Source organism: Streptomyces sp. NBC_01390, from assembly GCF_045040105.1.
Taxonomy (GTDB): Bacteria; Actinomycetota; Actinomycetes; order Streptomycetales; family Streptomycetaceae; genus Streptomyces.
Genome location: NZ_CP109551.1, coordinates 4,873,315 through 4,930,192, shown reverse-complemented (window position 1 = coordinate 4,930,192; position 56,878 = coordinate 4,873,315). Strand labels below are relative to the sequence as shown.

Below are 56,878 nucleotides of genomic sequence, written 5' to 3'. Positions count from 1 at the left end.
ACGCTGCAGGCGACGATCAACGAGATCAACGCCGACTCGAAGAAGGTCAAGGGCCTCGTCGAGATCTTCGGCCGCGAGACCCCGGTCGAGCTGTCGTTCGACCAGATCCAGAAGAACTAGTACGCCACATAGCTTCCGTCCAGGTCAGGTCGGCTCTCGGAGCTGGCCTGACCTGCTCGGTTTCACGCCTCGCCACGATGTCCCTTATCGTGGTGCGGTTGCCCGGTTTCTGTCGGGCACAGCGAAGACCGAAGAAAAACGAAGATAGAGGACCCGGAATGCCTCCCAAGAAGAAGAAGGTCACGGGGCTCATCAAGCTCCAGATCAACGCCGGTGCGGCTAACCCCGCTCCGCCGGTCGGCCCCGCGCTCGGTCAGCACGGCGTCAACATCATGGAGTTCTGCAAGGCCTACAACGCCGCGACCGAGTCGCAGCGTGGCTGGGTGATCCCGGTGGAGATCACGGTCTACGAAGACCGCTCCTTCACCTTCATCACCAAGACGCCGCCGGCCGCGAAGATGATCCTCAAGGCCGCAGGTGTCGAGAAGGGCTCCGGCGAGCCGCACAAGACCAAGGTCGCCAAGATCACCCAGGCGCAGGTCCGCGAGATCGCCACGACCAAGCTTCCCGACCTGAACGCCAACGACCTCGACGCCGCGTCGAAGATCATCGCTGGCACCGCCCGTTCGATGGGCATCACGGTCGAGGGCTGAGCCCCACCCCGTAAGTCTTCAGCAGTACGTGGCAGGGCCTGCTCGGTCCGTTACCACGACTCCTCAGAACAACATCAGGAGCAGTAGTGAGCAAGCGCAGCAAGTCTCTCCGCGCTGCGGACGCCAAGGTCGACCGGGACAAGCTCTACGCCCCGCTCGAGGCCGTCCGTCTCGCCAAGGAGACCTCCACCAGCAAGTTCGACGGCACCGTCGAGGTCGCCTTCCGCCTGGGTGTCGACCCGCGCAAGGCCGACCAGATGGTCCGTGGCACCGTGAACCTCCCGCACGGCACCGGTAAGACCGCCCGGGTCCTGGTCTTCGCGACCGGTGACCGTGCCGAGGCCGCGACCGCCGCGGGCGCCGACATCGTCGGCTCCGACGAACTGATCGACGAGGTGGCGAAGGGCCGTCTGGACTTCGACGCCGTCGTCGCCACCCCGGACCTCATGGGCAAGGTCGGCCGCCTCGGCCGCGTCCTCGGCCCGCGTGGTCTGATGCCGAACCCGAAGACGGGCACCGTGACCCCGGACGTGGCCAAGGCCGTGACCGAGATCAAGGGTGGCAAGATCGAGTTCCGCGTCGACAAGCACTCGAACCTGCACTTCATCATCGGCAAGACGTCCTTCGAGGACGACAAGCTGGTCGAGAACTACGGCGCCGCGCTGGAGGAGATCCTCCGTCTGAAGCCGTCCGCCGCCAAGGGTCGCTACATCAAGAAGGCCGCCGTCAGCACGACGATCGGCCCCGGCATTCCGGTCGACCCCAACCGCACCCGCAACCTCCTCGTCGAGGAGGACCCGGCCGCCGTCTGAGCCAACGCTCACTCCGGCAGCCGCGCGTTCGCGTTCGTACGACGGGCCCCGCAACCTTTCGAGGTGCGGGGCCCGTTGTCGTACCGAAGGGTTAGCGTGAAGATCACGGGGTGCACGAGGGGTGGGGGACCGGATGAGGGACAGCGGCGTACGGGGCATACGGGGCCTGCGGCGAGTAGGCCGGCCGGTCGCGGTGACCGCCGCGCTGGTCGTGGCGGGCGTGGCGATGTCGGCGTGCAGTTTCTCGGGGGGATCCGACGACGACGAGGGTGCCGAGCCGACACCGGGCGCGAGCCGCCTCGACGCCCGTACGGCCGCCGCGCTGGACGCCGTGGAGAAGGCCACCGACCGGGCCGGCTCCGCCCGGGTCAGCTCCTCCTCCGTCATGGGCGACCTGCTCTCCATGCGGACGGCCGGCGTCCTCGGCTGGGCCGGCGAGCCGGTCGGCAGGCTCAGCATCACCTACACCGGTGGAGAGCTGGCCGAGTCCATGCGGGCGCTCAACAGCTCGTCCATGGAGGCCAGGCTGCTGCCCGACGCCTACTACGCCAAGGTCGGCGACAAGTTCGCCGCCCAGATGCACGGCAAGCACTGGATCAGGTACGCCTACGACGACCTGGCGGACCTGCCGGGCGGCTCGGGGACGTATCTGAAGGACCAGCTGCACAACACCGCACCCGTCCAGCCGGTCAAGCTGTTGCTCGCCTCCGGTGACGTCCGCGGGGCGGGGACGGAGACGGTGCGTGGCGAACGTACGACGCGGTACTCGGGCACGGTCGAGGTGGCCGCCCTCGCCGACTCGGCCCTCAAGGACCAGCTCGTCCAGGCCGGCGTCACCACCGAGACGGTCGACATCTGGGTCAACGACCAGAACCTGCTGGTCAAGAAGGTCGAGCGGGGCGAACTGGCGAGCGGGCGGATGTCGTCGACGGCGTACTACAGCGCGTACGGAGTGAAGGCCGCGGTCGCGGCGCCGGGGGGCGGGGACACCGTGGACTTCAAGGACCTGTTGGGGAATTCGGAGGCCTCGTCCGCCCCACCGGGTTAGGCTCACGTTCGTTTCTGTGAATCGACCGTGTGTTCACAATGTTCCTTGGGGGGAATCATGGGTGCTTCTGCTGTGCGTGCGGGACGTGTAGGCCTCGCAGTGCTGCTTCTCGGTACCGGCGCTGTCGCCTGTTCCAAGGGCGCGTCGGAGGAGTCGCCGAAGATGACGCCGGCAGCGGCTGTCGCCAAGGCGGCGAAGAACGTGGAGGACATCACCTCCCTCAGCTACCGGATGACCGGCAAGGTGCCCGGGGAGGGCCGCGTCCAGGCCGACGCCAAGATGCGCCTCAAGCCCGACGTCGCGATGAGCATGAAGATCACCGCTCCCGACAAGGGCGCCGACGGCACCGCCGAGATCCGTCTCGTCGACAAGGCGATGTTCATAGGCGGGGGCGCTGCCGCCGCCAAGGAGATGGACGGCAAGAGCTGGATCAAGTTCGACATGAAAGCGTTGGGCGCCGCCGGTGAGTCCCTCGGGGCGGCCGGGCAGGCCGACAAGAACCCCGCGCAGGAGTCCACCTTCCTCACCGGCTCCAAGGACGTGAAAGAGGTCGGGGAGGAGACCGTGGACGGGGTGAAGACCACCCACTACCAGGGCACGGTCACCCTCGACCAGTTCCGGGCCTCCCTCAAGTCCCAGAGCAAGGTGACGCGCGAGCAGCGCGAGAAGAGCCTTGAGCAGTACGAGAAGCTGGGGATCGACAAGTTCACGATGGACATGTGGATCGGCGAGGGTGACATCACCAAGCAGTTCCGGATGCGCGGCGCGGCCGACAAGGGCCCCCTCGACATGACGATCACCTTCGACGACTTCAACAAGCCGGTGAGTATTGCTGCGCCGGCTGCGGAGGATGTCGCGGACCTGGCGGAGATGATGAAGGGTGCGCAGGACGGCTGAGCGCCTTTCGGTAGTGCGTTCACTGCGGGTCTGTGGGGGGCTGGTCGCGCAGTTCCCCGCGCCCCTTGCAGGGCGCGGCCCCTTGCAGGGGGGCGGATTTGCTTGACGGGGACGCCCTCACGTACTCTCGTCCAGAAGCCAAAGACCGCTGGTCGTTGCCTTGTCCTCGTAAGAGGGCTCGGTGACCGAAGGATCCGCTGAATTGCGGACGACCCGCGTAGGTGACTGTGGAAGTGCTCCCGGACGGACTCCGCTCACGGATTCCGGTTGGTCGAGCTCACGCCCCGTGCGCCTGCGCCGGGGCGTTTCGTTTTCCCAGTCTCCTTTTGAGCGGTCCTCATCACCCGGAAGGAGGCCACGCTTATGGCAAGGCCCGACAAGGCTGCCGCGGTAGCCGAGCTCGCGGACCAGTTCCGTAGCTCGAACGCCGCAGTGCTGACCGAGTACCGGGGTCTCACCGTGGCGCAGCTCAAGACGCTGCGTCGTTCGCTCGGTGAAGACGCCCAGTACGCCGTGGTGAAGAACACGCTGACCAAGATCGCGGCCAACGAGGCCGGGATCTCGACGCTCGACGACCTGTTCAACGGTCCGACGGCGGTTGCCTTCATCACCGGTGACCCGGTGACGTCGGCGAAGGGTCTTCGTGACTTCGCCAAGGACAACCCGAACCTCGTCATCAAGGGCGGTGTCCTTGACGGTAAGGCGCTGTCCGCCGACGAGATCAAGAAGCTTGCGGACCTCGAGTCCCGCGAGGTTCTGCTCAGCAAGCTGGCCGGTGCCTTCAAGGGCAAGCAGTCTCAGACTGCCTCGCTCCTCCAGGCGCTGCCGTCGAAGTTCGTCCGCACCGCGGAAGCGCTTCGCGTCAAGCTCGCCGAGCAGGGCGGTGCCGAGTAATTCGGCTCGCACTTTGACCGCCGCCTGACGCGGTGGTCGACGCGGGCCGAATGTACGCCCGCCGACACTTACATCGGCACCTGCCGAATTGACTGGAAGGATCGCCCATCATGGCGACGAAGCTGTCCCAGGAAGAGCTGCTCGCGCAGTTCGAGACCCTCACCCTCATCGAGCTCTCCGAGTTCGTCAAGGCCTTCGAGGAGAAGTTCGACGTCACCGCCGCCGCCGCGGTCGCCGCTGCCCCGGCCGGCCCCGCCGCCGCCGCTGAGGTTGCCGAGGAGCAGGACGAGTTCGACGTCATCCTCACCGGTGCCGGCGAGAAGAAGATCCAGGTCATCAAGGTCGTGCGTGAGCTGACCTCCCTGGGTCTCAAGGAGGCCAAGGACCTCGTGGACGGCGCCCCGAAGCCCGTTCTCGAGAAGGTCACCAAGGAGGCCGCCGAGAAGGCTGCCGAGTCCCTCAAGGCCGCCGGCGCCGGCGTCGAGGTCAAGTAACTCGACTCGCGGTGACACAGGGCTTCTCATAGCCCTGTAACGCTGACGCAGTGAAGAGCGATCATCCATCTGGGTGGTCGCTCTTCGGCGTTCGAGGGGTCGGGTCGTGGCTGCCTTGCAGGCTCGGTGACGGCGAGTAAGGTGATCTTCGTCCTGCCTCCGAACGCCCCTGATGCTGTGCCGCACGTGACGATGGCAGCACCGGGTTCGGGCTTGGAGGCCTTGACGAACCGCACGGGGCGCGCAATTCTCAGGACGCGTCGTCACAAGGATCCGAATCCGAGGTTGGATCGGTGGCGAAGAGGGCAGTATCGATGTGGCATCGAGGCGTGGCTTGCAGCAGGGGTTGAGAGCAACGAGGGTCTTCAAAAACCCGCACTGGACATCAGTGAGCCTAGTGGCTACACTGACCCTTTGCGCTGCCTGTTAGCTGCCTCCTGCCCGTCACCAGGGGCATGCCCTCGCTTGAGCACCGACGATCGGACCTTCTCCGACCTGGCCTTTTCCGGCTGGTCGTGGAATGCCCGTCTCTGTGCCCCTGTGGGGGGCCGGTACGCGCGTAGTGAGTCCGAGCCCTCGGAAGGACCCCCTCTTGGCCGCCTCGCGCACTGCCTCCGCGAATACGAACCATGGCGCCAGCACTGCCCCGCTGCGCATCTCTTTTGCAAAGATCAAGGAGCCCCTCGAGGTTCCGAACCTTCTTGCGCTGCAAACCGAGAGCTTCGACTGGTTGCTCGGTAACGCCGCATGGAAGGCTCGCGTCGAGGCGGCTCTCGACAGCGGACAGGACGTCCCCACCAAGTCGGGTCTGGAGGAGATCTTCGAGGAGATCTCCCCGATCGAGGACTTCTCCGGGTCGATGTCCCTGACGTTCCGCGACCACCGCTTCGAGCCTCCGAAGAACTCGATCGACGAGTGCAAGGACCGTGACTTCACGTACTCCGCGCCCCTCTTCGTCACGGCCGAGTTCACCAACAACGAGACCGGCGAGATCAAGTCCCAGACGGTCTTCATGGGCGACTTCCCGCTCATGACGAACAAGGGCACCTTCGTCATCAACGGCACCGAGCGTGTCGTCGTGTCGCAGCTGGTCCGATCGCCGGGTGTCTACTTCGACTCCTCCATCGACAAGACGTCCGACAAGGACATCTTCGCGTCCAAGGTGATCCCCTCCCGGGGTGCCTGGCTGGAGATGGAGATCGACAAGCGCGACATGGTCGGTGTCCGCATCGACCGCAAGCGCAAGCAGTCCGTCACCGTCCTCCTCAAGGCTCTCGGCTGGACGACCGAGCAGATCCTCGAGGAGTTCGGCGAGTACGAGTCGATGCGCGCCACCCTGGAGAAGGACCACACCCAGGGCCAGGACGACGCGCTGCTCGACATCTACCGCAAGCTCCGTCCCGGCGAGCCGCCGACCCGTGAGGCCGCGCAGACGCTTCTGGAGAACCTCTACTTCAACCCGAAGCGTTACGACCTCGCCAAGGTCGGCCGTTACAAGGTCAACAAGAAGCTGGGTGGCGAGGCCCCGCTGAACGCCGGTGTGCTGACCGTCGAGGACATCATCTCGACGATCAAGTACCTGGTGAAGCTGCACGCCGGTGAGACCGAGACCGTTGGCGACAACGGCACGACGATCGTCGTCGAGACCGACGACATCGACCACTTCGGCAACCGTCGTCTGCGCAACGTCGGCGAGCTCATCCAGAACCAGGTCCGTACGGGTCTGGCGCGTATGGAGCGTGTCGTCCGCGAGCGCATGACGACTCAGGACGTCGAGGCGATCACGCCGCAGACCCTGATCAACATCCGGCCGGTCGTCGCCTCCATCAAGGAGTTCTTCGGCACCAGCCAGCTGTCGCAGTTCATGGACCAGAACAACCCGCTGTCGGGTCTCACCCACAAGCGCCGTCTGTCGGCGCTTGGCCCGGGTGGTCTCTCCCGTGAGCGGGCCGGCTTCGAGGTCCGTGACGTGCACCCCTCGCACTACGGCCGCATGTGTCCGATCGAGACCCCTGAAGGCCCGAACATCGGTCTGATCGGCTCGCTCGCCTCCTACGGCAGGGTCAACGCCTTCGGCTTCGTCGAGACCCCGTACCGCAAGGTCGTCGCGGGTGTCGTCACCGACGACGTCGACTACCTCACGGCCGACGAAGAGGACCGGTTCGTGATCGCCCAGGCGAACGCGATCCTCTCCGAGGACATGCGCTTCGAGGAGTCCCGCGTTCTCGTCCGCCGCCGTGGCGGCGAGATCGACTACATCCCCGGCGACGACGTCGACTACATGGACGTCTCCCCGCGCCAGATGGTGTCCGTCGCGACCGCGATGATCCCCTTCCTGGAGCACGACGACGCCAACCGTGCCCTCATGGGCGCGAACATGATGCGCCAGGCCGTGCCGCTGATCACCGCCGAGGCTCCCCTCGTCGGTACGGGCATGGAGTACCGCTGCGCCGTCGACGCCGGCGACGTCATCAAGGCCGAGAAGGCGGGTGTGGTCCAGGAGGTCTCCGCGGACTACGTCACCGTCGCCAACGACGACGGCACGTACACCACGTACCGCATCGCGAAGTTCTCGCGCTCCAACCAGGGCACCTCGGTCAACCAGAAGGTTGTCGTCAACGAGGGCGACCGGGTCGTCGAGCACCAGGTGCTCGCCGACGGTCCGGCCACCCAGGAAGGCGAGATGGCGCTGGGCAAGAACCTGCTCGTCGCCTTCATGCCGTGGGAGGGTCACAACTACGAGGACGCGATCATCCTGTCGCAGCGCCTCGTGCAGGACGACGTCCTCTCCTCGATCCACATCGAGGAGCACGAGGTCGACGCCCGTGACACCAAGCTCGGCCCCGAGGAGATCACCCGGGACATCCCGAACGTCTCCGAGGAGGTCCTCGCCGACCTCGACGAGCGCGGCATCATCCGCATCGGTGCCGAGGTCGTCGCCGGCGACATCCTCGTCGGCAAGGTCACGCCCAAGGGTGAGACCGAGCTGACCCCCGAGGAGCGCCTGCTCCGCGCGATCTTCGGTGAGAAGGCGCGCGAGGTGCGCGACACCTCGCTGAAGGTGCCGCACGGTGAGATCGGCAAGGTCATCGGCGTCCGCGTCTTCGACCGTGAGGAGGGCGACGAGCTGCCGCCGGGCGTGAACCAGCTGGTTCGGGTCTACGTGGCGCAGAAGCGCAAGATCACGGACGGTGACAAGCTCGCCGGCCGCCACGGCAACAAGGGTGTTATTTCGAAGATCCTTCCGATCGAGGACATGCCGTTCCTCGAGGACGGAACTCCGGTCGACATCATCCTCAACCCGCTGGGTGTGCCGTCCCGAATGAACCCGGGACAGGTGCTGGAGATCCACCTCGGCTGGCTCGCCAGTCGCGGCTGGGACGTCTCCGGCCTCGCGGACGACTGGGCGCAGCGACTCCAGGCCATCGAGGCCGACGTCGTCGCCCCCGGCACCAACGTCGCCACCCCCGTCTTCGACGGTGCGCGTGAGGACGAGCTGGCCGGTCTGCTGAACCACACGATCCCGAACCGCGACGGATCGCGCATGGTGCTCCCGACCGGTAAGGCGCCGCTGTTCGACGGCCGCTCCGGAGAGCCGTTCCCGGAGCCCGTCTCCGTCGGCTACATGTACATCCTCAAGCTCCACCACCTGGTCGACGACAAGCTCCACGCCCGTTCGACCGGCCCGTACTCGATGATCACCCAGCAGCCGCTGGGTGGTAAGGCCCAGTTCGGTGGCCAGCGATTCGGTGAGATGGAGGTGTGGGCGCTGGAGGCATACGGCGCCGCGTACGCCCTCCAGGAGCTGCTGACCATCAAGTCCGACGACGTGACCGGCCGCGTGAAGGTCTACGAGGCCATCGTCAAGGGCGAGAACATCCCCGAGCCCGGCATCCCCGAGTCCTTCAAGGTGCTCATCAAGGAGATGCAGTCTCTCTGCCTCAACGTGGAGGTGCTGTCCAGTGACGGTATGTCCATCGAAATGCGTGACACCGACGAGGACGTCTTCCGCGCGGCGGAGGAACTCGGCATCGACCTGTCCCGGCGTGAGCCGAGCAGCGTCGAAGAGGTCTGACGGGAGTTCGGAGGCCTTCGTGACGAAGGCCTCCGGCCCCAGGACCCCCGTATCAGACCCCATGACTTACAACCCTGAGAGGGATTGACGCATAGTGCTCGACGTCAACTTCTTCGACGAGCTCCGGATCGGTCTGGCCACCGCTGACGACATCCGTCAGTGGAGCCACGGCGAGGTCAAGAAGCCCGAGACGATCAACTACCGCACGCTCAAGCCCGAAAAGGACGGACTCTTCTGCGAGAAGATCTTCGGTCCGACCCGGGACTGGGAGTGCTACTGCGGCAAGTACAAGCGCGTCCGCTTCAAGGGCATCATCTGTGAGCGCTGTGGCGTCGAGGTCACTCGCGCCAAGGTGCGTCGTGAGCGGATGGGCCACATCGAGCTCGCCGCTCCCGTCACCCACATCTGGTACTTCAAGGGCGTTCCGTCGCGTCTTGGCTACCTGCTCGACCTCGCCCCGAAGGACCTCGAGAAGGTCATCTACTTCGCGGCGTACATGATCACGTACGTCGACGACGAGCGTCGTACGCGTGACCTGCCCTCCCTGGAGGCGCATGTCTCCGTCGAGCGGCAGCAGGTCGAGAACCGCCGTGACTCCGACCTCGAAGCCCGCGCCAAGAAGCTGGAAAGCGACCTGGCCGAGCTGGAGGCCGAGGGCGCCAAGGCCGACGTACGCCGCAAGGTGCGCGAAGGTGCCGAGCGGGAGATGAAGCAGCTGCGGGACCGTTCGCAGCGCGAGATCGACCGGCTCGACGAGGTGTGGACCCGGTTCAAGAACCTCAAGGTCCAGGACCTGGAGGGCGACGAGCTGCTCTACCGCGAGCTGCGCGACCGCTTCGGGACCTACTTCGACGGCTCGATGGGTGCGGCTGCTCTGCAGAAGCGCCTGGAGTCGTTCGACCTGGACGAAGAGGCCGAGCGGCTTCGCGAGATCATCCGTACCGGCAAGGGCCAGAAGAAGACCCGTGCGCTGAAGCGGCTGAAGGTCGTGTCTGCCTTCCTGCAGACCTCCAACAGCCCCAAGGGCATGGTTCTCGACTGCGTCCCGGTCATCCCGCCGGACCTTCGCCCGATGGTGCAGCTGGACGGTGGCCGCTTCGCGACCTCCGACCTGAACGACCTGTACCGCCGTGTGATCAACCGGAACAACCGTCTGAAGCGGCTTCTCGACCTCGGTGCTCCCGAGATCATCGTGAACAACGAGAAGCGCATGCTCCAGGAGGCCGTCGACGCGCTGTTCGACAACGGCCGTCGTGGCCGTCCGGTCACCGGTCCCGGTAACCGCCCGCTGAAGTCCCTGAGCGACATGCTCAAGGGCAAGCAGGGTCGTTTCCGTCAGAACCTGCTCGGCAAGCGTGTGGACTACTCCGCGCGTTCCGTGATCGTCGTCGGTCCGCAGCTGAAGCTGCACCAGTGCGGTCTGCCGAAGGCGATGGCGCTGGAGCTCTTCAAGCCGTTCGTGATGAAGCGGCTCGTCGACCTCAATCACGCTCAGAACATCAAGAGCGCGAAGAGGATGGTCGAGCGCGGCCGGACCGTCGTCTACGACGTTCTGGAAGAGGTCATCGCGGAGCACCCGGTTCTCCTGAACCGTGCGCCCACGCTGCACCGCCTCGGCATCCAGGCCTTCGAGCCGCAGCTCGTCGAGGGCAAGGCCATCCAGATCCACCCGCTCGTCTGCACCGCGTTCAACGCGGACTTCGACGGTGACCAGATGGCCGTCCACCTGCCGCTCTCCGCGGAGGCGCAGGCCGAGGCCCGCATCCTGATGCTGTCCTCGAACAACATCCTCAAGCCCGCCGACGGCCGTCCGGTGACGATGCCGACCCAGGACATGGTCCTCGGTCTGTTCTTCCTCACCACCGACGGTGAACTGCGTGACGTCAAGGGCGAGGGCCGTGCGTTCGGCTCCACGGCCGAGGCGACCATGGCGTTCGACAACGGCGAGCTCGCGCTGCAGTCGGCGATCGACATCCGCTTCCCGGTGGGCACCATCCCGCCGCGCGGCTGGACCCCGCCGGCCCGCGACGAGAACGAGCCCGAGTGGCAGCAGGGGGACACCTTCCGCCTGCGTACCACCCTGGGCCGCGCGCTCTTCAACGAGCTGCTGCCCGAGGACTACCCGTTCGTCGACTACTCGGTGGGCAAGAAGCAGCTCGGCGAGATCGTCAACGACCTCGCTGAGCGCTACCCCAAGGTCATCGTGGCGGCGACGCTCGACAACCTGAAGGCGGCCGGCTTCTACTGGGGCACGCGCTCCGGTGTCACCGTGGCCATCTCCGACGTCGTCGTGCCCGAGGCCAAGAAGGCCATCGTCAGGGGCTACGAGGAGCTGGACGAGAAGGTCCAGAAGCAGTACGAGCGCGGTCTGATCACCAAGGACGAGCGCACGCAGGAGCTCATCGCGATCTGGACCAAGGCGACCAACGAGGTTGCCGAGGCGATGAACGCGAACTTCCCCAAGACGAACCCCATCTTCATGATGGTTGACTCGGGTGCCCGAGGAAACATGATGCAGATGCGACAGATCGCCGGTATGCGTGGTCTGGTGTCGAACGCGAAGAACGAGACGATCCCGCGTCCGATCAAGGCGTCCTTCCGTGAGGGCCTGTCCGTGCTGGAGTACTTCATCTCCACCCACGGTGCCCGTAAGGGTCTCGCGGACACCGCCCTGCGTACCGCCGACTCGGGTTACCTCACCCGTCGTCTGGTGGACGTCTCGCAGGACGTCATCATCCGCGAGGAGGACTGCGGCACCGACCGTGGCCTCAAGCTGGCGATCGCCGAGCGCGACGAAGCCGGTGTGCTGCGCAAGACCGAGAACGTCGAGACGTCGGTGTACGCCCGTGCGCTGGCCGAGGACATCACCATCGACGGACGTGTGCTGGCCCCGGCCAACACCGACCTCGGTGACGTGCTCATCGACGAGCTGGTCCGGCACGGCGTCGAGGAGGTCAAGACCCGCTCGGTCCTGACCTGCGAGTCCGCCGTCGGCACCTGCGCCATGTGCTACGGCCGTTCGCTGGCCACCGGCAAGCTGGTCGACATCGGTGAGGCGGTCGGCATCATCGCCGCCCAGTCCATCGGTGAGCCCGGTACCCAGCTGACGATGCGTACCTTCCACACCGGTGGTGTGGCCGGTGACGACATCACCCAGGGTCTGCCCCGTGTCGTCGAGCTCTTCGAGGCTCGTACGCCCAAGGGTGTCGCCCCGATCTCGGAGGCGGCCGGCCGCGTCCGTATCGAGGAGACCGAGAAGACCAAGAAGATCGTCATCACCCCGGACGACGGCAGCGACGAGACGGCGTTCCCGATCTCGAAGCGCGCCAAGGTCATGGTGCGTGAGGGTGACCACGTCGAGGTGGGCCAGAAGCTCACCTTCGGTGCCACCAACCCGCACGACGTGCTGCGGATCCTCGGCCAGCGCGCGGTCCAGGTCCACCTGGTCGGCGAGGTCCAGAAGGTCTACAACAGCCAGGGTGTGTCGATCCACGACAAGCACATCGAGATCATCATCCGGCAGATGCTCCGCCGTGTGACGATCATCGAGTCCGGCGACGCCGAGCTGCTGCCCGGCGAGCTGGTCGAGCGTGGCAAGTTCGAGACCGAGAACCGTCGTGTGGTCCAGGAAGGCGGCCACCCGGCCTCCGGCCGTCCGCAGCTGATGGGTATCACCAAGGCCTCGCTGGCGACGGAGTCCTGGCTGTCGGCCGCCTCCTTCCAGGAGACGACCCGAGTGCTGACTGACGCGGCGATCAACGCCAAGTCCGACAGCCTCATCGGCCTCAAGGAGAACGTCATCATCGGTAAGCTCATCCCGGCCGGTACGGGTCTGTCCCGCTACCGCAACATCCGGGTGGAGCCGACCGAGGAAGCGAAGGCCGCGATGTACTCGGCCGTCGGCTACGACGACATCGACTACTCGCCGTTCGGCACGGGCTCCGGCCAGGCCGTTCCGCTGGAGGACTACGACTACGGTCCGTACAACCAGTAAGGCGTACGTCTGAAGTACTGAAGGGCGGCCACTCCGTTTCGTACGGGGTGGCCGCCCTTCGGCGTTGCCGGTGGTCGTCAGTTCCCAAGGCCGTACATCAGCTGCGGCTGGGCGTAGACCGTGCCGGAGGCGCTGGTGACCGTCGCCTGGATCTCGACCCTGAGCAGGTTGCCGAGGTCCGCGTCGAAGTCGTCGGTCACGGTGGCGGTGCGGTCGAGGTCCGTGCCCGCGGGGACCGGGTCGCCCCACTCGGCGCCGTCCACCAGCACCCGGACCGAACCGGTGGCGCCCGCACTGGCACTGGACCGCACCTGGAGACGCATACTCGGCTGCCACAGCGGGTTCTGCGACACCGCGATCGTCGTCCAGGCGGTCGCGGTGGTCTGCGGCCAGCGGGCGACAGTGGTGTCCTGCGGCGGCAGCATCGCCAGCCAGGGCCGAGCCAGGCCTGCCGCGCCGACCGAGAAGACGGCCGAGCCGCCCGACGAAGGCAGTACGTGGAGCCAGCCTCCGTCGGTGATCTCCACCCCGCCACCGGCCACCCTGTTGAGCGCGGGCCGGGAGTTGACGGCCGTCGACAGCTGCTGGATACGGCGTTCCATCGCGGTGAGCCGGTCGATGATGTCCTCGGGCAGCTGGGGCATCAGGGTTCCTCCAGATAGAGCTCGGCGGTGTCGGGGCGGCCGCGCTGCGCCGGGCTGACCTTGACGCCGATGATCCGGTAACGGACGTCCAGGCCCTCGGGCCACCACTCGTCGGTGATGCGGATACGGACGGTCCGGCCGAGCAGCGCGGGCGGCACCATGTCGTCGAGGCGGACGCTGATCTCGGGGATCACCACGGCGCCGGCGGCCGAGGCCAGTTCGGCGGTGGCCAGGGACGTAAGGGTGGCGAGGTCGGTGACCGTGTTGTGGTCCGAGGTCAGGTCGATGAGCGGGTAACCGGCGTTGATCAGGGCGGTGGCCGGCGGGGCGTCCGCGTACAGCGGTCGGGACTCCTCGGCCTGGTTGTCGTTGACCGAGGCGCCGCGTGCACGGGCGGTGGTGCCGCCGCGGGTGGCGTCGCGCGGGAAGGAGTACGACAGGATCGTGCCCGGCCGGTCCATCACCAGGTCGGTCGTGCCGGTGCGGATCCTGGGGCTGCCCAGGCGCAGCCGGCGGACCCGAGCTCCGGTGGCCGGGTCGCGGTAGACGGCGATGTGGTGCTCGAAGCCGTTGTCCAGGGCGGCCAGGGCGTCGAGTGCCTCGGAGTAGACGATCTCGTCGCCGTCGCGGTAGGAGACCGTCCGGGTCGCCGAGGAGGTCTCGGTGCCGTAGGTGACGCGGATGTCGCCGCCCGCGAGCGACTCCTGCATGTGCCGCCACAGGCCGCGTGCCAGGGCCAGCTGCTCGGTGTCCTGGAAGGTGAGGTCGGCGCGGATCCGGCGGCGGCCCGCGTACGAGTCGAAGGTCGCCGCCTGGATGCCGAGGGTGAGGACGCCGCGTTCGTCGCTCTGCAGGGTGCTGGTCCAGATGATGCCGCCCCACCACAGGTCTCCGCCGCGCTCCAGATAGACCGCGGTGCGGCCCTCCTCGATACGGCGGACCCGGGCGGCGAGGGCGGCGGTGGGCACGGGGATGGTGCCCGAGAACGAGCCGGCCTTGCCGATGTAGTCGTCGACGGTGACGTCCCGTACGGGCAGGATGTCGATGGTGCGGTCGGTGCGCAGGTCGCAGAAGATCGCGCGGTACGGGGTGGTCATGGTGGCCATACGGCGGTCAACTCCTGTGTCGCGGTGGGGTGTTCAGGCCGGCGGACCAGCAGGCGACGCCCCCGTCCCGGGAACGGGGGTCAGGACGCGGACTGGTAGGTGCCCGAGAACGACAGGACGGAGCCGGAGACCCAGGGGAAGGGGATGGCCTTGTTCCACGCGACGCCGGAGGCGCCCAGCGTGGTGGTGAATCGCGTCGCCATGCCGACGCCGTCGGCGTTGGTGGCCAGCTGACAGGTGCCCTGGAGGAACTTGAAGCCGTCGGAGTTGAAACCGACCACGTTGAACACGATGTCGGTCGTCCAGCCGAGGGCCGGGGGAGTGGGCAGGGAGAAGGACCACGTGGCGGCGGCGTCCTGGGCCGCGATGTTGGTCGTCGTCCCGATCTGCAGACGGAGACGGAGATGGACGACCGTGCCGATCTTGGCGTAGTTGGCGTTCAGGGCGCCGTTGCCGATGGCCGGGGCGACACCTGAGCTGGCGTACCAGATGGGCGTGTAGTCCTGCCAGGTGGGGACCTGCTGGTAGGAGACCCAGGCGCTGCCGTTCCAGCGCTGGAGCAGGCCGCTCGGGCCGTCGCGGTACTGGCCGACATAGCCGCCGTTGCCGATGGCGCCGTTGGGGGCGATGCCGCCGATGTCCTTCGGGTAGGCGACCCAGGCGGTGCCGTTCCAGCGCTGGAGGGTGTTGCTGGTGTCGCGGTACTGGCCGGGGTAGGCGCCGGTGCGGGAGTCGTTGTCCGTCGGAAGGATGCCCCCGACGGCCACGACACTGGCGCGCAGGTCGGTGACGCTGGCGGCGGAAGCCCAGGTGATGCCTCCGTTGCCGGCGCTGGCGTTCGCCGGGACCGTGACGGTGTACAGGGGCAGAGCTGCGGCGGGGGTCGCGGGCGGGGCCGGGTCGGTGGCGGAGGCGGTGCCCTTGACGATCTCGACCACGGCTTGGGTGCGGCCCGAGGAGTCGTACTGGTCGTCGTAGATCCGCAGGACGACGAGATCCTTGCGGGCGTACTCCTGTCCGTCGCCGAACGTGAGGGTGATCGGCTCCGTGACGGCCACCGGATAGGCGCCGCGGCTGTCCTCGGCCTGTACGACGGCCCGGCCGACCCCCACGGTGGCGGTCATGCGGCCGGTGGTGCCGGTCAGCGCGAAGCCCGTGATCCGGAAGGCCCCGTCGGGGGACCCCGGGAAGATGCCGGAGCGGCCCCGGATGCCGGTGGCGGGGGTGACGGCGCCGGTCTGGGCGACGCGGGTGTCCTCGCGGGTCTGGCCGTTCGGGGACAGCCAGGCGGAGCGTGCGTTCATGCCAAGCCCTTCTGTGGATCCTGTGGTCGGGAGAGTTCCGGGAGCCCGGGGAGTTCCGTGAATCCGGGGAGCGGTGCGCCGTCACCACTCCGCGCTGCGCCAGCGGACCGACATCTGGGCGCCGGAGCCGAAGTCGTCCGGGCGGAACGCCAGTTGGGCGCCGCCAGGCGCGAGCGCGAACAGTTCCTCCGGACCGCTGTCCGGGGCGGCGGTGTGCCTGCGGGAGGCGGTGCCGTTGAGGGTGACCGTGCCGGCGCCGGTGTCCACGACGAGCTGGTCACCGGCGGCGAGCCGGATCGTGTAGCGCAGTCGGCGGTCCGTGGTGCGGTCGGTCACCGTGGGGTTGACGCAGGGGCCGCTGAAGGTGATCACCGGGTGGGTGGGCGCGGAGCCGTCGTTCGCGGCGACGACATCGCCGGTGGAGACGGTCTGGCCCCAGTACAGCGGCCACGTCAGCGGCCAGCTCAGTCCGCTCTCCGGCTGCGGGGGCCCGGTGACCGCGGTCTGCTCGCCGACCAGGTAGCGGCGCGGGTCGGTGGCGTACCACTGCACGGCCGCCTTGGAGACGCCCTGGGTCGCGTACACGCGGTCGGCGGCCAGGACGCGCTGGCTGACCCGGGCCCGTACGGCCAGCGTCTCGCCGTGCAGTCTGACCGCAAGCCAGCGCTCCTCGTCGGCGAGCAGCAGGGCCTGACGCAGGACACGGGTCGCGGTCAGCGCGGACCGGGGGCTGCTCGTCGTCTCCGGCAGGGTCCACACCGTGACGCCGATCCTGCGGGGCTTGGCGTAGCGGGCGCCCGCCCAGGCGCCGTGGGCGGTGGGGTGGTCGGCGTCGCCGGTGTCGAAGTCGGGGAGGTCCTCCCAGCCGGTGAGTCCGCCGCGGTCGATCTCGTACGCCGTGCCGGGGCCCATCAGCAGCCCGGCCCACTGGAGCTGCCCGTCGCGGGTGATGAGCGAGCCGGGGGGCGGGTCCGGGTCCGGGGTGGAGTCGGCGTACGCGGTTGGCTGGGCCGGTGTCTGGGCGGTTGTCTCGGCCATGGGGGCCGTCACCTCACTGTCAGGGGCCGGGTCAGGGGCGTCACGGGTATGCGTGGGCCGAGGAGAGGAAGAGCAGGTCCTCGGCGGTGGCCCGGGGGCCCGCGCCCTCGGACTCGCGGAACTCGGCCATCCGGTACGGCGAGGCCGACGGGGTCCGGCGTCTGCTCGCGAGGGCCCGTTGCCGCTCCAGGGCCGTGAGGGGCAGTACCTTGCCCGCGCGGCGGGCGATTCCGGGTACGGCGACACCGCCCTCGGCGAGCATCGGGATCTTGGGGATGTTGATGCCGAACGTCTTGCCGAGGATGGAGAAGCTCAGCGAGTTGAGGCCGTCGATGATCCAGTTGGCGAAGGCGATCAGGCCGTTGATCGGCGCCTTGACCAGGCCGGCGACCATCTCGACGCCCGTACTGAGGAACCTGCCGATCCCGCCGAGCGTGCTCGACATGGCGCCCTTGATCCGCTGGAACATGTCCGGGACGGTCTGGGTGATCCAGTTGGCGGCGGACTCCAGGACGCCTTTGAAGCCGCGCCACACGGAGTCGACTCTCTGGCGCAGCGCCTTGGTGTTTCCGGTGGTGAGCGCGTTCAGGACGGCGAAGCCGGTGCCGATGACGGAGCCGAGGACGGACAGGACGGTCGTGACGACGGTGAGGATCGCGCCGAAGTAGGTGCTCACCAGGTTCCCGATGATCTGCAGGACCGGGGTGATGACAACGAGGTATCCCTCGACGTACTGGAGCACGATCGTCGCGAGCAGCTCGATGAACCGCTGCCCGGCCTCGGAGTTCACGGCGAGGTCGATCAGCCAGCCGGCGACGGGCAGGAGCAGGCCCGCGACGAAGCCGATCGGGTTGGCGCGGGTGAGGAGGTTGATGACCGTCATCACCCCGGCGCCGATGGTCATGGCCAGGCCGAAGGCGCCCATCAGGTCGCCCACGGCGCCCATGGTGCCGAGGCCGGCGAGAAGCGTGGCCACGGTGGCGAGGCCGGACTTGAGCAGGCCGACGGCCCTGGTGGCGCCCCTGGCCCTGTCGCCGACCGACTTGACGCCGGTCGCGGCGGTCGTGGCCGACTGGCCGGTCCTGGTGACGGAGCGGGCGGTGGTTTCGGCGCCCGACTTGAACTGGCTCACCGCCGGGCTGCTCTGGGTGACGGCGGTGCCTATGCCGTCGGTGGCGGTGGCGGCGCTCTTGATTCGGCCGACGAGCCCTCGCACAGCGCCAGTGCCCTGCCTCAGCTGTGTCTGAAAGGTGCGCAGTACGGGCGTGACCCCGGCCAACAGATCGGCCGGCGTTGTGCCGGCTCCCGCCGCCATGGCGCTCATCCGCGCCACCCGCGTGCCTTGGCCAGGAACATCAGCGCGTCGGCGGTGTGCTGCGGGTCACTGGAGGAAGCCGCGTAGTAGTTCTCGATCTGCAGGGCACCGCCCGAGCCGGTGGCCCCGTCGCCGCCGATCCGGCCCTGCGCGGCAGCGTTCCTGAGCATCCGGTCCAGCTTGCTCAGCGGCAGCACGGCCTCCGCCTCCCCGGCCTCCGCGAGGAGCGCCGGTACGCCGCCGGATCGGGGCAGGACGACACCGCCGGTGGCGAGGGTGGGGATCTGCGGAAGGCTCAGCCCGAAGGTCTTGCCACCGACGAACGGCACCCAGCCAGGGATCGACACCCTGATGCTGTTGAGCTTGCCGATCGCGGAGTTGATGAGGCCGATGACCGCGTTGATCGGCGCCTTCACGGCGTTCTTGATTCCGTCGAAGGCGCGGCCCGCTATGTCCTTGAGGCCGTTCCAGGCGCTGGAGAGTTTGTCCTTGACGGCCTGGAAGGCGTTCGGGATGACGGACGTGATCCAGTTGACCACGGGGGTGATCACGGCCTTTATGCCGTTCCACACGCCACTGACCACGCTCTTGATCGCGTTGAGGACGGTGGTGATGATGGTCTTCCAGATGTTGAAGTACGTCCGGATGACCGTGGCCACGGCCTGTACGACGGCCGAGATCGCCGTTTTGATCCCTTCCCAGATCTTCTTGATCAGGTCCGCCGCGGTTTTCATGATCGGCCCGATGGCCTTCATGACGTTGCCTATGACGGATTTGATGACCTCGAACGCTGTCTTCAGGATCTTCTGCATGGTCTTCGACTGGGTTGCCATGTCGATGACCTTCTGAATGAGCGGCGCGAGCAGGCTCATGAGCATGCCGAAGAGGTTGCCCTTCATCGACTTGTTCATTTTCTCCTGGCCTTTGGCGGCTTTGCCGGTGCCGGACTCGTATTTGCTGAGATCGGTACCGGCGGTCTGGCCTGCCCTGCCTGTTTTGGTGAGGGATTTCTCGGCGTGGTCGGACGCGGTCTTCATGTTCTTCAGGGCGGTTGTCGAGCCCTGGGCCGCGGAACGGAGGTTGGCTATTCCGCTCTGCCCGGAGGCTGCCGCACGGCCGATGCTCTGTGTGGCGGTTGCAGCGGCGGAGACCTGACTCTTGAATCGCTGCAGTGAGCCGGCCGACCGGTTCACTGCTGAGGTCAGTGACATCATTCACTCCGTTACTAGAATGCCGCAGAGAGTTCGTCGAGAGCGGCACGCAGGATCTTCACGTCGGCGACCACACCCTTTACAAGCGGTCTGGGCGTATCGATCCCGCGCTCGGTCCTCTTCGTGGGGTCGGTTTGCCGTTCAGTGCTGGCCTCGCCGATTTTTGTGAGTCTTCTCTTGATTTCGGCGACCGTTTTCTTGATTTCGTCAGTCTCTGCGCGAGCCGTTTTCTGGTCCTTCGACTCGACGATTTTTTGGAGTTTGTCTATCTGCTTCTTCCACGGGAACTCTCGGGTTGCGCCCAGTATGGTGATCCCTTTTTCGTCGACCTTGAAAATGGAGAGTCCGACGCTGAGGAGGGTGAAGCTGGCGGCCAATCCGACCAGGCTGTTAGTGTGGAGGGTTATGCTGTTGGTCATCCAGGCGAATGAGTTTGATATTCCGCTCTGGGAGGTTCGGATGTCCTTGTAGGTCTTGTTGAGCTTGTCGAATTCTTCTGTGTTCTTCTGTTGGATCGAGGAAATGCTGGCGTCGATGCGTGCGGTGTTTTGCAGAGTGCTTGTCTGGAGACTCGTCAGTTCTGTGTCCAGCTGCGTGAGATCTCGTGGCACGGACGCTTCCCTTCTCGTGATGTCCGGGGGTGAGACGCGGACGTGGTGAAGCGATGAAGAACCTGTCGGGGTTTCGGGTCACGATCCGGCTGCGATGCGGCGCGGCTGAGCGGTCGGTGAACTACCGTGCTAGTGAAGGGACTTGACGTACGAGAGCAAGGCCAATGGGGTGGACAGGGAAGCGAGCAGAGTTCGGCACGACCATGTGATCGACTGGCTCGACCAGTCGAAGGACCTGGCCCATCTGATCGCCCGAGTGACCGAACTCGTCCTCCGGCAGGGCTACGACCCCGAAGACCTCGTCGTCATGCCCCGAGCCGAGCTCGACCGGCGTGAACTCACCGCCTACAGCGCGGGCTGGGCAGACGTGGTCTCCGAGCAGTTGCCCGGGATACGGCACGAGTACGAGGTCCGGATCACCGCCGCCTATCTCCAGGGCCAGGAGGACGCGCGGATCGGGCGCCGGCCCCGCCGGACGGGACCGTCGAAGAGGCCCGACGGGGAGCGCGACGGCGAGGTCATTCCGTTGCCGTACGTTCAGTTGCTCGAACCGCCGCCCGCCGTGACCGGCGTGGAGCAGCGGGGGGAACGGGAGCGGGCCGTGGCCGACGGAGGAACGGACGCCTCCCCCGACCCCGAGCCCGACATCCTGCTCTCCGCCCGCGAGGTACGGGAGCGGCGCGCCGCACCGGACCGGCGCAGAGTGGTCCGGCGCAAGGGGCGGCCCAGCGTGCCTCCGCTCGACGACGGGCCGGCCGGGGTGTCTCGTGGGCCGGATCAGGAGGCAGCTCCGGAGGTCCCCCCGGACGCGCCCGAACCTGCCTGAAGGCGACCCGGATCACCCGAAGAAGCGGGCGACCTGGGACGGTGTCGCCGTCGTCCCCGTCGTCCCCGTCGTCGACGACGGTGGCTGTGGGGTCCCCGGCCCGCCGTCCTCGTCGTCGGCCTCGTCCTCGAACCCGTCCCCGAATCCGTCCCGGTACGCGGACCCGTACCGCTCCTCGCCCGCTCTCCCCAACCTTCCGTCCTCCGGCCTTGGTACCGGCACCGGCAGCTCGGGCGGATCCGCGTCCTCCGCCGAGTTGACCGACGCGAACATCCAGTTGGCGGCGGCCAGATGGTCCACGGTGGCGGCCAGCAGATGCTCGGCGATCGACCACTCGGCGGCCTCGCCGTGCAGTTCACGGTTCAGGGCGCAGTCGCGCGGCAGGTGTTTGACCAGCACCGCGAGCCGACGGGAGGAGAGCCGGCCGCGGTGCCAGTCGAGCAGGTCGGTGCCGTAGAAACGGAGCAGGTCCGCCTCCAGTGCCTCGGCGTGTTCGTCGACGAACACGCCGAGGCTCAGCCTTCCCCCAGGCCGAGCCCGGTCTCCTTGCCGTACGCCTCCAGGATCGCGGCGATGTCCTGCATGGTGACCTCGTGCCGTTCGAAGCGGGCGAACTGCTCCTCGCCCATGAGCAGTTCGAGCAGCCCGTCCACGTCGTTGTCGTCGAGCTTGCGCAGGGCCTTGGCGGTGGCGCGGGACAGCTCGGTCGGCAGGGTGTAGGTGTCGCCGTCCAGGTTGAAGGACCAGCTGCGGCCGAGGGCTTCGAGGCGCTGGGCGCGGGCGGCGTTGACGTCGAAAGAGGACATCGCGGTCGTACTCCTTGTCAGAGGCGGTGGGGCGGTGGGGCGAGGGGCCGGACACCGGCGGCGGAGGGCGGACGCCCCGGTGTCCGGCGGGTGGAGCGGGTCAGACCGCGTACGCCGCGTCCTTCATGACGAAACCGCCCAGGGAGTCGCCCTCGGCGGAGGCGAGGGCCTGGAAGGTGATGCCGAGCTGGGCCGGGGCCTTGCGGCCCAGCTTGATGTCGTCGGACGCCGTGACCTGGCCGCGCGGGATGCCGAAGCGGTACGTCACCACCGAGCCGTCGCTCGCCCGCACGTCCGTGAACTCCAGCCCGAGCGCACGGATGTCGGCGTACGCGCGGTCCGCGATCTTGTACTCGAAGACACCCGTGCCACCCTCCACGGGCTTGACGGAGCCGCCGCCCATGAAGAACGGCAGCGTGTCCTCGTTGAACTGGAGCAGCGTGAACTTCAGCGTCAGGTCCCGGTCGGAGTAGACGAAGTGCACCGGGCTGATCGTCTGCCAGCTGTCGACGGCTTCCAGCTTGTCCTTCTTGCTGAAGGTGACCCCCTCACCGGAGGTGTAGCCCAGGTTCTTCCAGGCGGCCCCCCAGTCGGCGGTCGGGGTGTCGGAGAAGGCGGTCGGTACGGCCGTGCCGGCGGCGGCGACGTAGAGGCGGCCGTTTCCCGCGATACGGATCTCTGAGGTGTTGCTACCTGCCATTGCTGGTTCTCCTCGACTAAGGGACAGAACTGAGGGACAGGGCTGACGGACAAGGGGGTGCGAGGGGGTTTTGGGGGGCTTGGGGGGGGTGGAGGTGTCGAGGTGCCTTTCGGTGGTCAGTAGACGTTCACGGACACCTTGAGGACGCACACGTACCGGTTGGCCGCCCGGTAGAGGTAGTCGGGCAGCCAGCGCGGGCCGTCCTCCTCGACGACGTCGGTGATCAGATTCGTGCCGTACGTCCGTCCGGCCGCGGCGAGTACGGCGCGGCGGCCCGCGTTGGCCAGGGTGTGGGCGGCGGCCTTGGTCGGCCCGTACACCTCCAGCTCGATGAGCGGTTCGTCGACGTGCAGATCCCCGATCCAGGCGCCGCCCCGCCGGTTGACGAGAACGGCGGAGGCGGTGCCGTCGAAGCCGGCGGGCGGCTCGACCGCGACGAGGGCGGTGGAGAGGGCCGGGTCGGCTTCGAGGATGTCGACGACCAGCGCTTCGACTTCGAGAAAGGTCTCTGGGGGAGGTACGGGTGAGGTCATGCCGGATCCCCTCGGGCTGCTGGCTTGCTGGGTGGCTGGACGACTGGGCGAGCTGGACGGGGGCACGAAAAAGGGGTTCCTGAGAGATCAGGAACCCCGGGTAGCCGGTAAGCGGACACAGCTGTGGTGCTGCGTCAACTGTGACAGATTGCTTGCTCGCGCGCAACTTGCGAAACTGGGCCCCTTGGAGGGAGGGTGGTGAGTGGTGGGACCGGGGTCAGTGGGAGGCGAGTGGTGTGCCTGTGTCCGCCGTCGGCAGGAGAGGCTCCACCGCTCTGGCGAACCGCTCGCGCCGGTCCGTCGGTACGCCGAGGAGTTCTGCGGCCTCGGCGACGGTGATTCGACGCATCGGGGTGGGGGTCGGGGGTGAGGTGGGCAGGTGTGCGAGGGGTTCGGTCAGTTCCTCGGCGGTCAGCCGGCCGGAGCGGATGAGCATCTCGCGGACCGACACGTCCAGTACGCGGGCGAGCCGTCTGGTCGTCTCCAGGTCCGGCATGCTCTGCCGGTGCAGCAACCGTGTCACGGCGGCCCGGTGGACGCCCGCCTCGTCTGCAATGCGTGACTTGCCACCGCCGCGGGGGCTGTCGATGTCGTAGCCGCGCCTGCGCATCAACCCTTCGACCCATGCCGCGAACACGTCAAGCTCGGGGGTGGTCATGGCGCTACTCGCTTTCTTCGGGGGTGGCGCGAGTTTAGCTTGATTGCGCGCGCGGAATTACGAGCTTGCGGCATTGTGGCGCAAGGGTACGGGGGAGAGGTTCGGGGTATGCGGGGTTCGTTTGGCGTATGGCGCGTGAGGGCTGCTTGTTGCGTGCGCGCTCGAAATCTGTCGATGTCGAAATGCGGGATCGGGCCCTGCCTCGGAGGTTCCGATGGCTGACCGGCCGACCGCGTACGCCGCTCTATGGATCGGCGTTCTGATGCAGCAATTCCCCGAACTGGCCGAGGAGTTGACCCCCGGCCGGGGCCGCATGCCCGGCCGCCGGGGCCGTACGGCGTCCCAACCCTCGGCGGAACCGGGTACTCGTCTCCGCCAGGAGCGCGAGGAGGCCCTGCTCTTGCAGCAGCACCAGGGTCTGGCGGTCCCCGGACCCCGGACGGCTCCCCTGCGCCTGCACATCTCCGACGCCATCCGTGACATCGCGGACGGGGTGGTGGAATTGGAGGAGGCCGTACGGGACGGGCTCGGGCTGTCCAGGCCGGACCGCGCTCCCGTGCCGGAGCGGCTGCGCCGTATCGGTGCCCTGCTCGACGAGATCGCCATGGACCCCGTCCTGGCAGCACACGTACGCGACGAGACCCGCCGGATGGCCCGCCGCTGCGCCCGCGCGCTGGGCGACACCGAGATGGTCGTACGGATGTCGGGCCGCTGCCCCTGGTGCGACTCGGTCTCGCTGCGGGCCTTCCCCGACCGTCAGGCGGTCCTCTGCATCAACCCCGCGTGCCGTTGTGCCGACACGGACTGCGGCTGCCACCACGACCCCGGGCACCGGCACAGGTGGCCGGAAGGGGAGTGGGAGGAGCGGATCGCCGTTGGGGGCCAGGTCATGGGGAGCAGCCGATGAACACACGTACGAGCACTCCGTGGGACGGCCAGGCCACCCTCATCACCGGCGAGCTGGCCGCCCGTGAGATCGGTGTGGCCCCTGCCACCATTCGCAAATGGGTTCAGCTGGGCCGACTCACCGCCGCGGGCCGGGCAGGCCGGGCCCTGCTCTTCCGGCTGGAGGACGTGTTCGCGGCGGAGCGCGCGACACGGGCGGCGGCACGGCGATCCCGGGAACGCTGAAAGGTGGTCACCCCGGTTGCGGGGTGACCACCTTCCCTTCGTCGTGTCCTGTCCTCAGCGCTGCTGCTGGAGGTACGGCTGCAGGTGGTGCAGCCGGGTGTGGTAGTCCGGGTGCGAGGAGAGCAGCTTGCTCAGCGGGCTCTCCTCCGGCGCCACGCCGTTGTTGAGCGCGGCGAGCGCGGCCGTCTGCCGCTGCTCCTCCTGGTGGAGCTTGCCGAGTACGGAGGCCAGCATCGGGGCGAAGCCGAGGGCCGCCGCGTGTTCGTCGGCGCGCAGTTCGGCTCGGCGGCCGACCGCGGCCAGGGCGTACGGCACGCCGAGGATCAGCAGGGGCAGGCCGTACAGCGTGCTGATGGTGGCCAGGGCGATGCTGCCGAGGACGAGTACGACGAAGCCGACGCCGAAGCAGGAGAAGGCGCGGGACACCTTGAAGACGAATCCCGAGAAGGCGCGCAGGAAGCGCCAGGCGATCCGGCCGGGCTGCGCGTACCAGTAGCCGAGGAGCCCCGACCAGGCGTGGCCGCCGACGTGGTGGCCCAGCTCGTGTGCCATGACGGCGGCGAGTTCGCCGTTGGGCAGCTCGTTCATGGCGTAGCGGGTGACACCGACGATGTGGCCGGCGGCGGCGACGGCGTTCAGGCCGTCGCTGTCCTCGACCCAGAGTTCGTAGTTGCGGCCCTCGACACCCGCGCGGGCGGTGACCTCACGCCAGACCGGTTCGAGTTTGGCTCGTTCTTGCGGCGTGGGGTAGCGCAGGTGGAGCAAACGGCGCGCGAGGGCGCTTTCGGTGGGCCGGTGGAAGACGAGTGCGCCGCTCAGTATCCAGGCGATGATCACGAGGAACGCGAGGTCGCCGAAGAAGAGGGAGAACATGCTGACGACGAGGAGGCTGCAGAGGAAGTTCGGGAGGTAGAGGAGGAGGTTGCCCACGGCGGTGGCGTCGGTACGGCGCTGGTGGGCGGAGATGTGGACGCGCTGGCGGTCGGTGGAGATGTGGTGGGGGTGCTCGGTGGGGGGTGCCTGCGGCGCGGGTGCGGTGGGCGCCGTGGGCGCCGTGGGCGCGGTGGGTGTGGTGGGTGTGGTGGGGGCTTGCTGAGGGGGCCCGTACTGCGGGGGGATGGGCTGGGCGGTGGCCTGGGGGTAGGGCGGGGGCTGGGCGGGAGCGGCGCCCGGGTAGGCGGGGGGCGGGGTCGGGGATGCGCCCGGGTAGGTCGGGGTTTGGGCGGCATTCGGGTACTGGGGTTGCTGGGGCTGTTGGGGTGCTCCCGGGTAGGCCGGGGGCTGGGCCGCGTTCGGGTACTGGGGCTCGCCTGGGTAGGTCGGGGGCGCCGCGTTCGGGTGCTGGGACTGCCGGCCCGCGTCCGGGTAGGTCGGAGGCTCGGCGAAGCTCAGGTGGTCGGTGCGTTGAGCCGCGTTCGGGTGTTGCTGCTGCTGGGGTGCCCCGGGATAGGCCGGAGGTTCCGCGAAGCCGGGGTAGTCGGGGCGTTGGGTGGTGTTCGGGGCCTGGGATCGCGGGGTCGCGTCCGGGTAGGCCGGGGGTTCGGCGAAGCTCAGGTGGTCGGTGCGCTGGGCCGGGTTGGGCTGCTGGGGTGCGCCGGGGTAGGTCGGGGGCGCCGTGTTCGGGTGCTGGGACTGCCGGCCCGCGTCCGGGTACGTCGGGGGTTCGGCGAAGCCCGGGTGGTCGGGGCGTCGGGGCGTGGCCCCGTGTTGGGGTTGTTGGGGTGGGGTCGGGTACTGGGGTGGGGGTTGTGTGGCCCGGGGGTACGGGGGTGCGGGCTGGTCGGGGTAGGGCGGCTCGGCTGAGGGGCGGGGTGCCTTCTGCTCGGGGTACGTCGGCGGGTACAGGGGCTGCTCGGAGGGCTCGGGGTTGTCCGGTGGGGACGAGGGTGGCTTGGTCATGGTCTTCCTTCACATGCGGGGACGGTGACTGAGCGGTCCGGTGCGGTGTGTTCAGCCGATGAGCAGTGAGGCGGGAAGGAGGAGCGTGCCGGTGCAGAAGGAGATCAGCCCGGTACGGATCCACTGGTGCTTGCGTGCGGCGATACGGCTTGTCTCGGTGAGCGCCGAGGTGAGCGCGGCCGTGGGGTCGCGCACGGTGTCCGCGAGTGCCGCCTCCAACCCGCCGAGCCGTACGGCCTGTTGGATGTCGCCGAAGTAGGAGAGGGGCTGGCCCGGAGCCCACGGTTCGGAGCGGTAGCGGGGCAGCACGGCGAGGAGCAGGGAGAACAGGGACAGCACCAGGGACGCGGCCCCGAGGGCCCAGAGGACGGTGCCGAAGGCGCTGAGCGCGGCCGGGTTCCAGTTCCGCCCGGCGAGCAGTCCGCTGAACACACCGGCGGTCATCCCCAGCGCGGCGACCAGGACGGACGCCTTGCTGTCGGCGCGGGCGATCTCGGTACGGAGGTCCGCGAGGAGGCGCTCGCAGAGCTGGGTGTGATCGGCGGGAGTGCCCGGCGGGGGCGGTGCCGGGGTGGGGCGGGGGTCGAGCGTCGTCATGTGCCGCTGCCCGCCCTGTCCTCCTTGGCCGCGTCGTCGGGGCCCTCGGCAGGCTCGTCCGCCGCCGCGTTCTGCTGGTCCGGGACGGTCGGGGTGCTGCCGTAGCCCGGGGGTGGCTGCCAGGCGGGGGCGGCCGGAGTTCCGTAGGCGCCCGGCGGCTGCGGAGCGGTGTACGGCGGCTGGTACGGCGGCTGGTGCGGCGGGGGAGTGGGCGGAGTGTAGGAGGGGAAGCCGGCGGGGCAGGGAGCGCCGCCGTACGCGGGAGCGGCTCCGTAGGGGCCCGCGGAGCCCGGCGCGGCTGCGGGGGGCTGCGGGGCGCCCGGGTACGGGCTGGTCGTCGGCCGGGCGGCCTGCGGCTGGGCCTGGGGCGGGCCGCTCGGGGGCGCGTCGTTGGGCTCGGGAGCGGGGCGGCCGGGCTGCGCGTACGCGGAGTCGAGTTGGCCGGGGACCCCCTGGCCGTACCCCGGCTGCGCCGGCACCCCCGGGGCTCCCTGGCCGTACCCCGCGTACGGGTCGCCCGGGGCCGGGTCGCCGCCCGGGAGCGGGGGAGGGGTCTGGGGGACGCCCGGGAGGCGCTGGTTGAGGATGTCGCTCACCGTGCGCAGGGCCAGTTGCTTGGGGCCCTCCAGCTCGAACTTCTCCGCGGTGTCGCCGTGCAGCAGGTCCTTCACCAGGTCCATCTGGGCCTGGATCATGCGGAGTTGGTCCTCCCGCATGCTGCTCATGACCATCCGGGAGTCCTCGGGGTGCTGGGAGAGGTGGAGGGCCCAGGCCTGCACGCCGCCCTGTTGCAGGTGGTACTGGTAGAAGGCGATCTTCTGCGCCTCTATCTGCTGCAACTCCAGTTCCTGATGGCCCTGCTGGATGGAGAGCTGGTGCTGCTGGCTGCTCTGCAGGGCTGCCTGCTCGTAGTCCCAGCGCTGTTGCTGGAGGGCCAGGTGCTGCTGCTGGGTGCCGTACGACATCGAGCGCTCGATCTGGAGGGCGTCCTGCGCGCGGTTGCGGCGGTCCACCTCCACGTCGATCTCGGAGCCGCGCTGGGCCACCCGTACCTGCTCGGTCGCCGAGTGGTCGATGGCCTGCAGACGGCGCTGGTGGTCGATGTTCTCCTGGTCGCGGCGCAGACGCAGGGTCCAGGTGGTCTGGAGGCCGGCGGGGGCGCCCAGCGGGCCCAGGACGTTGATCGCCTGGAGGAGTTCCCCCTCCGCCGCCGCGCTGTCCGCGATCGGGAAGCGCCGGCTCACCGGGCGGGCCGCGCGCTGGAGTTCGCCGATGAGCAGGCCGGGTACGTCCCGGTGGCCGCTGCCCACGAACCGGGCCGGGTCGACGACCTGCCAGGACATGTCGAGCTCGGCCGAGAACTCGAAGGCGTCGTTGTCACTGGGGAGCGTGAGCGTGCCGGAGAAGGGGTGCACGCCCATGTCGACCTCGTACACCGCGGTGTAGTGCCGGGCCGCGATGTCGCTGCGCGTCGGTCGGCGGGGCGGGAGGTAGGCCTCGTAGCCGCCCTTGGCGGTCGCGAAGACGAGCGCGTGGTCGATGCGGACCGTCGACTTCAGGGAGAGTTCGAAGCGCGACAGCTGGCGCACGGTGAGCACCGGGTCGATCAGCTGGGTGTGCCGGTCTGCGGACTGCTGCCACTCCGGCGGGCGGTGGAAGGCGGACATCGTGCGTTGCTCCTCGGTGAGCGATGCGGTGAGCAGGGATGTGTGTCTGGCCGGCTAGCGGACGGGGAGTGTCGTCAGGAGTCGGGCGGCCACCTCGGGTGGTTTCGCGCCGTCCTCGCCCGGCATCGTCCGCAGGAGGTGGCCCAGGCGCTGGTACTCCGCCGGGGTGGTGACCAGGGTCGGGAGCAGGGCCGCCAGGGCCCACTCCGGGGCCGTCGAGCGGTCGGCGATGAGGACCCACTCGCGCAGGACGTCCAGGGCGTGCCGGGTCGCGTTCGGGTCGTTCAGGGCCGCCCGCCACAGGAACGGGATGCCGTGGGCGGCGGCCGAGCCCTCGGTGGCGGACCGCGCGTACCAGGCGAGGACCAGCGGATGGCCGTACCGCTCGTCGTCCTGGGTGTGGCGGCAGGCGCTGACGAAGCCGCCGATGGTCAGGTCCTCCACCGGGCGGTCGTCGTGGAGGTGCAGGCGCAGTTCGGCGAGGACCTGGTCGCTGGCCTCGGAGAGGAGCAACAGGGCGACGGCCTCGCCGAGTTCGCGGGCCATCTCGCGGTCGAAGTCGTCCGGGTCGGCGAGGTCCCGGTACAGGCTGCGGGCCGCGGTGCGCAGGGCGGCCAGGGCCTGTTCGGGGCGTTCGGCGCCGATCAGCGCGTACGCCCGTACGGCCACCCAGCGCAGCCGCCGGTCCTCGCCCTTGGACCACTCGTCGAGGATGCGCGGGATGTTCGGCGTGTCCAGGAGATGGGCGAGGGTGAGCGCGTTGACGGCCACCAGGCGGTGCCGGAAGCGGTTGGAGGTCGCCCAGGGCTGGATGACCAGGGCCATGGCCGAGGGCAGGTCCGTACGGGCCAGGACGGCCACGGTGGACGCGGCCCGGGTACGGACGAGAGGGCGGCCGTCGTCGGCCAGCCGGCGCAGCCAGTCGATCAGCGCGGGGCGCGCGGAGGGGTGGCCCGTCCAGACCTCGCGCAGGAGGACGAGGGAGGCGCGGTCGTCGACGAACCGGGCCTTCTGCTGGGTCACCGGGCCCCATTCGGTGTGCTCGTCGTCCTCGTACCGCTCGGCGCGGGCCAGTTGGAGGCGCTTGCCGATGTGGGTGCCGAAGACGGGGACCTCGGGGACGCCCACCGGGTTCTGGGTCTGCTGGAGGAAGCGGTAGAGCAGATCGCTGAGTTCGGCGGTGAGGGCGTAGGGGCCGTCGTCGAACGCGGCCAGCGCCACCAGGAACGCCTTGTCGCGCAGATGGATCGACGACTCGTCCTCCTCGAACCACTCCTGGACCTGGTTCTCCAGGGAGACCAGGGAGAACTGGGCGACGTCGCTCTCGGTGACCTCACCGGCCGCGTACCGGCCGAGCAACTGGGCGAACGCGGCGACCTCGCGCAGCTGGTGACTGCGGCTCAGGAACTCCGTGACGTCCGGGAGTTCGAGCAGCTTCGCCACCGTCGCCGCCCTGTCGTCCTGGGCCGCCACGCGGGTGCGGAGGTGGGCGGCCAGGACGTCCGCCGGGTCCGGCGGCTGCCAGGTGACGACCGGTACGTCCTCCAGGACGGCGGTCGGACCCACCGTGACGACGAGATACGCGTTCTGCTCGGTGAGACGGGCGCAGGCGGCGAGGAGGTGGTGCTCGCGGAGAGGACGGTCGCGGCGGGTGACGAGGTCGGCGAGGACGTAGCCGCGGGGGTGGGCCGGGGTTCCTCCGGCTGTATCTCCTGTGGCTGCGGTGGCTGTCGGTCCGTCGGAGGCCGCGTCCGGCGCCGTGACCTTGTCCGCCAGGGTGCTCGGGTTCGTGTCGCGGTCGAGCGTGTGTACGGAGGCCGCGCCGAGCCGGTGCAGCAGCATCAGGGCGGCCGTGTGTCTGCCGGTGAAGCGGGCGCCCGACAGGACGAGGACGCGGTCGCGGCGCAGCCGGACGAGCAGGGCCTCGACGGTCTCCTCGGCGGTCACGAACGAGGCGGCGAGCCGGTCCAGCGTGCTCTGCGGGACCTCGCCCGACGCGGAGGCGGACGGGGCGGAGAACCCGGGTATCGCCCACTGGTGGATCTCCGTCTTGCTGCCCATGATCACGTCACCGGCGACCTGGCCGCCGCTGACGCCGTGCTGGCTGCCGCCGACCATGCTGCCGCCGAAGCGGGCCCGGTCGCCGAGGTTCATGGACCGGGGGCTGTGGTCGATCAGGTCACGCCGGGCCGACCAGGCGGTCTGGGGCTGCTCGTGCTCCTCCGACCCCTCCGAGCCCTCGGCCTCCTTGGACTCCTTCGCCTCCTTGGAGTCCTTCGCGGCGCCGTCTCTGCCGTCCTTGCCGTCGGCGGCGGCGGACGGGTCCTCGGCGGGTAAGGGGCGGGCGGCCTCCGCCACGTCCGGGGTGTTCATGAGCCGTCACCCCCGTTGCGGCCGCCCATGTTGACGTCCCCGGTTACCTGGCCGCCGCTCACGCCGTGCTGGTCGCCGGCCACCACGCTGCCGCCGATGTTCACGGCGCCGTTGAAGTTGAAGACGGGGCCCGGGGCGGGGCGGCTCTCGGGTGAGGTGCCCTGCGCGGGGACTCTCGGCGCCTCCCCCGCCCCCGTGCCACGGTGGTCCTGGTCGGCCGTGCCGGCCGTGCCGATGCTGCCGACGGTGCCCGTCGGGGCCGTCTCGTGGCCGCTGGGCAGCGGGCCGTGCAGCCAGGCCCGCATCGGGCCGTTCTTGGTGTCCACCCCGACCGGATGGAACTCGTCGGCCGGGATGCCGGGGTGGTCGTGCCGTACGACGCCGGTGTACAGGGCGTCCGAGACCATCAGCGCGAAGTCGTGCGGGCGTTCGCTCAGGGCGGCCCGCAGCAGCTGGGCGTCCAGCAGCCGGCAGGCGTTGTTGAGGTCGGTGCCGACCCAGCCGTCGTGCTTGTCCACGGCCACGTAACCGGTGGCGAGGACCCCTCGCAGGCGGATCTGGGCCGAGCTGGACGCCATGCGGTTGACGGCGCGCAACTGCGCGGGGACGTCCACAAGGAGGGCGCGCAGCAGGGCGGTGACCGGGGCGTTCGCGTCGATGAGCTCCATCACGGAGTCTCCGCGGTCGGCGCGCAGGCGGCGGGTCTCGTCGATGCCGGCGCGTTCCAGTGTGCGGTCGGTGATGTCGTAGAGCATGCGCCGCAGGTACGCCTGCTCCACGTCGTCCCGGTCGCTGAACCTCTCTATGTCCAGCAGCAGGATCGTGCGGCTCACGGGGTCGGTCATGATCGCCCTTCGACATGTGGGGGTTGCTTGCAGCAGCGTGGCGGGTGTGGGCGGTGTGCAGTGAGGGCGGATGACGCAGTCGGAGTGTGACGGAGTACACGTACGGGGGTGTTCGAGGCTGGGGGTGGCTGTCGTTGCCGTCGCTGGGGGCTGCGCCCCCAGACCCCCGCTTCGGCCCTGAAGGGGCCTCGTCCTCAAACGCCGGACGGGCTGGAAATGCGGGCCGGCGTCAGTCGTCAGCCGTCCGATGCCGCTATCTGCCGGAGAATGTCCGGCCGGCGTATCAGCAGTGCTCGTCTCCCCGTTTCCACCGCCTCCTTCTCGCGCAGTTCCCTCAGCAGTCGCTGGACCATCTCCCTCGACGCGCCCACCGAGCCCGCCAGTTCCTGTTTGCTCAGGGGGACAGAAAGTTCGATTCCCTCGGGGGTGCGGCGGCCGTGGGTGCGGGCCAGGTCGAGGAGGAGGATCGCGAAGCGTTCCCGCACGTTCATGGAGGCGAACTCCAGGCGGCGGCGGTCCGCGGCCCGGGTGCGGTCGGCGGTGAGGCCCAGCAGGGCGAACGAAACAGCTGGTGAACGGCCCAGGAAGTCCTTGAAGCGTTCGTGCTCGACCGCCACCGCCCGCACCGCCTCCAGCGCGGTCACCGTGGCCGACCGGGGGCGGCCGGTGAGCGCCGACGACTCGCCGACGATGTCGCCGGGGCCGCGCAGCGCGAGAAGTGCCTCGTAGCCGTTGGCGGCCGACGCGGTGACCTTCGTCCAGCCCTGGATCAGGAAGAGGACGTGCGCGGAGGGCTCGCTCTGGTGGATCAGGGCCACCCGGGTGGCGAAATTCAGCTCGCGGCCCAGGGACAGGAGGGCCGTGCGGTCCTCTTGTTCAAGGCGGGCGAGAAAGGGCACCCGGTCGTCCAGGCCCCCGTCGTCCAGTGAGTACGCGGCCGTCCTGATCACGCTCTGCCCCCGAATCGTCGCAGCGGACGGATCAAGGTACTGAACGGGCAGGCCCGCGGGGCTGTAAAGGGCGCGATTCAGCCACCTTGGCGCGCAAGCAGCCAAAAGCAGGCGCAAGCTGCCGCAAGCTGTCAAAGGAGGGCTCGTGGGCCGCCCGAAGCCCGGCGTGTTGTACCGGCCTCCATTTGTTTTGACCGAAGTCGTTGAGGTAGGTACGCTCAGACCTTGTGCCTGGGGTGTGCCCTGGCCCTCGTGTGTGCCTTCGAACCGCACGCGGAGCCGTAAGCGACCACCGCAATCTGCGCCCTTCCCGCCTCACGGCGGGGATCTGCAGTATTCGACACACCCGACCGCGTGGGTCGGTGACGTTCCAGGTTAGCTCCACCATCGGCACACAGAAACCGGAGAAGTAGTGCCTACGATCCAGCAGCTGGTCCGGAAGGGCCGGCAGGACAAGGTCGAGAAGAACAAGACGCCCGCGCTCGAGGGTTCGCCCCAGCGCCGCGGTGTCTGCACGCGTGTGTTCACGACCACCCCGAAGAAGCCGAACTCGGCCCTGCGTAAGGTCGCGCGTGTGCGTCTGACCAGCGGGATCGAGGTCACTGCTTACATTCCCGGTGAGGGACACAACCTGCAGGAGCACTCGATCGTGCTCGTGCGTGGTGGCCGTGTGAAGGACCTGCCCGGTGTTCGCTACAAGATCATCCGCGGCTCCCTCGACACCCAGGGTGTCAAGAACCGCAAGCAGGCCCGCAGCCGCTACGGCGCCAAGAAGGAGAAGTAAGAATGCCTCGTAAGGGCCCCGCCCCGAAGCGCCCGGTCATCATCGACCCGGTCTACAGCTCTCCTCTTGTCACGTCGCTGATCAACAAGATCCTGATGAACGGCAAGCGTTCCACCGCCGAGCGCATCGTGTACGGCGCCATGGAGGGCCTGCGCGAGAAGACCAGCAATGACCCGGTCATCACGCTGAAGCGCGCGCTGGAGAACATCAAGCCGACCCTCGAGGTCAAGTCCCGCCGTGTCGGTGGTGCGACGTACCAGGTTCCGATCGAGGTCAAGCCCGGTCGCGCCAACACGCTCGCGCTGCGCTGGCTGGTCGGTTACTCCCGTGCCCGTCGCGAGAAGACGATGACCGAGCGTCTGCTCAACGAGCTTCTCGACGCCTCGAACGGCCTCGGTGCGGCCGTGAAGAAGCGCGAGGACACCCACAAGATGGCCGAGTCCAACAAGGCCTTCGCGCACTACCGCTGGTAGTCGCAGCCCACATCGAGACCGAGAGAAGACCGAAGCCTTATGGCTACCACTTCACTTGACCTGGCCACGGTCCGCAACATCGGGATCATGGCCCATATCGACGCGGGTAAGACGACCACCACTGAGCGGATCCTCTTCTACACCGGCGTCAGCTACAAGATCGGTGAGGTCCACGACGGCGCCGCGACCATGGACTGGATGGAGCAGGAGCAGGAGCGTGGCATCACGATCACCTCTGCTGCGACCACCTGTCACTGGCCGCTGGACGACGTCGACCACACGATCAACATCATCGACACCCCCGGGCACGTCGACTTCACCGTCGAGGTGGAGCGTTCGCTCCGCGTCCTCGACGGTGCCGTCACCGTGTTCGACGGCGTCGCCGGTGTCGAGCCGCAGTCCGAGACGGTGTGGCGTCAGGCCGACCGTTACGGCGTGCCGCGCATCTGCTTCGTCAACAAGCTCGACCGGACCGGCGCGGAGTTCCACCGCTGCGTCGACATGATCAAGGACCGGCTCGGTGCCGTTCCGATCATCATGCAGCTGCCGATCGGTTCCGAGATGGACTTCAAGGGCGTTGTGGACCTGGTCCGCATGAAGGCGCTCGTGTGGTCCGCCGAGGCGGCGAAGGGCGAGATGTACGACGTCGTCGACATCCCGGCCACGCACACCGAGGCTGCTGAGCTGTACCGCGGTCAGCTGGTCGAGACGGTCGCGGAGCACGACGACGAGATCATGGAGCTGTTCCTGGAGGGCCAGGAGCCCACCGAGGAGCAGCTGTACGCCGCGGTCCGTCGTGTCACCATCGCGTCCGGCAAGTCCGAGGGCATCACGGTCACCCCGGTGTTCTGTGGCACCGCGTTCAAGAACAAGGGCGTCCAGCCCCTGCTCGACGCGGTCGTGCGCTACCTGCCGACCCCCCTCGACGTCGAGGCCATCGAAGGCCACGACGTCAAGGACCCCGAGGTCGTCGTCAAGCGCAAGCCGTCCGTGGACGAGCCGCTGTCCGCGCTCGCGTTCAAGATCATGAGCGACCCGCACCTGGGCAAGCTCACCTTCGTCCGGGTGTACTCGGGCCGCCTGGAGACCGGCACTGCCGTGCTGAACTCCGTCAAGGGCAAGAAGGAGCGCATCGGCAAGATCTACCGCATGCACGCGAACAAGCGTGAGGAGATCGAAGCGGTGGGCGCCGGCGACATCGTCGCCGTGATGGGTCTGAAGCAGACCACGACCGGTGAGACGCTGTGCGACGACAAGCAGCCGGTGATCCTGGAGTCCATGGACTTCCCGGCGCCGGTCATCCAGGTCGCGATCGAGCCCAAGTCCAAGGGTGACCAGGAGAAGCTGGGTGTAGCCATCCAGCGTCTCGCGGAGGAGGACCCCTCCTTCCACGTTCACTCGGACGAGGAGACGGGTCAGACCATCCTCGGCGGTATGGGCGAGCTGCACCTCGAGGTGCTGGTCGACCGTATGAAGCGCGAGTTCCGGGTTGAGGCCAACGTCGGCAAGCCGCAGGTCGCGTACCGCGAGACGATCCGCAAGGCCGTCGAGCGTCATGACTACACCCACAAGAAGCAGACCGGTGGTACCGGTCAGTTCGCCAAGGTGCAGATCGCGATCGAGCCCATCACCGAGTCCGACGGCCCGGCGTACGAGTTCGTGAACAAGGTCACCGGTGGCCGTATCCCGCGGGAGTACATCCCGTCGGTGGACGCCGGTGCGCAGGAGGCCATGCAGTTCGGCATCCTGGCCGGGTACGAGATGACGGGCGTCCGCGTCATTCTTCTCGACGGTGGCTACCACGAGGTCGACTCCTCCGAACTGGCGTTCAAGATCGCCGGTTCGCAGGCCTTCAAGGAGGCCGCGCGCAAGGCTTCTCCCGTGCTCCTGGAGCCGATGATGGCCGTTGAGGTCACCACGCCCGAGGAGTCGATGGGCGATGTCATCGGCGACCTCAACTCCCGCCGTGGCCAGATCCAGGCCATGGAGGAGCGCAGCGGCGCCCGCGTCGTGAAGGGCCTCGTGCCCCTCTCGGAGATGTTCGGCTACGTCGGCGACCTCCGCAGCAAGACCTCGGGTCGCGCAAGCTACTCGATGCAGTTCGACTCCTACGCCGAGGTTCCCCGGAACGTCGCCGAGGAGATCATCGCGAAGGCCAAGGGCGAGTAACACACCCCTGTCGCACGCCTTAGGCTTGACACCGACCGCCGGGGGAGACCCGGGAGGGAAAACCCCGGCGGGCGGCATCCCAGCAAAGATCACCTGGCGCCGATGAGTAAGGCGTACCAGAACCACTCCGCAGGAGGACCCCAGTGGCGAAGGCAAAGTTCGAGCGGACTAAGCCGCACGTCAACATCGGCACCATCGGTCACATCGACCACGGTAAGACGACCCTCACGGCCGCCATTACCAAGGTGCTGCACGACAAGTACCCCGACCTGAACGAGGCCTCGGCCTTCGACCAGATCGACAAGGCTCCTGAAGAGCGTCAGCGCGGTATCACGATCTCGATCGCCCACGTGGAGTACCAGACGGAGGGTCGTCACTACGCCCACGTCGACTGCCCCGGTCACGCGGACTACATCAAGAACATGATCACCGGTGCCGCCCAGATGGACGGCGCGATCCTGGTCGTCGCCGCCACCGACGGCCCGATGCCGCAGACCAAGGAGCACGTGCTCCTGGCCCGCCAGGTCGGCGTGCCGTACATCGTCGTCGCCCTGAACAAGGCCGACATGGTGGACGACGAGGAGATCCTGGAGCTCGTCGAGCTCGAGGTCCGTGAGCTCCTCTCCGAGTACGAGTTCCCGGGCGACGACCTGCCGGTCGTCAAGGTCTCGGCGCTCAAGGCGCTCGAGGGCGACGCCGAGTGGGGCAAGTCGGTTCTCGACCTCATGGCCGCCGTCGACGAGGCGATCCCGACCCCCGAGCGTGACGTCGACAAGCCGTTCCTCATGCCCGTCGAGGACGTCTTCACGATCACCGGTCGCGGTACGGTCGTCACCGGCCGTATCGAGCGTGGTGTCCTGAAGGTCAACGAGACCGTTGACATCATCGGCATCAAGCAGGAGAAGACCACCACCACGGTCACCGGCATCGAGATGTTCCGCAAGCTGCTCGACGAGGGCCAGGCGGGCGAGAACGTCGGTCTGCTCCTCCGTGGCATCAAGCGCGAGGACGTCGAGCGCGGCCAGGTCATCATCAAGCCCGGCTCGGTCACCCCGCACACCTCGTTCGAGGCGCAGGCCTACATCCTGTCCAAGGACGAGGGCGGCCGTCACACGCCGTTCTTCAACAACTACCGCCCCCAGTTCTACTTCCGTACCACGGACGTGACCGGTGTCGTTACCCTCCCCGAGGGCACCGAGATGGTCATGCCGGGCGACAACACTGAGATGACCGTTGAGCTCATCCAGCCCATCGCCATGGAAGAGGGCCTGAAGTTCGCCATCCGTGAGGGTGGCCGGACCGTGGGCGCCGGCCAGGTCATCAAGATCAACAAGTAGTTCTTGTTGGCTTGACAGCCTGATCTGGTAGTTCGCCAGTTCGTCAGAGAGGCCCGTACGACTTCGGTCGTACGGGCCTCTTTGCTGTTACGAAACTATTCGTCGTGTACGACCCGTTCCCCCCGCTGGTCACTCCCTCCACTATTTGTCATGCCACTGACCAAATTCGGCGGAGGGGTGGGGTACGTCATGTCTGGGTCCGTCAGCCGCAGGGCTGTGCTCGGTGTCGGTGCCGGTCTCGCGGCGGTGCCGGTGCTGTCGGGGGTCGCGCGGGCCGGGGAGGACGCGGCCCGCCGCACGGATTCCGGCGCGTACATCTCCTTCACCGGCGGCGCGTTCTCGCTCGTCGGCGCCCCGGTCGTGGTCAGCGCCGAGGACCACCCCGGAGTCGTACGGGTCGCCGCTGACCTGCGCGGCGACATCGAACGCGTCACGGGTGTACGTCCGGCCGCGACCGTCGCCCGCGAGGTGATCCTCGTCGGCACGATCGGCCGCAGCCCGCTGATCGACGGTCTGATCCGCACCGGCAAGCTGGACGTCACGGGCATCGCCGGCCGCTGGGAGACCTCGCTCCAGACGGTCGTGGAGCGCCCGATGCCGGGCGTCGACCGGGCGTTCGTCATCGCGGGCAGCGACCAGCGCGGCACGATCTTCGGGGCGTACGACGTCTCGTACGGCATCGGCGTCTCGCCCTGGTACTGGTGGGACGACGTACCGCCGGTCCACCGGGACGCGGTGTACGTGCTGCCGGGCAGGCACACCCAGGGCACCCCCGCCGTGAAGTACCGCGGGATCTTCGTCAACGACGAGAACCCGGCGCTCGGCACCTGGGCCCCGCGCTTCTTCGGCCCCGGAAAGGCGCCGGGCCACCCCGGAGGCTTCAACGCCGCCTTCTTCGAGCGGGTCTTCGAGGTGCTGCTGCGCCTGAAGGCGAACTACCTCTGGCCGGCCGTCTGGGGCCGGGCGTTCGCCGAGGACGACCCGGAGAACCACGCCCGGGCGAAGGCGTACGGCATCGTCGTGGGCACGTCCCACGAGGCGCCCATGATGCGGGGCATCGAGGAGTGGAACCGGCACGCGGTCCCGGCGGTCCGCGACAGCGCGGGGAACATCGTGACCCCGGGCCGCGACCCCTACGGGGGCACGGGGGAGTGGTCGTACCGGCGGAACGCGGCGGCCGTCCGGGAGTACTGGCGCGACGGCATCCGGCGGATGGTCGACGAGGACTTCGAGGGCGTCGTCACCCTGGGCATGCGCGGCAACGGCGACACGAGCCTGCCGGACGGCGACGGCATCGAGCTGATGCGGGAGATCATCGAGACACAGCGCGGGATCATCGCGGAGGTGACCGGGAAGCCCGTAGGGGAAACCCCGCAGGTATGGACCCTGTACAAGGAGGTCCAGCGCTACTGGGACCGCGGGCTGCGAGTCCCCCGCGATGTCACGGTCGTCCTGACGGACGACAACTGGGGCAACATCCGCAAGCACCCGGACCCGGCGGAGCCGACGAGGAGCGGCGGCTACGGCCTCTACTACCACTTCGACTACGTGGGCGTCGGCCGCAACTACAAGTGGGTGGACACCACCAACCTCCAGAACCTCTGGGACCAGCTCCACCAGGCCCACGCGTACGGCAACCACGGCCTGTGGGTGACCAACGTCGGCGACCTCAAGGGAAACGAACTCCCCACCGAGTTCTTCCTGAACTACGCCTGGAATCCGGCCCGTTGGGACCTCGCGAACCTGGCGGAGTGGGAACGCCGGTACGCCCGCCAGAACTTCGGCGCCGAACACGCGGCGGCCGTCGCGTCCGTCCTCGCCGAGTACGGGCAGCTGCAGGCCCGCCGCAAGCCGGAGTTGCTGAACCGCCGCATCACCCTGGACCCGGCGAAGGACCCGACGAAGGACGAGTCGGCGATCGTGTACGACGACCAGGAGACGCCTTTCCACTTCGCCCACCGGGAGTTGGAGCGCGCCACGGAGGACTGGCGGCGGCTGGGGAAGGAGGCGGAGCGGGTACGCAGGCGGCTGCCCGCCCGGGTGTGGGACGCCTGGTACGAACTGGTCGGGTACGAGGTGGCGGCGACCGCCAACCTGTACGCCCTGCGCGAGGCCGAGTTCGAGAACCTCCTGTACGCCGCCCAGGGCCGCGCGGCGACCAACGACCGCGCGACGGAGGCCGAAGCGGGCCTGGAGCGGGACTTCGCACTCGCCGACCGATTCGACCACGGTGTGGCGGGCGGCAAGTGGGAGGGTTTCCAGACCCAGCCGCACATCGACTACGGGGACATCGAACGGTACGGGCCCAACGCGCCCTGGCAGCAGCCCGAGAAGGACAACGTGGCGTTGCCTGATGTGCTGTTCCCGGCCGTGCGGCGGCTGGAGCTGCCGCTGGCCGGGGAGTTGGGGGTGGCGGTCGACGGGGCCGAGGACTCGGGGGAGTGGTGGCCGAAGGGCTCCTCCCGTTCGGCCGTGCTACCGGTGTTCAGCCCGTATCAGACGCGCCCGGACCAGTACGTCGAGGTGTTCAACCGGGGGCGTACGCCCTTCGAGTACCGGGTCGAGCCGTCGGAGCCGTGGCTGGTGGTGGACCGGCCGAGGGGGCGGGTCGGGCAGCAGGTGCGCCTGACGGTGACGGTGGACTGGGCTCGGGTGCCGGACGGCCGTACGGACGCCTCGTTGACGGTGTCGGGCGCGGGGGCGTCGGTGACCGTCGGGTGCGTTGCCGAGAGGCCGACGAGGAGGGTGCGGCGGGGACTGCGGGGGTTCGTGGAGGCGGGCGGTTACGTCGCGATCGACGCGGACAACTACGCGCGGGCGGTGGGTGGTTGGCGGCGGCTGGACCGTATCGGCCGCACCGGCGCCGGGATGACCTCGTGGCCGGTGACGGCTGCGCGCCGCACACCGGGTGGGGCCTCGGCACGGCTGGAGTACGAGGTCGGCCTGCTGTCGGCGGGTGAGGTGACGGTGTGGGCGTATCTGTCGCCGCGCAACCCCACGCTCCCGACGGGCGGCCTGCGTTACGCGGTCTCGTTCGACGAGGCCGAGCCGCAGCAGGTCGACATCCACGCGGTCACGGGTGCGGACGACGGCCGGATGAACAAGCAGTGGGCCAGGCACACGTCCGACAACGTGAACCGGACGGCGACCAGCCACACGGTGACCGCGGCGGGCGTCCACCGGCTGAAGTTCTGGGTGGTCGACCCGACGGTGGTGGTGCAGCGGCTGGTGATCGACACGGGCGGGCTGACACCGACGTATCTGGGGCCGCTGGAGAGCCGTCGCATCCGCTGACTGAGCACGTACAGGCAACACATCAAGTGAGGGGACCGTACATGAACGTCTTCCGCATGCCCGTTTCCGTGGCGTCCGTGGCGGTACTGGGCGCGACGGTGATGATCACCGGCGCGGGTACGCAACCGGCGCGGGCGCACCCGAACCCCGCCGCGCTGAGGACGTTGGCGGCAGGCACCGGCGTACGCGTCGGCACGGCCGTGGACATGGCGGCGCTGGCCGACGACACCACGTACCGCACGACGACCGCACGGGAGTTCAATTCCGTGACCGCCGAGAACGCCATGAAGTGGGAGTCGGTGGAGCCGAGCCGGGGGACGTACGACTGGCGACAGGCTGACGACCTGGTCCGTTTCGCCCGGGCGCACGGGCAGGCGGTACGCGGTCACACGCTGGTGTGGCACAACCAGCTGCCGGGCTGGCTGACGGCGGGGGTCGCGGACGGCTCGATCGGGGCGACCGAGCTGCGGGCTGTACTGCGGGACCACATCACCAAGGAGGTGAAGCGGTACAAGGGCCGGATCTACCAATGGGACGTGGTGAACGAGGTCTTCGAGGACGACGGTTCGCTGCGGAACTCGATCTGGCTGCAGCAGTTGGGCCCGTCCTACATCGAGGACGCCTTCCGCTGGGCCCACGCGGCCGACCCCAAGGCGAAGCTCTTCCTGAACGACTACAACGTCGAGGGCGTCAACGCGAAGTCGACGGCCTACTACGACCTGGCGAAGCGGCTGCGGGCCAAGAAGGTCCCGGTCCAGGGCTTCGGCATCCAGGGGCACCTGGCCATCCAGTACGGCTTCCCGGGGCAGGTCGCCGAGAACCTCGCCCGCTTCGAGAAGCTGGGCATGCAGACGGCGTTCACTGAGGTCGACGTACGCATGATCCTGCCCGTGGACGACACGAAACTGGCGACGCAGGCCGCGTACTTCCGGGGACTGCTGGACGCGTGCGTCCAGGCGCGGCGGTGCACCTCGTTCACGGTGTGGGGGTTCAGCGACAAGTACTCCTGGGTGCCCGGGGTCTTCGCCGGCCAGGGCGCGGCGACGCTGATGGACGAGGAGTTCGGGCGGAAGCCGGCGTTCGGGGCGGTGGGAGAGGGGCTGGCGGCGGGGTGACGGCTCGGCGTCTCAGCGTCCGGGCTCGTAGGTGAGCTGCTTGATCTGGCGGAGGGTGAGGGCCGTTTCGACTGCCTGGACGCCGTCGAGGACGCTGATCCGCTCGGTGAGATACGTGTAGAGGCTGCCCGTGCTGTGGCTGCTGACAGCCGCGACGATGTTCGACTGGCCGCTGGTGGCCGCCGCGAAACGTACCTCGGGGTGTTCCGCGAGTGCCCGTCCGACCGCGTCGAGGGCGGACGGTGTCACGGTCAGCCACAGCATCGCGTTGACGCTCTGGCCGAGGGGCGCGCTGTCGTGCTGCACGTCGAAGTACAGGACGCCGGTGGAGCGCAGCCGTTCCAGCCGCCGCCTGACGACCGACTCCGACTGGCCGGTGGCGGTCTGCAGCTCGGCGAACGTCGCCCGCCCGTCCTGTCGCAGTACGGAGAGCAGCGCTTCGTCGGTCTCGTCGAGCTGCGGGGGCGTCTTCGTCGGCTCGACCGGGGGCGGGCGGAGGGCCTCCTCCTGCTCGGGCTCCAGGGCCTGGGTCTTGTTCAGCCAGCTCAGGGGGCCGCCGTAGAAGATGTGCAGCAGACAGTGGGCGCTGATGGAGACGATCCGGGGCGTGCGCGGGAGGCGGTCGAGGAGCAGCTCGTCGCGGTCCTTCTGGCTGCGGGGCCGCATCGCGCACAGCACCTCGGTACCGCCCGAGACCAGGTCGATGTACGAGGTGTCGGGGCGCCGGGCCAGGGCGTTCGCGAGCTGTTCGGCGACGTCGGGGGTGCAGCGCAGCCGCACGATCCAGCTGACCCCGCCGAGCACGGTCGCGTCGGTCATGCCCAGCACCCGAAGACCAGCCGTCGTACGCAGCCGCCGGACGCGCCGGGCCACGGTCTGGTCGGACACCCCGAGGACCTCGGCGATACGGCTGAACGGGGCCCGTCCGTCGATCTGGAGCGCGTGGAGCAGCTTGAGGTCGAGGGCGTCGAGGGCGTCGAGGGGGCGGGGCTCCACCGGGTCTCTCCTGCGGGGTGGGGGGTGATGGCCGGAGTGAGGGCTCTCAGCGTATGCCGGTCGGTCTGTCCCGTCCGACGTCCGGTGCCCGGCGGCTGTCTGCCGCCGGGCGAGGGTGGGGCTGGGGGTTGGGGGTGCGGGTACGGGTGGCTGTGATGCGTTCAGCTGTCGCCGGCGGGGACGGTTGCCGGGGTCCTGGTCGCGGTTGGGTCCGGCTGCCGGTTGGAGGCGTGCGGGACATGCCCGTGGGCGGGGGTGCCCCGGCCGGCGGTCGGCGGTGTCGTGTGCTGCGGGCGGCGCAGCAGGACGGCTCCCACAACCGCGGCCAGCAGGACCAGCGCGGCCGACACGATCAGGCAGAGCCGGAGTCCGTCGACGAACGCCTCGGACAGGGCGGCCATGACCCGGGGTGTGTCCACGCCCAGGTCGAGTCCGCCGACCGCGCTCAGCCCGCCGGAGTCCGCGACCGCGGTGACGTGCCGGACTGTTGTCCCGGTCAGACCCGCGTCACGAAGGTGGCCGGGCAGGACGTCGACCGCCCTGGCGGACAGAAGGGTGCCCAGTACGGCGGGGCCGAGGGCGCCGCCGACCTGGCGGAGGGCGTTGTTGCCGGCCGCGGCCATGCCGGCCTGGTGGAACGGCACCGAACTGACGGCTGTGGCGGTCATCGGTGTGATGACGAGGGCCAGGCCGAAGCCGAGCAGGGCCAGCCGCCAGGAGAGCGAGCCGAACGACGTGTCCGTACCGATGGCGGTGAGCGACAGCAGCGCACCGGAGCTGATCACCAGGCCGCCGGGGATCAGTACCCGGGGGGATACGTGGTGCATCAGACGTCCGACCGGGGCGCCGAGCAGCAGCGGCATCATGGTCACCATCAGCAGCCGGTAGCCCGCTTCGAGGGTGCTGAGCTGCTGCACTATGCCGAAGTAGAGACTGAGGGCGAAGAAGAAGCCGATCAGGCCGAGGAAGCTGATCATGGCGATGAGGGTGGTGGCGGTGAAGGCCGGGCTGCGGAACAGCGTCAGGTCCAGCATCGGGTCGGCGCTGTGCCGCTCCACCATGACGAACGCGACCGCGCCGACCAGAGCGGTGGACAGCGCCACCATGACCTTCGGGTCGGTGAAGGACGTGACGCCGCCCTCGATGATCCCGTACACCAGCGCGGTGATCGTCAGCGCGGCGGTGGCCTGGCCGGGCCAGTCCAGGCGGCGTGTGCCCGGGGCGCGGGAGTCGGTCAGCAGCTTCGCGGCGAAGGCCATCGCGAGCAGCGAGGCCGGGATGGGCAGCAGATAGATCCAGCGCCAGCCGAAGTGTTCGAGGATGACCCCGCCGATGAGGGGGCCGAGGGCCAGCGCCGCCATGAGCGCGGTCGCCCACAGGCCGATGAACTTCCCGCGCTCACGCGGGTCGGGGACGGCGTGGCTGATCAGCGCCAGTGTCGTGGGCAGCAGCGCGGCGGCCCCCAGTCCGGCGAACGCCTGCCCGACCCAGACGACCTCGACCGACTGCGCGCACAGCGCGATCAGGGCGCCCAGGGCGCTGAAGGCCAGACCGGCCTGGAACACCTTCTTCCGGCCGTGTACGTCCCCGAACACACCGGCGGTCAGGATGAGGGCGGCCATGGGCAGCACGAACGCGTCGGACACCCAGGACAACTGGGAGGTCGAGGTGTCCAGGGCTCGCTGGATCGCGGGCAGACTCGCAGAGACGGTGGTCACCGGCAGATAGGCGACGAACACACCGACGCAGGCCATGACGAGCGTGACGGCCCGCCGTTCCTGCGGTGCGTTCGCCGTGGTGGTGACGGACACGGGCTTTCCCCCTTGATACGCCGGGCGATGGGCGCCGGGCGCGGCGGTGGCTGGTTGGCTTTCGGCCGCAACCTTCCGTCCGGCGGGGGCGTGGATCCAGCCAGGAACGCCGGATCGCGGAATTTCGACATCGAGGAGAGGGGGGAGGGGGATTCTCGACATGGGTGGCGTGGGCGCCGGCGGACGCTGGAGCAGGGGAGGCGCATCGCTCTTCGGTGGACCCGCGCTGGACGCACTTGATGTGTTGGATGTGCTGGATGCAACGCGCCACCAAATTCCCGGCAATGATTCACAATCCCCTCCCCTGTGGAGCCGCTTCTGTGTGGCGGAGGCGTCGGCCGCCCCGATAAGTTCGGCCTTTTGATCGCACTGTTGTTTCACGGGGGAACCACGATGAGTGACCTGCGCCTCGACGACACGATATTCGCGGACCTCAAGAAGACCTTTTCGTCCATAAGTGACCGCATGGAGGCGACCCGGCGCAGCCTGCGCAGCGCGGACGCCTCGTGCGTCGGGGAGAGCGGGCTCGTCGAGGACGTACAGGACTTCGCCGACGACTGGGGCTACGGCATCAAGCAGCTCGGCAAGCACACCCAGGGTGCCGTGAAGATGATCGACAAGATCGCCGAGACCTTCGACGGGCTCGACCTGCAGCTCGCCGAGTCCCTCAAGGCCGCCAAGGCATCCAAGAAGGGCAAGTGACGTGACGGGCCAGCGGACAGTCCCGCCGAGCATAGGTTGGGACCCCACTCCGGGGGATGTCGAGGACACCCGGGAACTCGCCAGGCGGCTCGGCAAGCTGGCGAGCGAACTGAGCACGGCACTGGGGGAGCTGGAGCGCATCGAGTGCGGCGCCTGGAAGGGCAAGACCGCGGTCGCCTTCACCGAGTACATAGGCGAGGACGTCACCCCGCTCATCCGCAAGAGTCACGACTCCTTCGACAAGGCCTCGCGCGCTCTGCACAAGTGGGCGGGCGAACTCCAGGACTTCCAGGAGGAGACGGACCGCCTGGACAAGTCAGCCAAGGAGAAACTCGACGCCCAGACGCAGGCCAAGGAAGGCACCGACGAGTACGGCAAGGCCTCCGGCGACGTCAACGGGGTCATCCAGAAGGTCCACCAACTCGAAGAGCGCTACCGCCGGGCCGCCGGCCACATCAGCCACGAGCTGGACAAGGCCGCCGACATAGCCCCCGACGAGCCCGGCTTCTGGGACAAGCTCGGCACGGGGATCGCGGATGCGTGGGATGCCACGGGTGACTGGCTGAAAGAGCACGCGGACCTGATCAAGGCGATCGGTGACGTACTGAGCGACATCACCGCGGTCCTGGGCGTGCTGGCCATCGTCACGCTTCCCTTCCCGCCCCTCGCGGCCATCTTCGGCACGGCCGCGCTCATCGGGGCGGGGCTCACGCTGGCGGCTCACGGCATTGCCAAGGCTGCGGGTGCGGACGTGAGCTGGATGCAGGTGGGGCTTGATGCTGTGGGGTTGCTGCCAGGGATCGGGATGTTCGGGAAAGGGGTCAAGGTGGTCGGTGCGGCCAAGGCCGCAGCCACGGCAAGCAGGTTGGGGAAGGGGTTCCAGGCAACCAAGATCGCTGGTGAGTCGCGAGTCCTCCTGGCCTTCGGTAAGGAAGCCCAGGGCATCACTGGCGGGCTTGGCAAAGCCGGCCTGGTGAAGATCGGGGGCACCTCCCGTCAGGTCTACGAGGTCGCGCACGCAGGCAGCGGGTTGATGTCCCGTATGGGCGGGCTCGCTGTCGCTGGTTATCACCAGGGCCAGTTGATCGGTACGAAGGGGGCTGGCCTTCTCGGCGCGAACATCAGTCCGTTCGGGGCCGGCGGTATTGCCCTGGACGCGGGTCTGAAGATCGCGCCCAAGATCTACGCGCACGTGACCGGTGACTAGCGCCTTGTGCGTCGCGTGGCAGGGTGACGGGTGGAAGCGGCGTCCCAGTGGTCACATCGAGGGAGGATTCGCACAGATATGAGCATCTGGCAGCCCGAAGCGGACGAGGCACTGATTGCCCGTGCGCCGGTGACCTTCGCGACCGGCGCGGCCACGCCTGTCAGCGGGATGCGCTGGTTTCGCGACACCCAGCGCAACGACATCCAGGACGAACTCGCTGGTTGGCCCGCAGGGCCCACGTACAAGTACCGCTCCGTCGGTGACACCGTGGCCCGGAACACCGCCAAGGGTCTCCTGGTGGCCGTAGGTTCCGGCATCAGGGGCTTTCTCTCCGCCCACGGAGGAGCTATCGGTGGCACCCCCGGTCTTGGGGACAAGGGTACGAACGTCTCGCACGACTACGCGGATGAAGTCGACGACTTCCCCGTCATGTGGGCCGCACCGGGCACGATCGCTCGCACCCTGCCCTGGCAGCTGGACCCTGCTCGCTCCTCGGAGAAGCTCTACCGGACACACGCGGTCATCACCGACCGTCGGCTCGCGATCGTGGGTTTCCCTTACGTCAAGGGCAACGACATGCTCATTGACGACGAACTGCTCTGGGAAACGCCTCGGTCGAGCATCGAGAGAGTCGAGCTGCGAGATTTCAAGTACGGGTGCGACGCGAAGGTTTTCTTCGTTGATGGTTCGTGGTGCAGGCTGGCAAGCATCAACCGGGAGCGGCTCACTCGGTACCTGATCGAACCTCTCGACTTCATTCCGCTGGAGTCCCTCACCCCGGCACAGCGGAACACCGCCGAAGCCTTCGCGGTGGCCCAGGCACCGGATGCCGAACTGCCGCTGGTGAAACGGAATCCCTGCGGCTGCCTCCGAGTCGAGGTGGTGGCGCTGAGCACGGTTCACGCGTTCTTCGGCCACACCGGTCTGGACATGGTCATGGACACGAACGGCACCGAACTCAAGCTCACGGAGTATCACCCGGAAGACTTCCTGACCTGACGCCCGCGCTGCACCCGACCAGAACGGCCCACCCCACCCCATGCCCCCCGCTACCGACTCCTCGAACGCCCTGAATGTCAGCGCAGCCGACGGTGACCTCCCGCCCCTATGGTTTCTGGCCCCCGAGGGCTTCTTCGCCCTCCCGGTCGCGGCCACCCCCGAGGAGCGGGCCGCCCGCGCCCACTCCTTCGTGCGGGAGCTGTACTCCCGGGGTGACGAGAACATCTGGGAGCCAGCAGCCCCGTACTACGAGGCGATAGCGGAGATGATGGGGAACACCGGCGTCTCGTACGCCGCGATGGGTCTGTTCTCCACGGCGGAGGAGGACGACGACGCCGACGAGTCGACCCGGTACGAGCCCTCAGAGGGCGTCGCCCAATGCGCACTCACCGTGGCCATCGCCCCCACCGACCAGGTCACCGTCGACACCGACGTTGTAGCCCAGGGCATCCTCGCGACGCTCTCCGGCGACCCGTTGAACGACGCCATCTGGCTCGACCTGCCGTGTGGGCCGGCGGTCTCCTGCATCACGGTGCGCGAGTACGACCTCAACCCGGAGATGACGGCCGACGCGGAGGAGACGAAGCTCCTCACCGGGCAGATACAGGTCCATGTTCCCTTCCCCACGGGCCCGTTTACCGCGGTATTCACCCTCTACACGGCTTCCATGGACCACTGGGCCCAGATCTACGGACTGATGACGGCCATCCTGCAGACCCTCTCGTTCGTCGACCCTGTCGAGGAACTGGTCGAGGAGCCGGTGGGGAAGGGATGACGGATCCGATGGACTGGAATCCCGCCGCCGGTGAAGACCAGCTCTTCCGTATCACCGTCAAATTCGCGACCGGTATGGCTCCCGCCGTCTCTGGCAGCAGATGGTTCCGGGACACCGAGCGCAACGACATCCAGGGTGAGCTGACCGGATGGCCTGCCGGCCCTGTCTTCGCTCCGCGCACGCCGGGCGATCAGGTCGCGCGCCGCGTCGGCCGTGGGTTCCTCTCCGCCATCCCGGTGATCGCGAACATCATTGCCAACATCGGCGGAGCCGGCGGGTCCCCCTTCGGCAGCGGTGCCGGATCGGGCAAGCCGGAGGAACCGGAGAACGAGGTCGACGACTTCCCCGTGATGTGGGCCGCCCCCGGCACCCTCGCCCGTACGGTGCCGTGGGAGCTCGATCCCGGGCGCAGCCCCGAGGGGTACGTCACCGACCTCGTGCTGACCAGTCGACGACTGCTCTTCCTCGACGAAGTCGGTGTCCTGGCGGAGTTTCCACGGGAGTCCATCGCCGGGGCCCGGCAAATGGAGTTCAGTCGGATCGGTGCGGATATGCGCATCACGTTTGTCGATGACTCCTGGATTCGCCTCTTCACGGGTAGCCCGACAAACGCTGAGAGGCTCGCCGGGATTCTCAGTGGATCCGTACAGGCGGTTCCCGAAAGCGCCCTCACGGAGGCACAGCGCGAGCGGGTGTCCCGCCTGATGGCCAGCCTGCGCGGCGCCACACAGCCGCCCGTGTTCACCAGGTACCCGAGCGGAATCGTCCGCGTGGAAGTCTGCCTTCGTTCCAAGGGCGGAAAGGATCTCGTCGACGTGGCGGGGATCCTGATGGACGACGAGGGCGAACCGGCTCCCCCGAAACCAGGCGACCTGTAGGCCCTCACCCCACCCCGCACTCCGCCCAGACCGTCTTCCGAGGACGCGGCCCCAGCCCCACCCCCCACCGGTCCGCCAACGCCTCGACGATCACCAGCCCGCGCCCCGACTCGCTGTCCGGCGCAGCCTCCCGAACCCCCGGCAGCAGGTCGTCCCGCGTGTCCGTCACCTCGATGGGGTGAACCGTCTGTTGAAGCCGCGCCATGTGTGTGCGGCTTCAACAGACGGCGAGCTGAGCTCGGCCGGACTTCGGTTACCGGTCCGCGAAGATCTCCGCTGCGGAGGTGGCAGTGAGGGCGTGGGTGAGCCAGGTGCGCAGTGTCTCAGTGTCGTCGCAGCCGGTGATCCGCTCACGGATCTCGTCGGTCACGTCGAGGCCGCGCTGCTCCAGGACGAGCAGTATGGCGTCGGCCTGGCCCTCCGCCCGGCCCTTGTCGCGGCCCTGTGCTCGGCCCTCGTCGCGGATCTCTTCCGCGATGTAGGACTTGTAGAAGGAGAGGTCCACGGCCACCAGTTTCCTCCAGTACTGCCTGGCCGGGCGGTCGCCCAGGCCTTGTGTGATGAATTTTCCTTGGAAGAGCGCCGAGCCGTCCTGAGCACACACCGGCAGGTGGAGGCGAGTTGTAGGGACCTGCGGGGCTGTGCAGCCCCCGGGTTTCACGCTTTCCCTCGTCCCCACCATCTGGGCCGAGTTCATCTCGTACGCTTCCGGCAGTTGATCGAGCAGCTACCGGAAGAGGGTGTGTATGAACGCAGGTATACGGGGCCGAAGACGTACCGCCGCCGTGATCGCGACGGCCGGAGCCCTCGCGCTCTCGGTGCTCAACGCGCCGGCCGCGCAGGCGAAGGACACGGGAATCGTCGTGTCGGACCTGGTCATCAACAACGGCAAGCCGGTGGTTGTCGGCACGTCGCGGGTGGTGGAACCGTCCTTCACCTTCGATATCGCTCTGCCTCCGGGGTACGACACGAATCACCCGTTCCGCTATGACGCGCAACCCTTCCTGTACCAGCGAAGCGTTCTGTTTCCCGAGATAGAGATGGGCATCAGGACCTGCTTCGAGCTCAGCCTCAAGAAGGCCCATTGCGAGGGCTCGCTGTCCATCGACCCCGATCCGTCGCAGGAGCAGATCGTCTCCAACAGCGACGCCACCACGTGGAAGATCGGTGTGGCGCTCGCGCTGTTCAAGGACAACGGTGATCTCGTCGCCCAGGAGTTCGAGACAAGGCCCGGAGGCGTCTCCCTCCGCCGCGCCGCGAAGCTCTCCGTCGCCGACGCCACCCCCGAGCCGGTCGCCAAGGGCAAGAAGCTCACCCTCACGAGCAAGCTCACCCGGGCGAACTGGACCACCCACAAGAACGGCCCCTACGCCGGCAGCACGGTGAGCCTGCAGTTCCGTGCCAAGAACGCCGCCACCTTCAAGACGCTCAAGAAGGTCACCACCAACACCGCGGGCGGCCTCCGCACCACCGTCACCGCCTCCGCCGACGGGTTCTTCCGGTGGGTGTACTACGGCAACACGACGACCGGTACCGCGACCAGCGGCCAGGACTACGTCGACGTGCGCTGACCTGACCGGTCAGTGTGTGAGCCGTGTTCCCAGCAGCGGTAGCAGTCGCTCCCGTAGCAGTCGGCGGGCCGGGTCCCAGTTCGTCCACAGGAGTTTGTGACGGGTGCCGTTCGTCATGACCACCTCCAGGCCGGAGGTGGTCAACCCGCCGTGCAGGCGTGCTGTGGCCATTTCCGCGAACGGGATCAGCTTGTTCGTGGGGTGCGCCGCCAGGATCGTCGCCGGGTCGTACGTGAGGGGCCGGTACGGGTCCTCGGCCGTCAGGCCGGAGCTGAAACCGTTCGCCAGCGTCGGCATGAGGTCGCCGCGGATACGCAGCAGGCCCTCGGGGAGCAGCCACAGGCTGCCGTGGATCCAGTCCAGCCAGCCCGTCGTGCAGGTGCTGGTCAGCAGGCGGGCCTGGGCATGGCGTACGCGCGCCGCTCGGGCCACCGCCCCCGTCAGCACCGTGCTCCACTCGTCCAGGGACGAGACCTGGTGACGTTCCTCGATGGTCTCGGCCGCCGAGAGGAACAGGGCACGGGCCAGGCCGGACTCGTACAGCTGTATGACGGTGAGCGGGATCTGCCAGGACGGGGACGCGATCCTTACCTCCACCACGTGTGCGTCCGCTGCCCACAGGGGGTCCGAGACCTGCATGCCCTCCGCCCGCCAGCCCGGTATGTGCGACTGCAGGCGGGCCGCCGCCGTGTTCAGGTGCATGTCATGCGTCACACCGGGATCATGGCTGATGGGTCCGACCGGGGGACATGCCGCGTCCGGGTTTGACCTTCGTCACCCTGCGGGTATTGTCTCCGGCCCGATTGGCGGAGGCCCTGCCCCGTATGGCAGACTGTCGGAGTTGCTCGGTCGAGCGCCGATGCTGCGCGCCTCCCGTCGGGAGGACCGGAAGCGAGTCCCACAGTACTCGTCGCCTCAACTGCCGTAAGGCAGCGCTGGGGCGGACGTACGGGAATCTTTCGGGAAGTGTCAGCGGGGTGCAGATCAGGCACCCGGTGGGTGTTCCAGCCCCCGGTCCTGCGGTTGCTTTCGGGCGGGCCGCGTCCCTCGTAGGGAAATCCGTGACGGATATCCATGCGGCAGGAGCGCGACACACCCGACCGCGTGGGTCGGAGGACGGGACGCGAACCCCAGGGTTCCAGAGCGTTTCACTAGACAAAGGACTACTGAGTAGCCATGGCGGGACAGAAGATCCGCATCCGGCTCAAGGCCTACGACCACGAGGTCATCGATTCCTCGGCGAAGAAGATCGTCGAGACGGTGACGCGAACTGGTGCGTCGGTCGCGGGCCCGGTGCCGCTGCCCACTGAGAAGAACGTGTACTGCGTCATCAAGTCGCCGCACAAGTACAAGGACTCTCGCGAGCACTTCGAGATGCGCACGCACAAGCGCCTGATCGACATTCTCGACCCCACGCCCAAGACCGTTGACTCTCTGATGCGACTCGACCTCCCGGCCGGTGTCGACATCGAGATCAAGCTCTAGGGGACGGTGATCTGAGAATGGCTAAGCAGATCAAGGGCATCCTGGGCGAGAAGCTCGGCATGACGCAGGTGTGGGACGAGAACAACCGTGTTGTTCCCGTCACCGTCGTCAAGGCCGGTCCGAACGTCGTGACCCAGGTCCGTACGAATGACTCCGACGGCTACGAGTCGGTCCAGATCGCCTTCGGCGAGATCGACCCTCGCAAGGTGAACAAGCCCCTCAAGGGTCACTTCGCCAAGGCCGACGTCACCCCCCGCCGCCACCTCGTCGAGATCCGCACCGCGGACGCCTCCGAGTACACGCTGGGTCAGGAGATCTCTGCCGAGGTCTTCGAGGCCGGCGTGAAGGTGGACGTGACCGGCAAGAGCAAGGGCAAGGGCTTCGCCGGTGTCATGAAGCGTCACAACTTCAAGGGACTCGGCGCCGGCCACGGTGTCCAGCGCAAGCACCGCTCTCCCGGCTCGATCGGTGGCTGTGCCACCCCCGGCCGTGTGTTCAAGGGCGTCCGCATGGCGGGCCGCATGGGCAACGAGCGGGTCACCACCCAGAACCTGACCGTCCACGCCGTTGACGCGGAGAAGGGTCTGCTGCTCATCAAGGGCGCGATTCCTGGTCCGAACGGCGGCCTCGTCCTGGTCCGCACCGCGGCCAAGGGGGCCTGAGGTACCGATGAGCACTGTTGACATCCTTTCGCCCGCTGGCGAGAAGGCCGGAAGCGTCGAGCTCCCCGCGGAGATCTTCGACGTAGAGAAGATCAGCATCCCGCTGCTTCACCAGGTCGTCGTCGCACAGCTGGCCGCTGCCCGTCAGGGCACGCACAAGACCAAGACCCGCGCCGAGGTCCGTGGTGGCGGTAGGAAGCCCTACCGTCAGAAGGGCACCGGCCGCGCCCGTCAGGGTTCGACCCGTGCGCCGCAGTTCGCGGGCGGTGGCGTCGTACACGGCCCCACCCCGCGTGACTACTCGCAGCGGACCCCGAAGAAGATGAAGGCCGCGGCCCTGCGCCACGCCCTCACCGACCGGGCCCGCAACGCTCGAATCCACGTCATCACCGGCGTGATCGAGGGCGACACCCCCTCCACCAAGGCCGCGAAGAGCTTCCTCAACAAGGTCAGCGAGCGCAAGAACGTGCTCCTGGTCATCGAGCGCTCCGACGAGGCCGGGCTGCTTTCCGCCCGCAACCTGCCCCAGGTGCACATCCTGGACCCGGGCCAGCTGAACACGTACGACGTTCTCGTCTCGGACGACGTGGTCTTCACCCAGGCCGCTTTCGAGTCCTTCGTGTCCGGCCCCAAGGCCACTGACACCGAAGGGAGCGAGGTCTGATGGCGATCCGTCACCCCGCCATTGCCTCCAAGGCGGCCAAGGCCGCCAAGGCCGCGCGCGTCGCCAAGGCGAAGCGCCACGAGGCCGAGGGCAAGAACACCGTCGTCACGCCGATCAGCAAGTCGTTCACGGACCACCGTGACGTCCTGCTGAAGCCGGTCGTGTCGGAGAAGAGCTACGCGCTCATCGACGAGAACAAGTACACGTTCATCGTCGCTCCCGGCAGCAACAAGACCCAGATCAAGCAGGCCGTCCAGGCGGTCTTCTCGGTCAAGGTCACCGGGGTCAACACGATCAACCGCATCGGCAAGCGCAAGCGCACCAAGAGCGGTTTCGGTAAGCGAGCTGACACCAAGCGCGCGATCGTGACCCTCGCCGAGGGCGACCGTATCGACATCTTCGGCGGTCCGGCCGCGTAAGCGGGTCGGATCGTCCGATATCGGACGAGGACTGAGAAATGGGAATCCGCAAGTACAAGCCGACTACGCCGGGCCGCCGTGGCTCCAGCGTCGCCGACTTCGTCGAGGTCACGCGGTCCACGCCGGAGAAGTCGCTGGTTCGCCCCCTGCACAGCAAGGGCGGCCGTAACAATTCCGGTCGTGTGACCGTTCGCCACCAGGGTGGCGGACACAAGCGCGCCTACCGCGTGATCGACTTCCGTCGTCACGACAAGGACGGCGTGCCGGCGAAGGTCGCGCACATCGAGTACGACCCCAACCGCACCGCGCGCATCGCGCTGCTGCACTACGCGGACGGCGAGAAGCGCTACATCCTCGCCCCCCGCAACCTGTCGCAGGGTGACCGCGTCGAGAACGGTCCTGGGGCCGACATCAAGCCGGGCAACAACCTGGCGCTCCGCAACATCCCGGTCGGTACCACGATCCACGCGATCGAGATCCGTCCCGGTGGCGGCGCCAAGTTCGCCCGCTCCGCCGGTGCCTCGGTGCAGCTGCTGGCGAAGGAGGGCACGATGGCCCACCTTCGTATGCCCTCCGGTGAGATCCGCCTGGTCGACCAGCGCTGCCGCGCCACGGTCGGCGAGGTCGGCAACGCCGAGCAGAGCAACATCAACTGGGGCAAGGCCGGCCGCAAGCGCTGGCTTGGCGTCCGTCCGACCGTTCGCGGTGTGGCGATGAACCCGGTTGACCACCCGCACGGTGGTGGTGAAGGCAAGACCTCCGGTGGACGTCACCCGGTCTCGCCGTGGGGTCAGAAGGAGGGTCGTACTCGTTCGCCGAAGAAGGCTTCGAACAAGTACATCGTCCGCCGCCGCAAGACGAACAAGAAGCGCTAGGAGCGGGTTTAGATGCCGCGTAGTCTCAAGAAGGGGCCCTTCGTCGACGACCACCTCATCAAGAAGGTGGACGTACAGAACGAAGCCGGTTCCAAGAACGTCATCAAGACCTGGTCCCGTCGCTCGATGATCATCCCGGCCATGCTCGGCCACACGATCGCGGTGCACAACGGCAAGACCCACATTCCGGTGTTTGTCACCGAGTCGATGGTCGGCCACAAGCTCGGCGAGTTCTCGCCGACGCGCACCTTCCGGGGTCACGTCAAGGACGACCGGAAGTCGAAGCGCCGCTAACGCGGGGTGGAATCGACCATGACAGACACTGGAAGGACAACCATGGAAGCCAGGGCCCAGGCGCGGTACATCCGCGTCACGCCCATGAAGGCCCGCCGAGTGGTGGACCTTATCCGTGGCATGGATGCCACGGAGGCTCAGGCGGTCCTGCGTTTCGCCCCGCAGGCCGCGAGCGTGCCGGTCGGCAAGGTGCTTGACAGCGCCATCGCCAACGCCGCACACAACTACGACCACACCGACGCCGACAGCCTCGTCATCACTGAGGCGTACGTCGACGAGGGTCCGACCCTGAAGCGGTTCCGTCCGCGTGCCCAGGGCCGCGCCTACCGGATCCGCAAGCGGACCAGCCACATCACCGTGGTCGTCAGCAGCAAGGAAGGTTCCCGGTAATGGGCCAGAAGGTAAACCCGCACGGGTTCCGACTCGGCATCACCACCGACTTCAAGTCGCGTTGGTACGCCGACAAGCTGTACAAGGACTACGTCGGTGAAGACGTCGCCATCCGTCGGATGATGACGTCCGGCATGGAGCGCGCCGGCATCTCGAAGGTTGAGATCGAGCGCACCCGTGACCGCGTCCGCGTCGACATCCACACCGCGCGTCCGGGCATCGTCATCGGCCGCCGCGGCGCCGAGGCCGACCGTATTCGCGGCGACCTGGAGAAGCTGACCAAGAAGCAGGTCCAGCTCAACATCCTCGAGGTCAAGAACCCCGAGCTCGACGCTCAGCTGGTCGCTCAGGCTGTTGCCGAGCAGCTGTCCTCCCGCGTCTCCTTCCGGCGTGCCATGCGTAAGAGCATGCAGTCGTCGATGAAGGCCGGCGCCAAGGGCATCAAGATCCAGTGCGGTGGCCGTCTCGGCGGCGCCGAGATGTCCCGCTCGGAGTTCTACCGCGAGGGCCGTGTGCCCCTGCACACCCTGCGTGCGAACGTCGACTACGGCTTCTTCGAGGCCAAGACGACCTTCGGCCGTATCGGTGTGAAGGTCTGGATCTACAAGGGCGACGTCAAGAACATCGCCGAGGTCCGCGCCGAGAACGCTGCAGCCCGTGCGGGTAACCGCCCGGCCCGCGGCGGTGCCGGTGGCGGCAGCGACCGTCCGGCCCGTGGTGGTGGCCGTGGTGGCGAGCGTGGCGGCCGCGGCCGCAAGCCGCAGCAGGCTCCCGCTGCCGAGGCCCCCAAGGCCGAGGCTCCGGCGGCTGCCGCTCCGGCTGCTGAAAGCACCGGAA

Annotated in this window: 54 protein-coding genes and 1 pseudogene (2 of these 55 running past the window's edge); 32 read left to right on the top strand and 23 right to left on the bottom strand. The window is 68.2% G+C overall.

The window, feature by feature from the left end; translation table 11 throughout:
- The 9 genes from nusG to OG241_RS22065 form a co-directional block, all read left to right on the top strand.
- Positions 1-120 carry the final stretch of a transcription termination/antitermination protein NusG gene (gene nusG, locus OG241_RS22105; protein WP_405817231.1) on the top strand. 789 nt of this gene lie to the left of the window's left edge, so the window shows 120 of its 909 coding nt (coding positions 790-909); the start codon falls outside the window, past its left edge; it ends in the stop codon at positions 118-120.
- Between the two features lie 158 nt (positions 121-278).
- Complete coding sequence (gene rplK, locus OG241_RS22100; RefSeq protein WP_006383482.1) at positions 279-713, top strand: 50S ribosomal protein L11; 435 nt, start codon at positions 279-281, stop codon at positions 711-713.
- A gap of 86 nt (positions 714-799) precedes the next feature.
- The gene (gene rplA, locus OG241_RS22095; RefSeq protein ID WP_006383486.1) at positions 800-1,525 is read left to right on the top strand and encodes a 50S ribosomal protein L1; all 726 of its coding nucleotides are present in this window, start codon (positions 800-802) and stop codon (positions 1,523-1,525) included.
- A gap of 133 nt (positions 1,526-1,658) precedes the next feature.
- Positions 1,659-2,573 (top strand): hypothetical protein, encoded by a 915-nt coding sequence (locus OG241_RS22090; protein WP_405817230.1) that lies wholly within the window; start codon positions 1,659-1,661, stop codon positions 2,571-2,573.
- Between the two features lie 57 nt (positions 2,574-2,630).
- The gene (locus OG241_RS22085; protein ID WP_405817229.1) at positions 2,631-3,470 is read left to right on the top strand and encodes a DUF1396 domain-containing protein; all 840 of its coding nucleotides are present in this window, start codon (positions 2,631-2,633) and stop codon (positions 3,468-3,470) included.
- A 363-nt stretch (positions 3,471-3,833) separates the two neighbouring features.
- Positions 3,834-4,364: a 50S ribosomal protein L10 gene (gene rplJ / locus OG241_RS22080; RefSeq protein WP_319090429.1), complete on the top strand. Its 531-nt coding sequence runs from the start codon at positions 3,834-3,836 to the stop codon at positions 4,362-4,364.
- 110 nt (positions 4,365-4,474) lie between these two features.
- The gene (gene rplL, locus OG241_RS22075) at positions 4,475-4,858 is read left to right on the top strand and encodes a 50S ribosomal protein L7/L12 (RefSeq protein WP_330290560.1); all 384 of its coding nucleotides are present in this window, start codon (positions 4,475-4,477) and stop codon (positions 4,856-4,858) included.
- Positions 4,859-5,450: 592 nt separating this feature from the next.
- The gene (rpoB, locus tag OG241_RS22070) at positions 5,451-8,933 is read left to right on the top strand and encodes a DNA-directed RNA polymerase subunit beta (RefSeq protein ID WP_405817228.1); all 3,483 of its coding nucleotides are present in this window, start codon (positions 5,451-5,453) and stop codon (positions 8,931-8,933) included.
- Between the two features lie 94 nt (positions 8,934-9,027).
- Positions 9,028-12,927 (top strand): DNA-directed RNA polymerase subunit beta', encoded by a 3,900-nt coding sequence (locus OG241_RS22065; RefSeq protein ID WP_405817227.1) that lies wholly within the window; start codon positions 9,028-9,030, stop codon positions 12,925-12,927.
- Between the two features lie 77 nt (positions 12,928-13,004).
- Here OG241_RS22065 and OG241_RS22060 read toward each other — a convergent pair whose 3' ends face one another.
- The 7 genes from OG241_RS22060 to OG241_RS22030 all read right to left on the bottom strand — a co-directional run bounded on the left by OG241_RS22060 (position 13,005) and on the right by OG241_RS22030 (position 20,156).
- Positions 13,005-13,571, bottom strand: a complete 567-nt coding sequence (locus tag OG241_RS22060) for a hypothetical protein (RefSeq protein ID WP_405817226.1) — start codon at positions 13,569-13,571, stop codon at positions 13,005-13,007.
- Entirely contained in the window at positions 13,571-14,677 is a 1,107-nt protein-coding gene (locus tag OG241_RS22055) for a hypothetical protein (protein ID WP_405817225.1), read from the bottom strand. Before OG241_RS22055 ends, OG241_RS22060 begins: the two co-directional genes overlap by 1 nt.
- A gap of 80 nt (positions 14,678-14,757) precedes the next feature.
- Positions 14,758-15,981 carry a hypothetical protein gene (locus tag OG241_RS22050; RefSeq protein ID WP_405817224.1) on the bottom strand — a complete coding sequence of 408 codons (1,224 nt, stop codon included), beginning with the start codon at positions 15,979-15,981 and terminating at the stop codon, positions 14,758-14,760.
- A gap of 81 nt (positions 15,982-16,062) precedes the next feature.
- A complete protein-coding gene (locus OG241_RS22045; RefSeq protein WP_405817223.1) occupies positions 16,063-17,019 on the bottom strand; it encodes a phage distal tail protein in 957 nt (318 codons plus the stop codon).
- Between the two features lie 40 nt (positions 17,020-17,059).
- A complete protein-coding gene (locus tag OG241_RS22040) occupies positions 17,060-18,343 on the bottom strand; it encodes a tape-measure protein (protein ID WP_405817222.1) in 1,284 nt (427 codons plus the stop codon).
- Positions 18,340-19,545, bottom strand: coding sequence for a phage tail protein (locus OG241_RS22035; protein ID WP_405817221.1), 1,206 nt, complete (start codon positions 19,543-19,545; stop codon positions 18,340-18,342). The genes OG241_RS22040 and OG241_RS22035 overlap by 4 nt, the downstream gene beginning before the upstream one ends.
- A gap of 14 nt (positions 19,546-19,559) precedes the next feature.
- Complete coding sequence (locus tag OG241_RS22030) at positions 19,560-20,156, bottom strand: hypothetical protein (protein ID WP_405817220.1); 597 nt, start codon at positions 20,154-20,156, stop codon at positions 19,560-19,562.
- A gap of 142 nt (positions 20,157-20,298) precedes the next feature.
- Here OG241_RS22030 and OG241_RS22025 point away from each other — a divergent pair, with 142 nt between their 5' ends.
- Positions 20,299-20,982, top strand: a complete 684-nt coding sequence (locus OG241_RS22025) for a hypothetical protein (RefSeq protein WP_405817219.1) — start codon at positions 20,299-20,301, stop codon at positions 20,980-20,982.
- A 12-nt stretch (positions 20,983-20,994) separates the two neighbouring features.
- Here OG241_RS22025 and OG241_RS22020 read toward each other — a convergent pair whose 3' ends face one another.
- The 5 genes from OG241_RS22020 to OG241_RS22000 form a co-directional block, all read right to left on the bottom strand.
- Positions 20,995-21,489 carry a hypothetical protein gene (locus OG241_RS22020; protein WP_405817218.1) on the bottom strand — a complete coding sequence of 165 codons (495 nt, stop codon included), beginning with the start codon at positions 21,487-21,489 and terminating at the stop codon, positions 20,995-20,997.
- An 8-nt stretch (positions 21,490-21,497) separates the two neighbouring features.
- Positions 21,498-21,788 (bottom strand): hypothetical protein, encoded by a 291-nt coding sequence (locus OG241_RS22015; RefSeq protein WP_405817217.1) that lies wholly within the window; start codon positions 21,786-21,788, stop codon positions 21,498-21,500.
- A gap of 100 nt (positions 21,789-21,888) precedes the next feature.
- Positions 21,889-22,488, bottom strand: a complete 600-nt coding sequence (locus OG241_RS22010; RefSeq protein WP_405817216.1) for a phage tail protein — start codon at positions 22,486-22,488, stop codon at positions 21,889-21,891.
- Between the two features lie 116 nt (positions 22,489-22,604).
- The gene (locus tag OG241_RS22005; protein WP_405817215.1) at positions 22,605-23,021 is read right to left on the bottom strand and encodes a hypothetical protein; all 417 of its coding nucleotides are present in this window, start codon (positions 23,019-23,021) and stop codon (positions 22,605-22,607) included.
- Between the two features lie 217 nt (positions 23,022-23,238).
- Complete coding sequence (locus OG241_RS22000; RefSeq protein WP_405817214.1) at positions 23,239-23,679, bottom strand: helix-turn-helix domain-containing protein; 441 nt, start codon at positions 23,677-23,679, stop codon at positions 23,239-23,241.
- Between the two features lie 214 nt (positions 23,680-23,893).
- On the opposite strand from OG241_RS22000, the gene OG241_RS21995 reads away from it, so the two are divergent.
- Together OG241_RS21995 and OG241_RS21990 are read left to right on the top strand one after the other, a co-directional pair.
- Entirely contained in the window at positions 23,894-24,586 is a 693-nt protein-coding gene (locus OG241_RS21995) for a hypothetical protein (RefSeq protein WP_405817213.1), read from the top strand.
- A complete protein-coding gene (locus tag OG241_RS21990; protein ID WP_405817212.1) occupies positions 24,583-24,810 on the top strand; it encodes a hypothetical protein in 228 nt (75 codons plus the stop codon). Before OG241_RS21995 ends, OG241_RS21990 begins: the two co-directional genes overlap by 4 nt.
- 54 nt (positions 24,811-24,864) lie before the next feature.
- On the opposite strand, the gene OG241_RS21985 is transcribed toward OG241_RS21990, so the two are convergent.
- The 6 genes from OG241_RS21985 to OG241_RS21960 form a co-directional block, all read right to left on the bottom strand.
- Entirely contained in the window at positions 24,865-26,709 is a 1,845-nt protein-coding gene (locus tag OG241_RS21985; protein ID WP_405817211.1) for a M48 family metalloprotease, read from the bottom strand.
- Positions 26,710-26,760: 51 nt separating this feature from the next.
- Positions 26,761-27,306 (bottom strand): Pycsar system effector family protein, encoded by a 546-nt coding sequence (locus OG241_RS21980; protein ID WP_405817210.1) that lies wholly within the window; start codon positions 27,304-27,306, stop codon positions 26,761-26,763.
- Complete coding sequence (locus OG241_RS21975) at positions 27,303-28,973, bottom strand: hypothetical protein (RefSeq protein ID WP_405817209.1); 1,671 nt, start codon at positions 28,971-28,973, stop codon at positions 27,303-27,305. The genes OG241_RS21980 and OG241_RS21975 overlap by 4 nt, the downstream gene beginning before the upstream one ends.
- A 54-nt stretch (positions 28,974-29,027) precedes the next feature.
- Complete coding sequence (locus OG241_RS21970) at positions 29,028-31,346, bottom strand: hypothetical protein (protein ID WP_405817208.1); 2,319 nt, start codon at positions 31,344-31,346, stop codon at positions 29,028-29,030.
- The gene (locus OG241_RS21965; protein ID WP_405817207.1) at positions 31,343-32,191 is read right to left on the bottom strand and encodes a hypothetical protein; all 849 of its coding nucleotides are present in this window, start codon (positions 32,189-32,191) and stop codon (positions 31,343-31,345) included. Before OG241_RS21965 ends, OG241_RS21970 begins: the two co-directional genes overlap by 4 nt.
- 236 nt (positions 32,192-32,427) lie before the next feature.
- On the bottom strand, positions 32,428-33,141 hold the full coding sequence (locus OG241_RS21960) for a Crp/Fnr family transcriptional regulator (RefSeq protein WP_405817206.1): 714 nt from the start codon (positions 33,139-33,141) through the stop codon (positions 32,428-32,430).
- A 412-nt stretch (positions 33,142-33,553) separates the two neighbouring features.
- Here OG241_RS21960 and rpsL point away from each other — a divergent pair, with 412 nt between their 5' ends.
- The 6 genes from rpsL (at position 33,554) to OG241_RS21930 (ending at position 42,313) form a co-directional block, all read left to right on the top strand.
- Entirely contained in the window at positions 33,554-33,925 is a 372-nt protein-coding gene (rpsL, locus tag OG241_RS21955) for a 30S ribosomal protein S12 (RefSeq protein WP_003948652.1), read from the top strand.
- A 2-nt stretch (positions 33,926-33,927) separates the two neighbouring features.
- The gene (gene rpsG, locus OG241_RS21950) at positions 33,928-34,398 is read left to right on the top strand and encodes a 30S ribosomal protein S7 (protein WP_006376039.1); all 471 of its coding nucleotides are present in this window, start codon (positions 33,928-33,930) and stop codon (positions 34,396-34,398) included.
- A 39-nt stretch (positions 34,399-34,437) separates the two neighbouring features.
- Positions 34,438-36,567, top strand: coding sequence for an elongation factor G (fusA, locus tag OG241_RS21945; RefSeq protein WP_405817205.1), 2,130 nt, complete (start codon positions 34,438-34,440; stop codon positions 36,565-36,567).
- Between the two features lie 143 nt (positions 36,568-36,710).
- A complete protein-coding gene (gene tuf, locus OG241_RS21940) occupies positions 36,711-37,904 on the top strand; it encodes an elongation factor Tu (RefSeq protein ID WP_006376004.1) in 1,194 nt (397 codons plus the stop codon).
- Between the two features lie 189 nt (positions 37,905-38,093).
- Positions 38,094-41,198: a glycosyl hydrolase 115 family protein gene (locus OG241_RS21935; protein ID WP_405817204.1), complete on the top strand. Its 3,105-nt coding sequence runs from the start codon at positions 38,094-38,096 to the stop codon at positions 41,196-41,198.
- Positions 41,199-41,239: 41 nt separating this feature from the next.
- Positions 41,240-42,313: an endo-1,4-beta-xylanase gene (locus OG241_RS21930; RefSeq protein ID WP_405817203.1), complete on the top strand. Its 1,074-nt coding sequence runs from the start codon at positions 41,240-41,242 to the stop codon at positions 42,311-42,313.
- A gap of 12 nt (positions 42,314-42,325) precedes the next feature.
- Here OG241_RS21930 and OG241_RS21925 read toward each other — a convergent pair whose 3' ends face one another.
- Complete coding sequence (locus OG241_RS21925) at positions 42,326-43,309, bottom strand: Lrp/AsnC family transcriptional regulator (RefSeq protein WP_405817202.1); 984 nt, start codon at positions 43,307-43,309, stop codon at positions 42,326-42,328.
- Between the two features lie 161 nt (positions 43,310-43,470).
- Complete coding sequence (locus OG241_RS21920) at positions 43,471-45,120, bottom strand: MFS transporter (RefSeq protein ID WP_405817201.1); 1,650 nt, start codon at positions 45,118-45,120, stop codon at positions 43,471-43,473.
- A gap of 393 nt (positions 45,121-45,513) precedes the next feature.
- Between OG241_RS21920 and OG241_RS21915 the strand changes: the two genes are divergently transcribed.
- The 5 genes from OG241_RS21915 to OG241_RS21895 all read left to right on the top strand — a co-directional run bounded on the left by OG241_RS21915 (position 45,514) and on the right by OG241_RS21895 (position 49,681).
- Complete coding sequence (locus OG241_RS21915; RefSeq protein ID WP_405817200.1) at positions 45,514-45,822, top strand: hypothetical protein; 309 nt, start codon at positions 45,514-45,516, stop codon at positions 45,820-45,822.
- A 1-nt stretch (position 45,823) separates the two neighbouring features.
- Complete coding sequence (locus OG241_RS21910) at positions 45,824-47,029, top strand: enoyl-CoA hydratase/isomerase family protein (RefSeq protein ID WP_405817199.1); 1,206 nt, start codon at positions 45,824-45,826, stop codon at positions 47,027-47,029.
- A 78-nt stretch (positions 47,030-47,107) separates the two neighbouring features.
- Positions 47,108-48,028: a hypothetical protein gene (locus OG241_RS21905; RefSeq protein ID WP_405817198.1), complete on the top strand. Its 921-nt coding sequence runs from the start codon at positions 47,108-47,110 to the stop codon at positions 48,026-48,028.
- Positions 48,029-48,068: 40 nt separating this feature from the next.
- Entirely contained in the window at positions 48,069-48,803 is a 735-nt protein-coding gene (locus OG241_RS21900; protein WP_405817197.1) for a hypothetical protein, read from the top strand.
- Positions 48,800-49,681 carry a hypothetical protein gene (locus tag OG241_RS21895; RefSeq protein ID WP_405817196.1) on the top strand — a complete coding sequence of 294 codons (882 nt, stop codon included), beginning with the start codon at positions 48,800-48,802 and terminating at the stop codon, positions 49,679-49,681. Before OG241_RS21900 ends, OG241_RS21895 begins: the two co-directional genes overlap by 4 nt.
- A gap of 4 nt (positions 49,682-49,685) precedes the next feature.
- On the opposite strand, the pseudogene OG241_RS21890 reads toward OG241_RS21895, so the two are convergent.
- Positions 49,686-49,856, bottom strand: a pseudogene (locus tag OG241_RS21890) (ATP-binding protein); the annotation flags it as partial.
- A gap of 78 nt (positions 49,857-49,934) precedes the next feature.
- Complete coding sequence (locus OG241_RS21885; protein ID WP_405817195.1) at positions 49,935-50,192, bottom strand: hypothetical protein; 258 nt, start codon at positions 50,190-50,192, stop codon at positions 49,935-49,937.
- A 235-nt stretch (positions 50,193-50,427) separates the two neighbouring features.
- Between OG241_RS21885 and OG241_RS21880 the strand changes: the two genes are divergently transcribed.
- Entirely contained in the window at positions 50,428-51,252 is an 825-nt protein-coding gene (locus OG241_RS21880; protein WP_405817194.1) for a hypothetical protein, read from the top strand.
- 9 nt (positions 51,253-51,261) lie between these two features.
- Here the strand turns inward: OG241_RS21880 and OG241_RS21875 are convergent, their stop codons facing one another.
- Complete coding sequence (locus OG241_RS21875; RefSeq protein WP_405817193.1) at positions 51,262-51,966, bottom strand: hypothetical protein; 705 nt, start codon at positions 51,964-51,966, stop codon at positions 51,262-51,264.
- Positions 51,967-52,428: 462 nt separating this feature from the next.
- Here OG241_RS21875 and rpsJ point away from each other — a divergent pair, with 462 nt between their 5' ends.
- The 8 genes in view from rpsJ to rpsC are tightly spaced (at most 42 nt apart) and all read left to right on the top strand, a layout consistent with a single transcriptional unit that may run on beyond the window.
- Entirely contained in the window at positions 52,429-52,737 is a 309-nt protein-coding gene (gene rpsJ / locus OG241_RS21870) for a 30S ribosomal protein S10 (RefSeq protein ID WP_003948644.1), read from the top strand.
- A 17-nt stretch (positions 52,738-52,754) separates the two neighbouring features.
- Entirely contained in the window at positions 52,755-53,399 is a 645-nt protein-coding gene (gene rplC, locus OG241_RS21865) for a 50S ribosomal protein L3 (RefSeq protein ID WP_319090400.1), read from the top strand.
- 7 nt (positions 53,400-53,406) lie between these two features.
- Positions 53,407-54,063: a 50S ribosomal protein L4 gene (gene rplD, locus OG241_RS21860; RefSeq protein ID WP_405817192.1), complete on the top strand. Its 657-nt coding sequence runs from the start codon at positions 53,407-53,409 to the stop codon at positions 54,061-54,063.
- A complete protein-coding gene (gene rplW / locus OG241_RS21855) occupies positions 54,063-54,482 on the top strand; it encodes a 50S ribosomal protein L23 (protein WP_189147781.1) in 420 nt (139 codons plus the stop codon). Before rplD ends, rplW begins: the two co-directional genes overlap by 1 nt.
- Before the next feature lie 38 nt (positions 54,483-54,520).
- The gene (gene rplB / locus OG241_RS21850) at positions 54,521-55,357 is read left to right on the top strand and encodes a 50S ribosomal protein L2 (RefSeq protein ID WP_006376052.1); all 837 of its coding nucleotides are present in this window, start codon (positions 54,521-54,523) and stop codon (positions 55,355-55,357) included.
- A 12-nt stretch (positions 55,358-55,369) separates the two neighbouring features.
- Positions 55,370-55,651, top strand: coding sequence for a 30S ribosomal protein S19 (rpsS, locus tag OG241_RS21845; RefSeq protein WP_006376029.1), 282 nt, complete (start codon positions 55,370-55,372; stop codon positions 55,649-55,651).
- Between the two features lie 42 nt (positions 55,652-55,693).
- Positions 55,694-56,041 (top strand): 50S ribosomal protein L22, encoded by a 348-nt coding sequence (gene rplV / locus OG241_RS21840; protein WP_006376023.1) that lies wholly within the window; start codon positions 55,694-55,696, stop codon positions 56,039-56,041.
- On the top strand, positions 56,041-56,878 hold the 5' portion of the coding sequence (gene rpsC / locus OG241_RS21835) for a 30S ribosomal protein S3 (RefSeq protein WP_006376010.1). 11 nt of this gene lie beyond the right edge of the window; only the first 838 of its 849 coding nucleotides appear in the window; it begins with the start codon at positions 56,041-56,043; the stop codon falls past the right edge of the window. The genes rplV and rpsC overlap by 1 nt, the downstream gene beginning before the upstream one ends.

Excerpts from the sequence above, each read along its gene's own strand:
- OG241_RS22060 (WP_405817226.1), bottom strand. The coding sequence starts at position 13,571 with ATGCCCCAGCTGCCCGAGGACATCATCGACCGGCTCACCGCGATGGAA.
- OG241_RS21905 (WP_405817198.1), top strand. The coding sequence starts at position 47,108 with ATGAGCATCTGGCAGCCCGAAGCGGACGAGGCACTGATTGCCCGTGCG.
- rpsS (WP_006376029.1), top strand. The coding sequence starts at position 55,370 with ATGCCGCGTAGTCTCAAGAAGGGGCCCTTCGTCGACGACCACCTCATC.
- OG241_RS22015 (WP_405817217.1), bottom strand. The coding sequence starts at position 21,788 with ATGTCCTCTTTCGACGTCAACGCCGCCCGCGCCCAGCGCCTCGAAGCC.
- rplW (WP_189147781.1), top strand. The coding sequence starts at position 54,063 with ATGGCGATCCGTCACCCCGCCATTGCCTCCAAGGCGGCCAAGGCCGCC.
- OG241_RS21985 (WP_405817211.1), bottom strand. The coding sequence starts at position 26,709 with ATGACCAAGCCACCCTCGTCCCCACCGGACAACCCCGAGCCCTCCGAG.
- OG241_RS21990 (WP_405817212.1), top strand. The coding sequence starts at position 24,583 with ATGAACACACGTACGAGCACTCCGTGGGACGGCCAGGCCACCCTCATC.
- OG241_RS22035 (WP_405817221.1), bottom strand. The coding sequence starts at position 19,545 with ATGTCACTGACCTCAGCAGTGAACCGGTCGGCCGGCTCACTGCAGCGA.
- fusA (WP_405817205.1), top strand. The coding sequence starts at position 34,438 with ATGGCTACCACTTCACTTGACCTGGCCACGGTCCGCAACATCGGGATC.
- OG241_RS21930 (WP_405817203.1), top strand. The coding sequence starts at position 41,240 with ATGAACGTCTTCCGCATGCCCGTTTCCGTGGCGTCCGTGGCGGTACTG.
- OG241_RS21965 (WP_405817207.1), bottom strand. The coding sequence starts at position 32,191 with ATGACCGACCCCGTGAGCCGCACGATCCTGCTGCTGGACATAGAGAGG.
- rplD (WP_405817192.1), top strand. The coding sequence starts at position 53,407 with ATGAGCACTGTTGACATCCTTTCGCCCGCTGGCGAGAAGGCCGGAAGC.
- OG241_RS21970 (WP_405817208.1), bottom strand. The coding sequence starts at position 31,346 with ATGAACACCCCGGACGTGGCGGAGGCCGCCCGCCCCTTACCCGCCGAG.
- OG241_RS21880 (WP_405817194.1), top strand. The coding sequence starts at position 50,428 with ATGAACGCAGGTATACGGGGCCGAAGACGTACCGCCGCCGTGATCGCG.
- OG241_RS22085 (WP_405817229.1), top strand. The coding sequence starts at position 2,631 with ATGGGTGCTTCTGCTGTGCGTGCGGGACGTGTAGGCCTCGCAGTGCTG.
- OG241_RS22005 (WP_405817215.1), bottom strand. The coding sequence starts at position 23,021 with ATGACCTCACCCGTACCTCCCCCAGAGACCTTTCTCGAAGTCGAAGCG.
- rpsJ (WP_003948644.1), top strand. The coding sequence starts at position 52,429 with ATGGCGGGACAGAAGATCCGCATCCGGCTCAAGGCCTACGACCACGAG.
- rplJ (WP_319090429.1), top strand. The coding sequence starts at position 3,834 with ATGGCAAGGCCCGACAAGGCTGCCGCGGTAGCCGAGCTCGCGGACCAG.
- OG241_RS22010 (WP_405817216.1), bottom strand. The coding sequence starts at position 22,488 with ATGGCAGGTAGCAACACCTCAGAGATCCGTATCGCGGGAAACGGCCGC.
- rplV (WP_006376023.1), top strand. The coding sequence starts at position 55,694 with ATGGAAGCCAGGGCCCAGGCGCGGTACATCCGCGTCACGCCCATGAAG.
- OG241_RS21915 (WP_405817200.1), top strand. The coding sequence starts at position 45,514 with ATGAGTGACCTGCGCCTCGACGACACGATATTCGCGGACCTCAAGAAG.
- OG241_RS22090 (WP_405817230.1), top strand. The coding sequence starts at position 1,659 with ATGAGGGACAGCGGCGTACGGGGCATACGGGGCCTGCGGCGAGTAGGC.
- OG241_RS21935 (WP_405817204.1), top strand. The coding sequence starts at position 38,094 with ATGTCTGGGTCCGTCAGCCGCAGGGCTGTGCTCGGTGTCGGTGCCGGT.
- OG241_RS22000 (WP_405817214.1), bottom strand. The coding sequence starts at position 23,679 with ATGACCACCCCCGAGCTTGACGTGTTCGCGGCATGGGTCGAAGGGTTG.
- rplL (WP_330290560.1), top strand. The coding sequence starts at position 4,475 with ATGGCGACGAAGCTGTCCCAGGAAGAGCTGCTCGCGCAGTTCGAGACC.
- rplB (WP_006376052.1), top strand. The coding sequence starts at position 54,521 with ATGGGAATCCGCAAGTACAAGCCGACTACGCCGGGCCGCCGTGGCTCC.
- OG241_RS22045 (WP_405817223.1), bottom strand. The coding sequence starts at position 17,019 with ATGGCCGAGACAACCGCCCAGACACCGGCCCAGCCAACCGCGTACGCC.
- OG241_RS22050 (WP_405817224.1), bottom strand. The coding sequence starts at position 15,981 with ATGAACGCACGCTCCGCCTGGCTGTCCCCGAACGGCCAGACCCGCGAG.
- OG241_RS21975 (WP_405817209.1), bottom strand. The coding sequence starts at position 28,973 with ATGTCCGCCTTCCACCGCCCGCCGGAGTGGCAGCAGTCCGCAGACCGG.
- OG241_RS21980 (WP_405817210.1), bottom strand. The coding sequence starts at position 27,306 with ATGACGACGCTCGACCCCCGCCCCACCCCGGCACCGCCCCCGCCGGGC.
- rplK (WP_006383482.1), top strand. The coding sequence starts at position 279 with ATGCCTCCCAAGAAGAAGAAGGTCACGGGGCTCATCAAGCTCCAGATC.
- OG241_RS21995 (WP_405817213.1), top strand. The coding sequence starts at position 23,894 with ATGGCTGACCGGCCGACCGCGTACGCCGCTCTATGGATCGGCGTTCTG.
- OG241_RS21895 (WP_405817196.1), top strand. The coding sequence starts at position 48,800 with ATGACGGATCCGATGGACTGGAATCCCGCCGCCGGTGAAGACCAGCTC.
- OG241_RS22040 (WP_405817222.1), bottom strand. The coding sequence starts at position 18,343 with ATGAGCGCCATGGCGGCGGGAGCCGGCACAACGCCGGCCGATCTGTTG.
- OG241_RS21900 (WP_405817197.1), top strand. The coding sequence starts at position 48,069 with ATGCCCCCCGCTACCGACTCCTCGAACGCCCTGAATGTCAGCGCAGCC.
- rpsG (WP_006376039.1), top strand. The coding sequence starts at position 33,928 with ATGCCTCGTAAGGGCCCCGCCCCGAAGCGCCCGGTCATCATCGACCCG.
- rplC (WP_319090400.1), top strand. The coding sequence starts at position 52,755 with ATGGCTAAGCAGATCAAGGGCATCCTGGGCGAGAAGCTCGGCATGACG.
- OG241_RS22055 (WP_405817225.1), bottom strand. The coding sequence starts at position 14,677 with ATGGCCACCATGACCACCCCGTACCGCGCGATCTTCTGCGACCTGCGC.